The organism is uncultured Gilvimarinus sp. (assembly GCF_963972205.1).
In the GTDB taxonomy this organism is placed as follows: domain Bacteria; phylum Pseudomonadota; class Gammaproteobacteria; order Pseudomonadales; family Cellvibrionaceae; genus Gilvimarinus; species Gilvimarinus japonicus.
This window is the reverse complement of record NZ_CAXAUC010000006.1, coordinates 1-57,671: the sequence shown is the minus strand read 5'-3', so window position 1 is coordinate 57,671 and position 57,671 is coordinate 1. Positions and strand designations below refer to the sequence as shown.

43 protein-coding genes (1 of these 43 running past the window's edge) are annotated in these 57,671 nt (G+C 53.4%); 38 read left to right on the top strand and 5 right to left on the bottom strand.

The annotated features are described in order from the left end of the window. From AACY82_RS10880 to sodC, 9 genes are all read left to right on the top strand, one after another. A protein-coding gene (locus AACY82_RS10880; protein ID WP_339616839.1) for a nucleoside deaminase crosses the window boundary here: on the top strand, positions 1-220 show its 3' portion. 269 nt of this gene lie to the left of the window's left edge; the window shows 220 of its 489 coding nt (coding positions 270-489); the start codon falls outside the window, past its left edge; its stop codon occupies positions 218-220. Between the two features lie 419 nt (positions 221-639). Further along, positions 640-1,893, top strand: a complete 1,254-nt coding sequence (locus tag AACY82_RS10875; protein WP_339616838.1) for a lytic polysaccharide monooxygenase — start codon at positions 640-642, stop codon at positions 1,891-1,893. 194 nt (positions 1,894-2,087) lie between these two features. Then, positions 2,088-3,272 (top strand): efflux RND transporter periplasmic adaptor subunit, encoded by a 1,185-nt coding sequence (locus AACY82_RS10870; RefSeq protein ID WP_339616837.1) that lies wholly within the window; start codon positions 2,088-2,090, stop codon positions 3,270-3,272. Beyond that, positions 3,202-5,208: a MacB family efflux pump subunit gene (locus AACY82_RS10865; protein WP_339616836.1), complete on the top strand. Its 2,007-nt coding sequence runs from the start codon at positions 3,202-3,204 to the stop codon at positions 5,206-5,208. The genes AACY82_RS10870 and AACY82_RS10865 overlap by 71 nt, the downstream gene beginning before the upstream one ends. Positions 5,209-5,212: 4 nt before the next feature. Further along, positions 5,213-6,589 carry a TolC family protein gene (locus AACY82_RS10860; RefSeq protein ID WP_339616835.1) on the top strand — a complete coding sequence of 459 codons (1,377 nt, stop codon included), beginning with the start codon at positions 5,213-5,215 and terminating at the stop codon, positions 6,587-6,589. 169 nt (positions 6,590-6,758) lie between these two features. Next, positions 6,759-7,130: a DUF4398 domain-containing protein gene (locus AACY82_RS10855; RefSeq protein WP_339616834.1), complete on the top strand. Its 372-nt coding sequence runs from the start codon at positions 6,759-6,761 to the stop codon at positions 7,128-7,130. A gap of 27 nt (positions 7,131-7,157) precedes the next feature. After that, positions 7,158-8,090 (top strand): OmpA family protein, encoded by a 933-nt coding sequence (locus AACY82_RS10850; RefSeq protein ID WP_339616833.1) that lies wholly within the window; start codon positions 7,158-7,160, stop codon positions 8,088-8,090. Between the two features lie 301 nt (positions 8,091-8,391). Then, entirely contained in the window at positions 8,392-9,858 is a 1,467-nt protein-coding gene (locus AACY82_RS10845) for an MFS transporter (RefSeq protein WP_339616832.1), read from the top strand. Positions 9,859-10,149: 291 nt separating this feature from the next. After that, the gene (sodC, locus tag AACY82_RS10840; RefSeq protein ID WP_339616831.1) at positions 10,150-10,668 is read left to right on the top strand and encodes a superoxide dismutase [Cu-Zn] SodC; all 519 of its coding nucleotides are present in this window, start codon (positions 10,150-10,152) and stop codon (positions 10,666-10,668) included. Positions 10,669-10,799: 131 nt separating this feature from the next. On the opposite strand, the gene AACY82_RS10835 is transcribed toward sodC, so the two are convergent. The 4 genes from AACY82_RS10835 to AACY82_RS10820 form a co-directional block, all read right to left on the bottom strand. Then, on the bottom strand, positions 10,800-11,522 hold the full coding sequence (locus tag AACY82_RS10835) for a YebC/PmpR family DNA-binding transcriptional regulator (protein ID WP_339616830.1): 723 nt from the start codon (positions 11,520-11,522) through the stop codon (positions 10,800-10,802). Positions 11,523-11,662: 140 nt separating this feature from the next. After that, entirely contained in the window at positions 11,663-12,502 is an 840-nt protein-coding gene (locus tag AACY82_RS10830; RefSeq protein ID WP_339616829.1) for a CPBP family intramembrane glutamic endopeptidase, read from the bottom strand. Positions 12,503-12,505: 3 nt separating this feature from the next. Beyond that, positions 12,506-13,663: a GNAT family N-acetyltransferase gene (locus tag AACY82_RS10825; protein WP_339616828.1), complete on the bottom strand. Its 1,158-nt coding sequence runs from the start codon at positions 13,661-13,663 to the stop codon at positions 12,506-12,508. A gap of 49 nt (positions 13,664-13,712) precedes the next feature. Next, on the bottom strand, positions 13,713-14,453 hold the full coding sequence (locus tag AACY82_RS10820; RefSeq protein ID WP_339616827.1) for a polysaccharide lyase: 741 nt from the start codon (positions 14,451-14,453) through the stop codon (positions 13,713-13,715). A gap of 452 nt (positions 14,454-14,905) precedes the next feature. Between AACY82_RS10820 and gspC the strand changes: the two genes are divergently transcribed. The 13 genes from gspC to AACY82_RS10755 all read left to right on the top strand — a co-directional run bounded on the left by gspC (position 14,906) and on the right by AACY82_RS10755 (position 27,843). Beyond that, positions 14,906-15,952, top strand: coding sequence for a type II secretion system protein GspC (gene gspC, locus AACY82_RS10815; protein ID WP_339616826.1), 1,047 nt, complete (start codon positions 14,906-14,908; stop codon positions 15,950-15,952). Between the two features lie 12 nt (positions 15,953-15,964). After that, positions 15,965-18,022, top strand: coding sequence for a type II secretion system secretin GspD (gspD, locus tag AACY82_RS10810; RefSeq protein ID WP_339616825.1), 2,058 nt, complete (start codon positions 15,965-15,967; stop codon positions 18,020-18,022). A 33-nt stretch (positions 18,023-18,055) separates the two neighbouring features. Next, positions 18,056-19,582, top strand: coding sequence for a type II secretion system ATPase GspE (gspE, locus tag AACY82_RS10805; protein WP_339616963.1), 1,527 nt, complete (start codon positions 18,056-18,058; stop codon positions 19,580-19,582). Positions 19,583-19,596: 14 nt separating this feature from the next. Beyond that, positions 19,597-20,835, top strand: coding sequence for a type II secretion system inner membrane protein GspF (gene gspF, locus AACY82_RS10800; RefSeq protein ID WP_339616824.1), 1,239 nt, complete (start codon positions 19,597-19,599; stop codon positions 20,833-20,835). 164 nt (positions 20,836-20,999) lie between these two features. Further along, a complete protein-coding gene (gene gspG, locus AACY82_RS10795; protein ID WP_339616823.1) occupies positions 21,000-21,443 on the top strand; it encodes a type II secretion system major pseudopilin GspG in 444 nt (147 codons plus the stop codon). A 5-nt stretch (positions 21,444-21,448) separates the two neighbouring features. Continuing rightward, positions 21,449-22,003, top strand: a complete 555-nt coding sequence (locus AACY82_RS10790; protein ID WP_339616822.1) for a prepilin-type N-terminal cleavage/methylation domain-containing protein — start codon at positions 21,449-21,451, stop codon at positions 22,001-22,003. Further along, on the top strand, positions 22,000-22,374 hold the full coding sequence (gspI, locus tag AACY82_RS10785) for a type II secretion system minor pseudopilin GspI (protein WP_339616821.1): 375 nt from the start codon (positions 22,000-22,002) through the stop codon (positions 22,372-22,374). The genes AACY82_RS10790 and gspI overlap by 4 nt, the downstream gene beginning before the upstream one ends. After that, a complete protein-coding gene (gene gspJ / locus AACY82_RS10780; protein WP_339616820.1) occupies positions 22,367-23,065 on the top strand; it encodes a type II secretion system minor pseudopilin GspJ in 699 nt (232 codons plus the stop codon). Before gspI ends, gspJ begins: the two co-directional genes overlap by 8 nt. After that, on the top strand, positions 23,049-24,140 hold the full coding sequence (gene gspK / locus AACY82_RS10775) for a type II secretion system minor pseudopilin GspK (RefSeq protein ID WP_339616819.1): 1,092 nt from the start codon (positions 23,049-23,051) through the stop codon (positions 24,138-24,140). Before gspJ ends, gspK begins: the two co-directional genes overlap by 17 nt. Next, complete coding sequence (gene gspL, locus AACY82_RS10770; RefSeq protein ID WP_339616818.1) at positions 24,133-25,374, top strand: type II secretion system protein GspL; 1,242 nt, start codon at positions 24,133-24,135, stop codon at positions 25,372-25,374. Before gspK ends, gspL begins: the two co-directional genes overlap by 8 nt. Positions 25,375-25,376: 2 nt before the next feature. Then, a complete protein-coding gene (locus tag AACY82_RS10765) occupies positions 25,377-25,862 on the top strand; it encodes a type II secretion system protein M (RefSeq protein WP_339616817.1) in 486 nt (161 codons plus the stop codon). Positions 25,863-25,873: 11 nt separating this feature from the next. Then, complete coding sequence (locus tag AACY82_RS10760; protein WP_339616816.1) at positions 25,874-27,079, top strand: sialidase family protein; 1,206 nt, start codon at positions 25,874-25,876, stop codon at positions 27,077-27,079. A gap of 8 nt (positions 27,080-27,087) precedes the next feature. After that, on the top strand, positions 27,088-27,843 hold the full coding sequence (locus AACY82_RS10755) for a type II secretion system protein N (protein WP_339616815.1): 756 nt from the start codon (positions 27,088-27,090) through the stop codon (positions 27,841-27,843). Positions 27,844-27,877: 34 nt separating this feature from the next. Here the strand turns inward: AACY82_RS10755 and AACY82_RS10750 are convergent, their stop codons facing one another. Continuing rightward, positions 27,878-28,963, bottom strand: a complete 1,086-nt coding sequence (locus AACY82_RS10750) for a hypothetical protein (protein ID WP_339616814.1) — start codon at positions 28,961-28,963, stop codon at positions 27,878-27,880. A 261-nt stretch (positions 28,964-29,224) separates the two neighbouring features. On the opposite strand from AACY82_RS10750, the gene AACY82_RS10745 reads away from it, so the two are divergent. The 16 genes from AACY82_RS10745 to AACY82_RS10670 all read left to right on the top strand — a co-directional run bounded on the left by AACY82_RS10745 (position 29,225) and on the right by AACY82_RS10670 (position 57,446). After that, on the top strand, positions 29,225-30,883 hold the full coding sequence (locus AACY82_RS10745; RefSeq protein WP_339616813.1) for an efflux RND transporter periplasmic adaptor subunit: 1,659 nt from the start codon (positions 29,225-29,227) through the stop codon (positions 30,881-30,883). 6 nt (positions 30,884-30,889) lie between these two features. Beyond that, on the top strand, positions 30,890-33,073 hold the full coding sequence (locus AACY82_RS10740; RefSeq protein WP_339616812.1) for a peptidase M50: 2,184 nt from the start codon (positions 30,890-30,892) through the stop codon (positions 33,071-33,073). A gap of 179 nt (positions 33,074-33,252) precedes the next feature. Further along, complete coding sequence (locus tag AACY82_RS10735) at positions 33,253-34,104, top strand: efflux RND transporter periplasmic adaptor subunit (RefSeq protein WP_339616811.1); 852 nt, start codon at positions 33,253-33,255, stop codon at positions 34,102-34,104. Between the two features lie 225 nt (positions 34,105-34,329). Further along, complete coding sequence (locus tag AACY82_RS10730) at positions 34,330-42,777, top strand: putative Ig domain-containing protein (protein WP_339616810.1); 8,448 nt, start codon at positions 34,330-34,332, stop codon at positions 42,775-42,777. A gap of 2 nt (positions 42,778-42,779) precedes the next feature. Then, positions 42,780-44,291: a sensor domain-containing diguanylate cyclase gene (locus AACY82_RS10725; RefSeq protein WP_339616809.1), complete on the top strand. Its 1,512-nt coding sequence runs from the start codon at positions 42,780-42,782 to the stop codon at positions 44,289-44,291. Between the two features lie 177 nt (positions 44,292-44,468). Then, the gene (locus AACY82_RS10720) at positions 44,469-46,844 is read left to right on the top strand and encodes an EAL domain-containing protein (RefSeq protein ID WP_339616808.1); all 2,376 of its coding nucleotides are present in this window, start codon (positions 44,469-44,471) and stop codon (positions 46,842-46,844) included. Between the two features lie 159 nt (positions 46,845-47,003). Further along, positions 47,004-47,957, top strand: a complete 954-nt coding sequence (locus AACY82_RS10715) for an FAD:protein FMN transferase (RefSeq protein ID WP_339616962.1) — start codon at positions 47,004-47,006, stop codon at positions 47,955-47,957. A gap of 114 nt (positions 47,958-48,071) precedes the next feature. Then, the gene (locus tag AACY82_RS10710) at positions 48,072-48,599 is read left to right on the top strand and encodes an AraC family transcriptional regulator (RefSeq protein ID WP_339616807.1); all 528 of its coding nucleotides are present in this window, start codon (positions 48,072-48,074) and stop codon (positions 48,597-48,599) included. Beyond that, positions 48,587-50,521: a hypothetical protein gene (locus tag AACY82_RS10705; protein ID WP_339616806.1), complete on the top strand. Its 1,935-nt coding sequence runs from the start codon at positions 48,587-48,589 to the stop codon at positions 50,519-50,521. The genes AACY82_RS10710 and AACY82_RS10705 overlap by 13 nt, the downstream gene beginning before the upstream one ends. After that, positions 50,518-53,490, top strand: a complete 2,973-nt coding sequence (locus AACY82_RS10700) for a tetratricopeptide repeat protein (RefSeq protein WP_339616805.1) — start codon at positions 50,518-50,520, stop codon at positions 53,488-53,490. The genes AACY82_RS10705 and AACY82_RS10700 overlap by 4 nt, the downstream gene beginning before the upstream one ends. After that, the gene (locus AACY82_RS10695; protein WP_339616804.1) at positions 53,477-54,199 is read left to right on the top strand and encodes a tetratricopeptide repeat protein; all 723 of its coding nucleotides are present in this window, start codon (positions 53,477-53,479) and stop codon (positions 54,197-54,199) included. Before AACY82_RS10700 ends, AACY82_RS10695 begins: the two co-directional genes overlap by 14 nt. Next, positions 54,196-54,510: a hypothetical protein gene (locus AACY82_RS10690; RefSeq protein ID WP_339616803.1), complete on the top strand. Its 315-nt coding sequence runs from the start codon at positions 54,196-54,198 to the stop codon at positions 54,508-54,510. Before AACY82_RS10695 ends, AACY82_RS10690 begins: the two co-directional genes overlap by 4 nt. A 170-nt stretch (positions 54,511-54,680) precedes the next feature. Continuing rightward, a complete protein-coding gene (locus AACY82_RS10685) occupies positions 54,681-55,346 on the top strand; it encodes a MotA/TolQ/ExbB proton channel family protein (protein ID WP_339616802.1) in 666 nt (221 codons plus the stop codon). Positions 55,347-55,355: 9 nt separating this feature from the next. Then, complete coding sequence (locus tag AACY82_RS10680) at positions 55,356-55,925, top strand: biopolymer transporter ExbD (RefSeq protein ID WP_339616801.1); 570 nt, start codon at positions 55,356-55,358, stop codon at positions 55,923-55,925. After that, positions 55,922-56,473 carry a biopolymer transporter ExbD gene (locus AACY82_RS10675; RefSeq protein WP_339616800.1) on the top strand — a complete coding sequence of 184 codons (552 nt, stop codon included), beginning with the start codon at positions 55,922-55,924 and terminating at the stop codon, positions 56,471-56,473. Before AACY82_RS10680 ends, AACY82_RS10675 begins: the two co-directional genes overlap by 4 nt. A 1-nt stretch (position 56,474) precedes the next feature. After that, a complete protein-coding gene (locus tag AACY82_RS10670; protein ID WP_339616799.1) occupies positions 56,475-57,446 on the top strand; it encodes an AgmX/PglI C-terminal domain-containing protein in 972 nt (323 codons plus the stop codon). The last annotated feature ends 225 nt before the right edge of the window (positions 57,447-57,671 follow it).

Genomic DNA, 57,671 nt, shown 5'->3' with positions numbered 1-57,671 from the left:
TATGTGTTTGGGTGCGATTTATTGGGCCCGCGCCGATAAGGTGGTGTTTGCCGCTAGCCGCGAGCAGGCCTCCGAGGCTGGGTTTGACGACTCGCTGGTGTATCGCGAGGTGCAAATTCCCGGTCCCGAGCGACAGGTTCCTTTTTATCACTTAGCGATTTCCGACGCTGATGCGCCCTTTCAGCAGTGGTTGGCATTCAGCGCGCGGCACTCGTACTAATAAAAGTGGCTGCTAGTAGAAACTCGCCTGTAAAGCCGCTCTACATCGGCAATTTTGCCGCTATCGTCTAAAAATCGTGTCCTTTCTTTGCGCCAGTGCGCTTAAGTTTTCGTGTCACAACGGTGATACTGAAAGCTTGCCCCGGAAGCAATTCGATGCTTTTACCCAGTGCCTTAGCCCATCGCATAGTGGGGTTGTGTCGGTCTGCGGTAGCCATAGCGGTTACTTACTATCGAAATAATGGCCAGTTCTGATATTTAGTATCGTTATTTATCTGTTTTAATGTTATCCGGTACCATTGCTGACCGCTATCACGCGAAAACAAAATAATACAACGAGAGCCGTTTGCGATTTACCAGCCTGGCAGAGCTGGGCCCGCAATCTGTGATGATCCACTTCCAACACAGAAGGTTTGCACCATGAAATCACAACAATTCCTGACCCGTTCCATCAAGGCTGGCCTACTGGGGGCCGGTGCACTGCTCGCTATCGGTGCGCAGCAAAGCTTTGCCCATGGTTATTCCGATTTTCCCAAGGCGCGCCAAGCTTATTGTGAAGAAGACGGCGGCTACTGGTCTCCATCCGATGGCTCGGGAATTCCCAATGCCGCCTGTCGGGCCGCCTTTTTAGAAGCAGGCACTTATCAGTTTGTGCAGGCGATTGAGTTTTCCAAAAACGTTGCCAACTACAACAGCCAGGCGGCGGTTGAGGCCGGCGTGCCAGATGGCAGCCTTTGCGCCGCAGGCGATTCGAGTAAATCGGGTATCGATGTGCCGCACCCCGATTGGCCCGCGCAAAACATCACCCTAAACAGCGCGGGCGAGTTTGAATATCGTTTTTACGCCTCAACCCCACACAACCCCAGTTTTTGGAAGTTTTACCTAAGTAAACCCGGCTTTGATCCGGCCACCGACACCCTCACTTGGGCCGATTTGGAATTGGTGGATGAAAAGTCCAACGTTAATGTGCAGACGATTAACGGCACGCGCTACTATGTGATGGATGTTAGTTTGCCGACTAATCGCTCGGGCAACGCCATTTTTTACACCCGCTGGCAGCGTGAGGATGTTGCCGGTGAAGGCTTCTACAACTGTAGCGATGTGGTCTTGGGCGATGTCGAACCACCAACTTGGAGCAGCGCCGGTAATTATGTGACTCAGGGCATTAACCCCAGCGCAGGCGATCAGATCTGGTTTCGGGTATTTGACAGTAACGGCAGTGAAGTGGTGTTTAATCAGTTTGCTATTTCCGCCAGCAACCAAGCGTTAAATACTTGGACCGCCGAGCTAGCCGCCGAGATTAACAACAGTGAAACGGCGGTACAGGTGGGGGTGCTTAATAATGGCACGGTCAGTTACAACAGCAACGACCTGTACGCCAACCGCGTGTATGTGCTGAACAGCAACTACACCTACCAAATGGATTTGGAAACCGCTAGCTCGTCCAGCTCGTCAACCAGCTCTAGCAGCTCATCGTCGGTTAGCTCGTCCAGTTCATCCAGTGCTGGGTTGTGTTCATCTACCCAAGTATGGGATGCCGCCAGTGTTTATAACAATGGCGATCTGGTGCAATACAGCGGCGGTTTGTACGAGGCGCAATGGTGGACACAAAACCAAAGTCCCGCCGATAACTCCGGACAGTGGCAAGTGTGGAGCCAAGTCGGCGACTGTTAAATCGTTATGCAGTAATATAGCCCCACCTTTGGTGGGGCTTTTTAACCGCGTCTTAGCACCGCTACCTTCTTGCCTATCTCGCGCCCTGTCGGCGCAACGTAAACTATTGTATAAAGTGCCCGCCTCGGTATACGTATGAGTACAATACGCACTCATCGAATATTTTGTGTACTTAAATAGTAGTGCCCCCCGATATGAAAACTCAGCTCGCTTGGATTCGACAGCGCGTGACGTGGCTGTCTATTGTGATTTTTATTGTGTTACTTGCGGCAATTGCCTATGGCGGGCAGCGGTATTTTAAGCCGAGTGCGCAGCCCGAATATATTTTGCACGACGTTAAAATAGGCACCATCGAAAATGTTGTCGCAGCCAGTGGTACCCTTGAGCCAAAAGAGTATGTCGAGGTGGGGGCACAAGTCTCAGGGCAGTTAAAAATGCTCGCGGTAGATGTGGGGGATTTGGTTGCGCGCGGTGATTTACTCGCTGAGATTGACGCGACTGTGTTTGAAACTAAAGTCATGGGCGCCACCGCCAGCTTAGAAAACAAACGCGCACAGCTGGAAAAGCTCCACGCCGAAATTTATCTCGCTCAAGAGCGCGAGACGCGCAATATCGACTTGTTTAAACAAAACGCTATTAGTCGCGATACCCTGACCAGTAGCCAAACCGATGTGAAAACTATCAAAGCCAGCATCCGCGCCATGGAGGCGCAAATACGGGCCGATGAGGCTTCGTTGGAGGGCGACCGGGCAACCTTAAATTACGCGAAAATTTACGCACCTATGACCGGCACGGTGGTATCGATTGCGGTGCGCGAGGGTCAAACACTTAACGCCAATCAAAATGCTCCGCTGATAATGAAAATCGCCAACCTCGATGTGCTAACCCTGCGCGCCGAAGTATCTGAGGCCGATGTGACCCGGATATACCCGGGAATGGATGTGTATTTTGCGACCCTGGGTAACCCCGATGAGCGCTGGCATTCAACCGTGCGACAAGTATTACCTACCCCCGAGGTGGTTAACGACGTCGTGCTCTATCAAGTGCTGATTGATATTAAAAATCGCAAGTCGCGCTTGATGGACTCGATGACGGCGCAAACGTTTTTTGTCGAGAGCCGCGCTGAAGATGTGGTGACCATTCCGGTGGGCGCAATTCGCGGTGGTAGGCGTGAGAGTAAAGTACTGAAACAAGTGGCACCGGGTAAGTTTGTGCCGACACCGGTCGAGATAGGTGTGCGCACCCGCACTCAGGCTGAAGTGATCAGTGGGCTACAGGCCGGGGATGTAATTGTAGCGGGCAATCGCGATGCCAGTAAGGTCAACCCCCGTGGCGCAGGTGGGCCGGACATCCGAGGTGGACGTCGTGGCGGCTTCTGATCCATTAATACAGCTCGATCATATTAGTCGCTCATACAGCTTGGGCGAAATTACCGTCAATGCATTACGTGATGTGTCTTTGACGATTCAGCAAGGCGAGTTTGTTGCGATCATGGGGCAGTCCGGCTCGGGCAAGTCGACGCTCATGAATATTCTCGGTTGTCTCGATAAACCCAGTAGCGGTTGTTATCAAGTCGGCGGTGTAGACGTTGCCACACTGAGCAACGATGAGTTGTCGGCGCTAAGGCTGAGCACTTTTGGCTTTGTGTTTCAACGTTACCAGTTGTTGGCCAACTACAACGCCTGGCAAAATGTTGCGATGCCGGGTATTTACCGTCAATTACCGCGCAGTGAACGGCAACCCCATGCCATGCGGTTACTGGAGCAGCTCGGCATGGCCGAGCGAGCCGAGCACAAGCCCAGCGAGCTATCGGGTGGTCAGCAACAGCGTGTCTCTATTGCGCGCGCTTTGGTCAATGGCGCTGAGGTTATTCTTGCCGATGAGCCCACCGGTGCGCTCGATAGCAATAGCGGTGCACAAGTGCTTGAGTTGTTGCGCGAGCTTAACCAGCAAGGCGTAACGGTTATTCTAATTACCCACGATAAAGACATCGCGCAGCAAGCTAATCGGGTTATCTCATTAAAAGACGGTCAGGTTATAGACGACCATATCAGTGTGCCAAGCGCAGCGCCGCTTAAAAAGGACGGTGTTGAGGCACGCCAGCGTGTCAAGGTCTTTCCCAATATTAGTGTGCTCGAATCGATCCGGATTGCGGCGGCATCGCTGCGCGTTAATTTGTTTCGTACCCTGTTGACCCTGCTAGGTATTATTATTGGTGTGGCATCGGTGGTGTTGATGATCGCCATTGGTGAGGGTGGTAAAGCCGATGTCTTGGGCCGCATTGAATCTATCGGTACCAATTTATTATCGGTGCGCCCCGGCGGGCCAAACCTGCGCCGAGGCAGTGGCGATATTGCCACTTTGACACTGGCCGATGCGCAGGCGATTGCCTTAATACCCGGAGTCGAGGCGGTAGCGCCCGAGCGCAATACCCGTGCGACTTTACGCTTTGGCAATAACGACTACTCCGGGCGTATTAAAGGCGCGACCCCTGCGTACTTTACCGTGCGTGACTGGGAGCTGTCGCAGGGTATATTTTTTACTGAAAAAGATGTGGAGCAGTTTGCCTCGGTCATGGTGATTGGCGCCACCATCAGAGATAACTTATTCACCGACAATGAAGACCCTATCGGCCGCTATGTTTTAGTGAATAGTACGCCCTATCAAGTGATCGGTATTTTGCAAGCCAAGGGCGCCGATCCGATGGGGGGGGATATGGACGACGAAGTTCTGATTCCCATTACCACGGCACGACTTAAATTTTTTGGCCGGGACTACCTAAGCAGTATCACCCTAAAGGCGTCATCGACAGACGAGGTGACGCGGCTTGAACAAGAGGTTCTAGATCTGTTGTTAGCGCGGCATAATAAAAATGATGTGATGGTTCGCTCGACTGAGTCGTTGGTCGAAGCCGTTACTGAGGCGCAAAATACTCTGACGCTGTTGTTGGGCTCAATTGCCGCTATCTCATTATTTGTGGGCGGTATTGGGGTAATGAACATTATGTTGGTGAATGTTTCGGAGCGTCGCCGCGAAATTGGCTTGCGCATTGCCACCGGCGCTAAGCCCGGTGATATCTTGCGGCAATTTAATATCGAGGCATTGGTGGTGTGTATTTGCGGTGGCACCTTGGGGGTTTTAGTCGGTTTTGGCGCGGCGCTTATTGTGCAGTACTTCTCGGTTAGTGTGGCATTTACTGCGATGCCCGCTCTGCTGGCATTTGCAACATCCATTATGGTCGGGCTTATTTTTGGTTATATTCCGGCCCGTAAGGCCGCATCCCTTAGCCCTATTACCGCGTTGGCGGAGGAGTAGCCCGATGCAAAAAACCTTACTGGCTTTAAGCTTCACGATTGCTGGCTGTGCCTATAATCCCAGCGTCGAGTTGCCAGAAACTCACACCTCTGAGGTGTATGGCCAAGCGCTATCACGGCAAAATATTAACGCCGATGACGCTCAAACATTAGGCCGTTGGGTACAGGTTTTTCCCGAAGAATTAGTAGATTTGCTACGCCGTCTGCGGGAGAACAACCTCGATCTTGATATGGCCCGTTTGCGTATCGAGCGGGCGCAGCAGTTACAGCGCGCTACCGCGGCCGATCAATGGCCGGGCTTAAATGCCTCGTTAAATAATCGCGATAACTACGATGAGTACGGAAAAACATCAGACAGTAATGGCTTAAATTTTAGCGCCAGTTACAGCGTCGATTTATGGGGCGAGCGCGCGGCCCGTATTGATCAGCGTGAGATACAGGTGCAGGCGCAACGCTGGCAAGAGCGCAGTTTGATGATATCCCTGCAGGCGCAGTTTATCCGCACCTATATTCAAACGTTAGCGCTAAATGAATTGCGCAACGTGGCCGAGCAAAACTTTGAAGCCAGCGTAAAGCTTCTAGAGCTTTTTGAACTGACCTTTGAAGCGGGCTCAGCGTCGGGTATTGAACTGCGTCAGCAAAAAAATGTGGTGTTCAATGCGCGCGGTAAGTTGGTTGATTTAGCGCAGAGCGTGGCGGTTAACGAACGCGCGCTGGCATTATTGCTCGGCGATACCGATTTAACGGTAACCGATTTAAAAACCCCTTTTGCCGATTTGCAAGCTCCCGCGATCGCCGCGCTGCAGCCGGCCGAACTGTTAGAGCAACGACCGGATATTCAACTTGCACAGTTAGCCTTGCGCGAAGATCAAAGTTTGTTGCATCAGGCTCAAGTAGCACGCTGGCCAGATTTATCGCTAAGCGCTAGTTGGGGGCTGAGTGGGGTGCTGTCGGGCGGATCGGATTGGGCTGGCAGTTTAGGTGAGACGGTCTCGGTCTTATTGTTTGATGGCGGACAAACTAAAGCGCAAGTGCGCATCGCCGAGTTAGACGCCGATATCAATCGGGCGAATTACTTGTACACCGTAGCCGATGCTTACCGCGATGTACTCGATCAACTGCAAGCGTATCAAGCTCGAGTACAGCAGCTGGATATCAGCGAGCAGCGATTTGACAACAGTCAGGCGCTGTACGATTTGTCTAAAGTCCGCTACGAATCTGGCGACACCGACTTTATTAATTTGTTACTGGCGCAACAAACTTGGTTTAGTGCCAATGAGTCCATCGTCACGGCTAAGCGCGATTATTTGTTAACACTGATTAATGTCTATGAGTCCATGGGCTCGGCACCGGCCTTAGCGGCCGTCCCCCCTTCTGCTTGATGACAGCGGCTGCTTGAGTTTAGGCCGCTTGTGACGCAGTTCCGTTGTCGGCGCTGGCACTCCCCTTGCAACACTCCAAGTGAATAGGCCATTTAAGCGGTATTTGCCGCTGTTTGGCTTGTGTTGTTACAGAATTTTGTAGCACTTACAAACACACTGGAGAAAAACTATGCGACGGATAAAGACCGGATTACTAACCGTATTGATGACAGTTTTTGCGCTTACTGCATGCGCAAACAATGCCCCTGTACCTAGCACGTTGCTTACCCAAGCTGAGGGCAATGTCGAGCAAGCCCGCAGCTTAAACGCCGAAAAATATGCGCCACTGGCACTGCGTGACGCCAAACAGAACCTTGAGAAAGCACAGGCGGCGATCGCCAAAAAAGAGAACGCCAAAGCGCGCGAATGGTTAGAGAAGTCGGTAGCCGACTCCGAGTTGGCCATTGCTCAGTCGCACGCCAAAAAATCGGAAAAAGCGGCCGATCAGGTTGAGGAAAACTTGCGAGTGTTGGAGCAGGAAGTAAAAAACAACCAGAAGTAATCGACCGCTAACTCAGAGGATAGAATTATGTACGGTATAAAACATCACAAAAAGGCATTGTTAGGCACCACCTTGGCAGCGGTCTTGGCGACTGGCTGTGCTACCACACCGGAAGAGCCGGACGAGCGCTTGGTGCGCTTGCGTGCCGAGCTAGACAATGTATCAACCATTGACGAGGCCAATCGTTACGCACCGGTTAAATTGCGCGAGGCAGAAGAGTCGCTGGATAAACTGGAAATGTTATTGCGCTCGGATGCTAAGCCCGATGTTGTCAGCCATCAGGTCTATCTGGTTGACCGCAAAATTGACATAGCTGCGCAAAACGCCCGTATGCAGGCCTCGGACGAGATCGTTGAGCAAGCCGATGCCAAGCGCAGAAACTTGATTATTGCCGCGCGCACCTCAGAGGCCGAGAGCGCTACACGGCGTGCACAGGAAATGAACCAGCGCGCTAAAGAGGCCGCAGAGCGAGCCAATATGGCCGAGGAGCGCGCCTTGGCGGCGGAAGCTTACGCTCAGCAGATGGCCAGCCGGGCAAACAAGCTGGAGAATGATCTGCAGAATATTAGTACCGAGCAAACCGATCGCGGCTTAGTGCTAACACTGGGTAATATTTTATTTGAAGTGGATAAAGAGACGATTAAAACCGGCTCTGAGCGCACCTTGCAGCGTGTTGCGGACTTCTTGAATGAATACCCAGAGCGCAAAGTGATGATCGAAGGCTTTACCGACAATACCGGTGCCGATAGCTACAACCAAGGGTTATCCGAACGCCGCGCGGCGTCGGTAAAAAGCAACTTGGTGGGTAACGGTGTCGACAGTAGCCGAATTCGAACTCGCGGCTACGGCGAGACGCACCCGGTTGCCAGCAACGACTCGCAGGCGGGTCGACTGCAAAATCGCCGGGTAGAGATCATTATCGCCGATGAAGGCGAAGAAGTGAGTGATCGCGACTCGTAATACCGCTAAGCCTGTAGTAAGTGCGGCGCCGGCTTCGGTCGGCGCCCTGTTCTTGGGCAGATGACCTGCATCGTGCTCGTCTGCAAGGCAACTCCCCCGGTTGACCTATCTAGTGAATTCTTACACCTGAATACTCTTGCTAATTTCATCTTCTCTAGGTGTGCAACTTTTGCTCATGCTGGCTGATATTTGCTCGAAAGCACGGGCTTGGAGCATATAACCTCGCCGTGTAAGCCTAAGCGCTATTTTGTGGCGCAATCCTTGCTCTGTCAGCGATCATCTAAAACAGGCAAGGTGGCTCATGGGCAACGGTGGTGCAAAATTTAAGTTTCTTTCATTCTCCGGTAAGTTTCGGGTACTGCATTTAACTTGGTTAGCGTTTTTTGTCAGCTTTCTGGTGTGGTTTAACCATGCGCCGTTGCTGCTGGTTATTCAAGAGCAATTGGCTCTTAACGATCAGCAAGTTAAAACCCTACTGATTCTTAATGTCGCCCTGACAATTCCCGCTCGTATCTTGGTGGGTATGTTGGTGGACTCCTACGGCCCACGCCTGATTTATTCGATTTTGCTGCTGATCACAGGCGGTTTGTGTTTTTTCTTTTCGCTCGCGACCAGTTTTGAAGCGCTGGCGTTAGCGCGCTTTTTACTGGGTTTTGCCGGTGCCGGTTTTGTCATTGGCATCCGCATGATCAGTGAGTGGTTTCCGGCGCGTCAGTTGGGGCTCGCCGAAGGTATTTATAAAGGTTTGGGTAACATTGGCTCGGCGATGGCGGCCGTTAGTTTGCCGGTGCTGGCGTTGTGGTTTGGTGGTGACGATGGTTGGCGCTACGCTACGGGCATTACTGGCGTCATCGCTATTGTCTATGCCGGTATTTACTACATTGGCGTGCGCGATACGCCGGCGGGCTCTACTTACTTTAAGCCTAATAAATCCGGTGGGCTGGAGGTGACCAGTAAGCTGGATTTTGTTCTGTATCTTTTGATTAACATCCCTATGTATGGCGCATTGGCACTGCTGGCTTGGAAGGTTGAGCAGTTGGAGTTGATCTCATTTAATGTATTGCTGGGGATTTGGGCGGCATTGGTACTGCTGTATTTGTTTCAGTGTCGAAAAATTTACAGTGTTAACACCGATGTGTTTCAAGGCGCCGTTAACCGTTTACAGTGCTACAAATTTAAACAAGTGATGATTTTAAGTCTGGCCTATGCTGCGACTTTTGGCTCAGAGCTGGCGGTGGTGTCGATGTTACCGATGTTCTTTAAAACCACCTTTGCCGTGCCAGTGGCATTAGCGGGCGTGCTCGGCGCCTGTTTTGCCGCTGTCGATATGGCGTCTTGCCCATCGGGCGGTTGGATCAGCGACCGCTTTGGTCGTAAACGTTCGCTGGCAGTGTTGTTAGCTGGCGCGGCGCTGGGTTTTGCGTTGTTATCGACCATTACCTCCGAGTGGCCCATTGCCATTGCCGTGGCGGCGATGATGGGCAGCTCGTTCTTTTTAGGCTCGGCGGCGGGCTGTGTGTTTGCCATGGTACCGCTGATTCGTCGCAGCTTAACGGGGCAGATTGCCGGCATTGTGGGGGCCTACGGCAATATAGGTGCCGTGATGTTTTTAACGGTGTTTTCGTTTGTCGAAACCTCGACCTTTTTTATGGTGATTGGGGCGACGATTGCTGTGGCAGCGGCAGCGGCGATGCTCTTGGATGAACCGGCTGACACTATGATCGAAGTCTTACCCGATGGCACGGTGCAGAGTGTAGCGATGCACTAAACGCTTTTGGCCGGGAGATTCTCTTTGTGAGTTTTACCTGCCTTTGCGTTGTTTACACGCAAGACGGTTGCGAGCGTTTAACCGGCGCACGTGAGTAACGTTGTATGTTCGCTATGGCGCTTAATAATAAGCAATTTCCCCCTTGTTTTGTGATCTGTTCGCGACATTAGTGGACGCAATTTTGTTTTTACCCGATGTGGCATTGGCGTTGCTTTGTTACGAGTATGTGTGCGGTTTAACGTTTGCACAATTTTTAACAGCGTAATGATCCATCGGATCTAGGAGTTTGTTATGTTACGTATACGTCCTTTAGCGATTGCGGCATTTTGTTCGGCGCTTGCAGCTCATGCCAGTGCCGATACGGCGGCTATTACTATGTACAGCGTTGATGCTTCGGGCACGTCTCAAGCGTTGGGCGAGATTCACTTGGAGCAAAACCAATACGGGATTGTATTTAAACCTGATTTAGCGGGTTTAACGCCGGGTGTACACGGTTTTCATTTACATGCTAACGGTAGCTGCGATGCGGGTGAAGACGGTACCCCAGCCGGTGCCGCTGGCGGTCACTACGACCCGCGGGCGATGGACAAACACGAAGGCCCTTGGGGTGATGGCCACTTAGGTGATTTACCGGCACTGTACGTCTCGGCCAGTGGTGAAGTGCATAGCCCGGTGTTGGCGCCGCGCCTGGAGTTAAATGATCTGGACGGAAAAGCGTTAATGATTCACAGCGGCGGGGATAATTATTCTGATACACCAGAGAAGTTAGGCGGTGGTGGTAAGCGGGTCGCCTGTGGCGTTATCGATTAATTTTGTCATGCCCAGCCGTTGCGGTGTGAAAGTACTGAGTAAGTAAAGAAGTACGACAGGAGCAGCAAAAAGAAAGATCCAAAAAAAGCAAAAGCAGTATGGGGCACCGGTTTTACCGGCGCCCCTTTTTTTTACTCTTGGATTTCGGCGTTGTGATAAACCCGCTGTACGTCATCGGCGTCGTTGAGCATATCCAGTAGCTTTTCAAACATCTCTACATCGTCGCCCGAGATTTCGGTGATGGTTTGCGGCACAAATTGAATCTCGTCTACTTCAAAATCGAGTCCTTCGTAGGCCTCGGTGAGGGCGTTGCGCGCTTTGGCGTATTCGGTGTTGGGCGCAAACACGGTAATTTTGCCATCGGCCGATTCAATATCGGTAATGTCCACATCGGCCATCATCAGCACTTCCAGCACGGCTTCCTCGTCTTCGCCGGCAAACACAAAAATGGCGCTGTGATCGAACATATGGCTTACGGTGCCAGAGGTGCCCAGCTTACTTTTGGTTTTGTTAAAGCAGGTACGCACATCGCCGATGGTGCGGTTGGGGTTGTCGGTTAAGCAGTCGACAATGACCATCACATTGCCCGGGCCAAAACCTTCGTAGCGCGCGGGGGAAAAGTCTTCACCGGCGCCGCCTTTGGCTTTATCTAGCGCTTTTTCGATCACGTGACTAGGCACCTGATCTTTTTTGGCGCGGTCGATTAAGCTGCGCAGTGCTAGGTTGCCTGCGGGCTCTACACCACCCTGTTTGGCGCAGACGTATATTTCACGGCCGTATTTGCTGTATACCTTAGCCTTGGCGTCCGAAGTTTTCGCCATGGATTCTTTGCGGTTTTGGAATGCTCTGCCCATTGCCTTATCTCTTGCTTGGCGCCCGCTGACTCGCTGTTTTTGTGGCTAGCGTCGAGCCGGGCGGCGGTGTCGATGATAGTAAAGGCGCAAATTCTACCGCTTATCGGTCGTTCAGGGAATGGCCCTTTCAGGCTTGGCTGCTACAGGCCTGGCCACCATAGCTCGGGTAGTGCGCCTTTACGCAACAGTGCGGCGATATCCATCGACAGCGCGATTGTGACATGCACCACCACCCCGCCCCAGATCGAGCGCGAGCGCAGCGCTAAAATACCTAAAAATAAACCAAATAAAATCGCCCCGGTGGCCTCGAGCCAAAGCTTGGGGAAATGAATCATCAGGTAGGGGACGCACATCACCCAAATGGCATTGGCGCCTAGCGCCGGGCGCAGGGCGTTGAGTAAAAAGCCGCGAAAGAAAAACTCTAAAAAAATAAACTGGCTGATATAAAGGCATTCCCACGTGAGCAAATCCAACCAACTGCGACCGGCCAACTGGTAAAACGGGTAATGATTGACAAACTCCTCGCCCAAGCTCACCAGATAGACGAACACTAAGATGGGTGCCGCCAGCAGCAGGTAGCCCAGCCAGTGCTCACGGGTGTCGCCCAGGCGCCAGCCCATATCCCGCATACGAAGTTTGAGTAGACACCGAATAACCAGCCACGGCAGCAGTACATAGCCCACTAAGTGCACCGCCCCCCACCACGCGTAACTGGCCAGCTCGAGCCAGCCCGAGCGCTGCAGCTGGTGTATCAGCTCGTTGGTCGGCTGGCCCATTAGTTCAGCGGCGCTGTGCAATAGCCAAATAAGGTTGGATGAGTATTTGCCGTAGTGCATTAGCAGTAGGCAGACGCAGGCGGTAGCCAGAGTAATAAAGACCCGCCGCAGCGCTTGGGGGCGGCCCAGCTCGTAAGAGGGTGGTTCGCGATCGATCTGATCCAGTATGTTTAAAAGGTTGGCGCGCGCCAGTAATGGTTGCAAGCGTTAGTCCTTGTGGTCGGTTTTGGTGCCGGCTTTGGTTTGGGCGTAGGGCAAATGCGCCTGGGCATCTTGGTAGTAACCGCGGGTCATGGCGCCCTCCTCCACGACAAAGTCGGCCACCGCAGCGGCAAAGCGCGGGTCGCTTAAGTGATGGTTGGAGTAGGTTAGCACCGGCTCAAAGCCGCGCGCCAGCTTGTGCTCGCCCTGGGCGCCGCCGTCAAATCGGGTCATGCCTTGGGCGATGGCGTAATCGATGCCCTGATAATAACAGGTCTCAAAGTGGAGGTTATCAAACTCGGCTAAGCAGCCCCAATAGCGGCCGTACAGAGTGTGCTGGTCGCGTAAATACAGCGCGGCGGCCACGGTTTGGTGGCCGAGCTGGGCCAGTACCATGACACAGTGCTCGGCAAGATTCGCCCCCAGGGTTTGAAGAAATGCCTCGTTTAAGTAGCCGCCGTGGCCGCTGCGTTTTAGGTAGGTGCGCTGATACAGTTGGTGAAAAAACGACCAGTGCTCGGGCTTGAGCTCGGCGCCGGTTAAGGTGGTAAAACTAAAACCTTGCTCGCCTACCCGGCGGCGCTCTTTTAAGACGTTTTTACGCTTGCGTGAGGCAAAAGTGGCGACAAAATCGTCAAACGAGCGGTAATTTTGGTTAAACCAATGAAACTGACAGCCGAGCCGCTGGACGCTACCCAACTCGGTGAAGCGGTTGCTAATGGCGTGCTCCGGGAACAACAGGTGCCAACTGGATAACGCTTTGCGTTGGCAGTACTCGGTTAGCGCGTGGTGTATTGCCGCGATGGTACTCGCATCGTCTCGCCCCAATAGGCGTGGGCCACGACAGGGCGTAAAGGGTATCGCGCCCAACCATTTGGGGTAATAGCGCTGGCCGTAGCGCTGATAGGCGTCGGCCCAGGCCCAATCGAAGACGTACTCGCCGTAGGAGTGATCTTTAAGGTAGCCGGGCAGCGCCGCTACCAGAGTGTCACCCTCGCGCACGATTAAATGGCGGCTGTGCCAGCCGCTGTCGCCGTCTACCGCTTGGCTATCTTCTAGGGCGGCGAGAAACTCGTGGCGCGCAAAAGGGTAATCGTCGTTAAGTAGCGCGTTCCACTGTGTAGCATCAACAGTGTGTATCGACCGGATAAACTCAATGTGCATTAAGGCTCCAAAACATCAGTACTGCGCTCTGTTATTGTGAGCGCAGTGCTTAAGGGCAGGACTTAGGGGTTGTTGCGTCGAAAGCGGCCAACACCTCAGTAATATTGGTGCCAGCGCGCACATTGTCGATCAAAATCACTTCGCGGGCGTCGATTCGGTGGCGCAGCAGGCCGATCTGGGTAAACATGGCGTCTGTGTCATTGACGCGGGTTGGCAGCTGGGTGCGCCCCATAGATTTGCCATCGAGCCAGACCTCGGCGTAGCCGCGCGCCGGGTCAATCGACCAATGTACCTCCATGGCGACATCGTGCCACACACCGGCGCTGGCAAAACCGGGTTGGCTCCAGTAGGGCTCGGCGGCGTCGGAGCGGGTAAAGCTGAAGGTATCACCGGTTAGGTTAAAGCGCATTTGTTGCTGCCAGCTGTTGTCTGACTCCCAATAGCCGATTTCGTGTTTAACGTTAAGCAGTGGCTTGGGCAAATAAAAGCTCCAGCCCAAATAGGTGGTGTCGCCCTCGCCGGTAGCTTTGGGCTGGTAATTAAACTCGCTGCGATTGAGTGCTTCATTGCCGTGCCAGAGGTATTGCTCGTCCCCAGTAATAGCAATTTGTCCGGCATAGCGGCCTTCATAAACGCATTGTGTGGTGACGCTGGCGCCGCCAGGGATGGTAATATAGGGCCATTGCGATAGGTCGCCCGACTCAAAATCGGCCTGCCAAAGCAGCTCAGCTTGCGCGGTGGAGGCCCCTAAAACAAAAATCGCTAGTGCGGCTAAGGGTTGTAATCTCATGTTGAGTCTTCCTTTATAGGCCTTCTACGCGAAAATAATCGGTTGTGTGGCGTCTAAATGGTAAAAACATGAACGCCGCCGCTTGCTAAATCTAGCGAGTGTTGCAATATAGCAAGCCAGCTCAGCAGCGTCCAAACAGGCTGAGCGGGGCTGCGCGAACGGTGAGTCGGTGGTATCTTGAACCCCGGCCGCAAAAAAACTGTCACAATAGCGGCGTAGCCTAGCCAGCCCGGCGGGCGTGCTGGCAGTGTGGCGTATTCTGCGGCGGGCTCGGGGCAAGCGGTGGACTTCGCTTTTCGCTAGGTGTTGCAGTACAATCGGTCGGCTCCAATGGACGGAGGCCGAATAAAAAGCCTGTATCCCCAGCACAACCGCTGTACCGCTGTATGTAGGTTAAGCCTGCTAATAACACAGTAATGATCTAAACAGGCTCAAATACAACGACTTATTTTATGCAGAATCTTACAACGCAAGACCCCGGCATGGCGGGCGGTGATCGATTTGGCAGCCTTCAGCGCCGAGTCTCCCAAGCGTTTCGTCGTGTTCCCGAGCGTCGCTGGAAACAGCTTGCAGGTCTGTTGATTCTGCTTTGGCTCACCCACTCGCTGGCACAGCTATTTTGGCTGTTGGTGCCAACCCCCGAGATCCCCGCTGCCGAAATTTCAGCCAATGCTCTGGCCAGTACCGAGGCCAATACCAGCGCACGCGACGTCGATATCGATGAGCTGCGCAATTTAACCCTGTTTGGTGCCGGCGCCGGTGATGACGATGCCGAGTTTGCCAATGAGCCGGCGCAGCCCCTAGAGCCGCAAATTGAAGATCAGGCCGTGGATACCAAGTTGTCGCTGGTGCTTAGCGGTATCGTTGGCTCAAGCGTCGATGCCTCGGCCCGCGCGATTATTGCCGACGCCAAAACCCAAGCGATTTATGGCCCGGGTGACGAGATTGAAAACCAGCGCGGTGTAAAAGTGGCCAAGGTATTGAGTCTGCGGGTTATTTTGGACAACAACGGGCAATACGAATCCTTGTGGTTGTATAAAGAAGACCCCAACGCGCCGCGTCGTCAAGTGCGCTACGACCCACCGGCCAACACGAGCCGCAGCTGGGAGGGCGATGAAGAACAATATAATGCCGGCGATGCCGAGCCCGCCGTGCAGGGCCCGCTGGAGGCTGACCAAGTTAACAAAGAGGAGGCCTCCGCCAACTCTAGCTCGGGGGTTGAGCAAATCAGTCAGAACTTATCGGATGTGGTGGCTTTTAATATCCATCGCGAGAACGGCCAGATTAAGGGCTACCGTATTCGTCCGGGACGCAACCCCGAGGCCTTTAATGCCGCCGGCCTTAAAGCCGGTGATATCGTGACCAGTGTTAATGGCAGCGCCTTGGATAACCCGGGCAAGATCATGGAAATTTATCGTAATTTAGGTCAAACCACGTCCGCCAGCCTCGAAATTGAGCGCGATGGTGAAATCGTGACCGTTGATGTAGAGCTGGAATAAGTGAGGTTAGTAGTGAGAGCGAGCGTCAAGCGAATTAAAGTCGCCCTATTGGTGGTCAGCCTAGCGCTGCCGGCGGCGGTCATGAGTGCCGAGCAAACCTGGACGGTAAACTTTAAAGATTCCGATATCCAGGAGGTCATTAAGTTTATCGCCGAGGCCACCGGTAAAACCATCGTTATCGACCCCAAAGTGCGCGGTCAGGTAAAGGTGATTTCCAACGCGCCGGTCAATGGCGACGAGCTGTACGGCCTGTTTTTATCCATCCTTGATGTGCACGGGTTTACCGCCGTTGAAAACGGCGAAGTGGTGCGGATTGTTCCCAACCGCGATGCGCGCTCGCTGGCCATCCCCACCCAAGAGCCCAGCTCTAATGCCAGTGCACAAGACACTTACATGACCCAAGTGGTACAGCTGGATAACATCAGCGCTGCGAAATTACTGCCGGTGCTACGCCCCCTCGTGCCACAGCACGGGCATATCTCGGCGTATGACCCAAGCAACGCGATTATCGTGACGGACACCCGTGCCAATATTCAGCGACTGTTAAAAGTTATCGCTCAGATCGATAAAGCGGCGGTGGTGAGTACCGAGCTGGTCGAGCTGCGTTACGCGCAGGCCGATGCCATTGTTAAAGTGATTCAGCAATTAGAAAAGCCTGACGCTCAGCGCGGCAACGCCAGCGCGCCGGTTACCGTGGTAGCCGATACCCGTATTAACGGTGTATTAATCAATGGCGACGATATGCAGCGCGAGCGCATAAAAATGTTGATTCGCCGCCTAGACCGGCCGCAAATTACCAACTCCAATGTGCGGGTTGAGTACCTTAAGTACGCTAAGGCCGAGCAAGTGGCTACCGTGTTGAACGGCGTGCTGCAAAACATGCAAAAAATGGAGTCAGGGGACGGTAAATCCGCCTCTAGCAGCCAGATTAAAGCCAGTGTTCAGGCCGATGAAGACACCAACGCTATTTTGATTACCGCCGATGGAGACACCCTGCAGTCGTTGATGGTGCTGGTTGAGAGTTTGGATATTCGTCGCGCGCAAGTGTTGGTTGAGGCCATTATTGTCGAGCTTGGCACGAACAACTCTAAAGAACTTGGCATTGAGTGGATGTATAACGGCGGCGACTCCGGTTTTGGTAGTTCTACATTAGGTGATAATTCCACCCTGGGGAATGTCGCCGCTGGTGCCCTGGCCGAAGGCGATGGCGCAACCGCAAGCCTTGCCGGAAGTCTCGCGGGCATTGCCGGCCAAGTATTTGGGGTGGGCCGCATAGGTGGTAACACCGATATGCTGGCAGTGTTGAAAATGCTCAAAGCCAATGGCTCAAGTAACATCCTGTCAACACCAAGCTTGTTGACAACCGATAACCATGAGGCCGAAATCTCTGTTGGTAAAACCGTTCCCTTTGTGACTGGCTCCTACACCGGTACGGGTACCGGTTCCAGCAACCCAACTAACCCCTTTAATACCATTGAACGTGAAGATGTGGGCATTCTGCTGACGGTCACGCCGCACGTTAATGATGGCGATACGGTGGTCATGGATATCGCTCAAGAAATTTCCAGTGTCGATAATTCCGACCCGAGTATCTCGGGCTTGGTTACCAACTCACGTAAGATCAATACTCAGGTTATGGCTGCTTCCGGCGAGATTGTGGTGTTGGGTGGTTTAATTCAGGACGACGTTAGCACCAGTGAAACCAAAGTACCCTTGTTGGGCGATTTACCGATTATCGGTAACTTGTTCAAAAGTCAGAGCAGCTCTAAAACGAAAACTAATCTGATGGTGTTTATACGCGCCAGTGTTATGCCGGACGATGCCATGCTAATGGGCGCCACCGCCGATAAGTATCGTCACATTCGTGATCAGATGATTGAGCGACGCAGCCACACCACGCTGATAACGAATAAAGAAGATTTGCCGATGCTGCCCGAGTGGGAGGAGCAGCTGCGCCGGGTTCAGGCTCAGTACCAGTCTCAGGAAAAAGCCCTCGAGCCCGATAACGCCACCGGCGGCGATGAAGATAAAATACCGCCTGCCGAAGGCCGCGCCAAGGCCAAGGAGTAAGCGGTGAATAGCGAGATTTCTGAGCCGGCGGAAATGCCCGAGGCGTTCGAAGAGAGCGCCATTGTGGAAGACGAAGAAGAGGAGCTGGCCGCCAGCGCCGGCGAGAGCCCGCGCCTGCCGTTTAGCTACGCCTCGGATCACGGCGTGATGATCGACCCCGAGCAGCCGCACATGGTGTTGCACAAGCCGGGCTTAACACTTGATGTGTTAACCGAGCTGGCACGCTACTTTGATGGCGATATGAGCCTTGAAGAGCTGCCCGCCGATGTCTTCCAGCAGCGCTTAACCCGCGAGTATCAAAGCAGCGACGGTGCCGCCCAGCGCGCCGCCGAAGATTTGGGCAACGAGTTTGATTTGTCCTCCATGGCCGATGATCTGGCCGATCGCACCGACCTGTTGGCCGGTGACGACGATGCGCCGATTATCCGCCTTATTAACGCTATTCTTTCGCAAGCGGTGCGCGAAGAAGCTTCGGATATACACTTAGAGTCGTTTGAAGACCGCGTTTCGGTGCGGTTTCGAATCGATGGCGTTTTGAGCGAGGTGCTCTCGCCCAAGGCTGAGCTGGCGCCGGTGTTGGTGTCGCGTTTAAAAGTGATGGCGCGGCTCGATATTGCCGAAAAGCGCTTGCCACAAGATGGCCGTATTACCGTGCGTCTGGCCGGTCACGCAGTGGATATTCGGGTTTCGACTATTCCCTCGGCCCACGGTGAGCGTATTGTGCTGCGCTTGCTCGATCAGGCCGCTGGGCAATTATCGCTAAGCGACCTGCAGATGCCCACTCAAGTGCAAGAGCGTTTTGCCAAAGCGCTGGGCCGTCCCCACGGTATTATTCTGGTGACCGGCCCCACCGGCTCGGGTAAAACCACCACGCTCTACTCGGGTTTGAGTCATATTAACCACCCGAGCCGCAATATCATGACCATTGAAGACCCTATTGAGTATTTGCTGCAGGGTATTGGTCAAACCCAGGTCAACACCAAAGTCGATATGACCTTTGCCCGTGGCCTGCGCGCGATTTTGCGGCAAGACCCGGACGTGGTGATGATCGGTGAGATTCGCGACTCCGAAACCGCTGATATTGCCATTCAGGCCAGTTTAACGGGACACTTGGTGCTTTCCACACTGCACACCAACACCGCTATTGGCGCCATCATGCGTTTAAAAGATATGGGGGTGGAGCCCTTCCTGCTGGCCTCCAGTGTCGAGGTGGTGATGGCCCAGCGACTGGTGCGCAAACTGTGCGCTGTGTGTAAGGAGCCCTATGAACCGGTCGAGGCCGAGCGCGAGATGCTGCAGCTGCCCGCTGGGCAAATGGTGTACCGTCCCGCCGGCTGCAATAAGTGTAATCAGATGGGCTATCGGGGCCGTAAGGGCATCTACGAGCTGATCGAAATTAACGAGCATATGCGTCATCTCATTCACGAAGAGGCCGGCGAGCAAGAGCTGATCGCCGAGGCGCGTAAACATTCAGATTCCATCAGCGCCGATGGCCGCCGCTTGGTGATCGAGGGCATTACCAGCCTGGAAGAGGTGCTGCGGGTTACCACCGCAGGCTAGGCCGGGAATCGCTTATGGGAGCTTACAGTTATCGCGCGTTAAACGAGTCCGGCAAAACCATCAAAGGGATGATGGAGGGGGACTCCGAGCGCCAAGTACGCGCTCAGTTGCGCGCCAAAAAGCTCAAACCGCTTGAGGTTAACGATGCCGGCAACGCCAAAGTGCGCAGCGGCAACGACAAGCCCGGTGGTCGCTTAAGTTTTTTGCCTACCGGTCAGCCCAAACTTAAAAGTCGCGACTTAAGCTTAGTGACTCGTCAGTTAGCCTCTTTGATTAGCTCGGGCCTGCCGTTAGATGAAGCCCTGCACGCCACCGCTAAACAGGCGCAAAAGCCTGCGGTTAAGCAGGTCATGCTGCAAATTCGCACCAAGGTTCTCGAGGGGTTTAGCTTTGCCCAAGCGTTGGCCGAGCATCCGGGCTCATTTGACGATATGTACCGCGCCATGGTGCGCGCCGGTGAAAGCTCGGGCTTTTTGGGGCCGGTGTTAGATCGCCTGGCCGATTACACCCTTAATGCTCAGCAGCTGCAGTCGCGTTTAAAAACCGCCATGATCTACCCCATTGTTTTGCTGATTATCAGCTTGGCGGTGATCGTCGCTTTGATGACCTTTGTCGTGCCCGATTTGGTTAAACTGTTTGCCCACTCCAAGCGCGATTTGCCCTTTTTGACCGAAGCCTTGATTGCTACCAGCGACTTTATTGTCGGTTATGGCATTTGGGTGTTTTTTGCCGGTATTGCTGTGGTGTACGGCATTAAACGGCTGCTTAAAAACGAATCGCGTCAGCGCCGCTGGCACAAAATTCAGCTCAAGCTACCGGTTATTGGTAGTGTGGTGAATCAGTCTAACTCCGCCCGTTTTGCCTCGACCTTAAGTTTGCTAATGTCCAGCGGTGTGCCGCTGCTACAAGCGCTGCGTATTGCCGGCCAGGTAATGACTAATCGCGTGCTGCAAGAGGCCTGCGAGGACATTGCCAATCAAGTGCACGAGGGGGCGGCCCTGAACCGCGCTATGGAAAAAGCCGACTGTTTTCCCCCGCTACTGGTGCAAATGGTTGCCAGCGGTGAAACCAATGGCACGCTGCCGACTCAGTTAGAGCACGCCGCTCGCGATCAGCAGCGCGAGCTGGAAATGGTCTTGGCGGTGTCACTGGGTTTAATGGAGCCCGCCACGATTGTGTTATTGGGTGGCGCGGTATTGGTTATTGTTCTGGCGATTCTGCAGCCCATTTTTGAAATGAATAAAATGGTTTGAAGGCTCGCTGCAGCCGCTCGCGTAAGCGCAGCGCAATAAAGTATTGTGAATTTTTAAAACTAAAACCCGTCCAACTGACTGGCAAGAGTGACGAATTTTTAATAATTTTAGCCGAATCTGCGCCTCGCGCTGCGAGCTACGCAAACTTTAACGGAGTTAAAACAATGGTAAGAGCAAATCGCCAACACGGCTTTAGTTTGATCGAGATTATGGTGGTCGTTGTGATTATTGGTCTATTGGCCAGTATCGTCGCGCCAATGGTATTGGATCGCGCCGACGAGGCGCGAATTAATAAAGTGAAAGCCGATTTTAAAAACATTCAAACGGCCCTTAACCTTTACCGCATCGATAACTACGTCTATCCATCCAGTGAACAAGGTCTTGACGCGCTGGTGACCAAGCCCGCGCTTAGTCCGGTGCCACGCAACTGGCGCTCCAGCGGTTATCTCGATCAGCTGCCCATGGACCCGTGGGGGAGTCACTACTTGTTTATCAGCCCCGGTGAAACGCGCGAATACGATATATACACCCTGGGCGCCGACGGCGTTACCGGCGGCGAAGGCCCGAACACCGATATCAGTGTTTGGGATCAGCCCGAAGAGCAATAAACTTTATGCCGCAATGCTCGCATCAAAAGGGGTTTACCCTGATCGAAATTATGATTGTGGTCATGATTATCGGTTTGAGTGCGGGTATGGCAACGCTGGCGTTTGCCCCGGATGACACCACCGAATTAGAAGAGGCGGTGGATAAGTTTATGCTGCAAGCGGAGTTTGTCAGCGAGCAAACGGTACTGACGGGCGAGGTCATCGGGTTGTTTGTCGAGCCGCGCGCCGCGCGCGATGGCGATACCTGGTGCTATCAGTGGCGCCGCTTTCGCAACAGCTCGTGGCAGCCGGTGAGCGATTTTCTGGGCGATCAGTGTTTGCGCTCGACGGTTGAGCTTGAGCTGATGGTCGAAGGTGAACCCTACGAGTACGATGAGCGCGAGAAGACGCCCAAACCGGTATTAATGTTTTACCCCAGTGGCGAATCCACCCGCCTAGAGATGGCACTATTTACCCGTTTTGACAGCGACGAGATTGAGCGCGTTGAAGTGGATATGATGGGCGGTATTCGCTGGTTAAACCGCGAGCAAGAGCTACAGCAGCGGGAGCGGGAGCTGTGAACAAGTGGCGCGGTTTTACCCTGATTGAAGTAATGGTGGCCTTGGCCATTGTTGCCACTGCCTTGCCGGCGCTGATGATGCTGATTACCAGCCAGCTGCAAGGCGCGGGCTTTACCCGCGAGAAAACCCAAGCGTTTTGGGTAGCCGAAAATCAATTGACGCGGTTGCAAATGCGCCGCGCTTTGGTCGAACAGTTTAACTTACCCGATACCCAAAACGGTGAGGTAGAGCGCGGCGGGCAAACCTGGTACTGGGAGCTGGAAACTCAAGACACAGAGGTAGAAGATTTTAAACGTCTCGATATTCGGGTGGCGCTGGCTAATAACAAAGACGATTTTCTGGCAACCTTAACGGGGTTTATCAGTGAATAGTCGCAGGCAAACGGGTTTTACGTTAATCGAGGTGGTGATTGCGCTGGCCATTACCGCGGTGATTATGACGTTTAGTTTTCAAGCATTTACCACCGCCGAGCGCAGCGCTACGGCCAGTGCCGAGGTGATGGCTCGCGTTAATGAGTTAGACCGTACCTGGCAAATACTGGGGCAGGATTTACGCAATATACTAAGCCCGGTTGATGCCCGTGAAGATACGACTGTCCCCGGTGGACTGCGGCGACCGTTTCGCGGGGCGAGTGTGTACGACAACACCTCGGGTGAGCAATTAGTGTTGCAGTTTACCCGCAATAATTGGCTCAACCCGATGAACCGCCCGCGCAGTGATTTACAACAAGTCATTTATCGCATCAAAGACGGCACCCTGTGGCGCGACTATCGGCCCGAGCGCAATTTGGTGATTGAAGACTGGCTGTTTGCCGAGGACATGATCCAGCAACAAATGCTCACTGGCATCAGTGAGATGGAGCTGAAGTTTTTATCCGGGCAACGTTTGCAGCAACAGGGCCAAGGTGTGCTTGAAGGCGATGATTACGCCCGCGATTGGGACGAGAGCTGGCCGAGCAGCAGTCAGCGTCAGTTTGATACCAGCACGCCCTTGGCGGTATTGGTTAGTATTGAGCTGGAAGACGGCTTAGTGAGTGAGCGCTTGTATGATTTGGCCCACTAATCTGCCCCGCCGTCAGCGCGGCTCGGTGCTGATTCTCGCCATATTAATCGTCGCGATGGTTTCGGCCTTTGCCATTAAAGCTTCGCGGGATTATCAGCTGAGCATGGCCCGCGCCGAGGCCCGCTGGCACGGCGCACAGGCGCGGGCTTATTTATCCGGCGCCGAGAGTTTGGCCATATATTTTTTAGAGCTGGACGAGGAGCCTGAGATTGATAGTTTGCTCGAGCCCTGGGCGCAGGAGCTGCCGCCGTTTCCGGTTGAAGGCGGGGTAATCTTGGCGAAAATTGAAGATGCCACGGCAAAAATAAATTTGAACGATGTCGTCGAGGTAGCCGAGGATTTTAAAAAAACGGATGTCGCACCTAACGATCCTGGGCGTTTTAGTACCGCACAAAAGCATTTTTTGCGTTTGCTGCAAAGCTTTGAAGAGCAGTACCCAGTCACCGAAGAGCAGGCCATTAGCATTCTCGAGGCGATGGTCGATTGGACCGATACCGATAATGATATTAGCGGCTACAACGGTGCCGAGCGGGATTACTATCAGTCCCTCGACCCTATGTACTTGCCGCCCAACGCCGAAACGTTTACCAGCGCCGAAGAGCTGCGCATGGTGAGGTACATGACCGGGGAGCTAATGACGCTGCTGCGGCCTTTTATTACGGTATTGCCGGGCAGCAGTAAGTTAAACGTTAACACAATCAACCCGCATTTGTTGCGTACCTTTAACGCCAGTGAGGTGTTGGCACCGTTAACCCCTGAGCAAGCAGGGCAAGTGATGCAGGATGCCGGTATTGAATATGGCCCGGAAAATAAATTTGAGGATAACCCAGCCTGGAGCTCAGTGGTCAGTGGTGAGGGTGGTGTGGATAACTCGTACGCTGCATACAACAGCGGTTACTTTAGAGTGACCACCCGAGTCCAGCTGGGCGATCAGCGCCGCAGTATGCAAAGTTTACTGCAGCGCCAAGAGGATGAAATTAAGGTCATTGCGCGACGCGATGTGTACGACTATATACTCGACTTAGAACGGGCGGCAACGCCCACGACTATCGGACAGACGACAGACAATGAGTGATCATCTGACAATTTATATCGCCCATTACGGTGGTACGTTTACCTGGCTGCGTCGCCGCGAGGGGCTGCCCGACGAGCTGGGCAATGGCTCAATTTCGGATTTATCCGAGCAGTTTGGTGGCGGTAATATTAATGCCCGGCTGATTGTGGGGGGGCCGCAAGTAGTGGTGCGCCGGCTGCAATACGCCGAGGCCGAAAAACGTCACTTGCGCCGCCTTATGCCGTTTCAGCTTGAAGAGGAAGTGATTGGCGATATTAGTCAGTTTCACTTTGCCCTAGGTGCCGCCAGCGATGGCGAAGTGAGCTTGGCCTATACCGAGAAAGCGCGCCTGAATGATATTTTTATTCAGCTAGCAGAGATCGGTATTGAGGTAAACCAGTGTGTGCCGGCAGCTTTGTTGCCGAGCTTACGGGTGACTGAAACCGCAGAAGAAGAGGCGGCTCAGGATGTGTGGGCGCTGCACTGGCAGGATGGCTTGGTGAGCGTGCGCTACGGTGCAAGCGCTGGTTTTACGGTTAACGGCACAAGTTTAGGCGCCGCCCTCACCATGTTGATTAACGCCGAAAACCGTATCGATAAGCTGCCGCAGTTAAGCTTAAGTGCTCCTGATGAAAATCAATTGTCGCACTTAGAAATGGCGTTACCCGCCTCATTAGAAGCCGCTACAGGCGAAACCCGTATTGCCGGTATTTGGGATTACGAACCCGATAGTCACTGTGTGGATTTATGTCAGGGCGAGTTTTCTCAGCGCTTACCGATTGAGCGCTGGTGGCGCAATTGGCAACTGGTGAGCTACGCCGCCGCTGCCGCACTGGTGGTTTATGTGGCGGTGTTACTGTTGTCACTCAACCAGTTAAAAAATGAAAACCTAGAAGTGCGTCGCGAGATCGAACAGGTGTTTCGCACCGTGGTTCCCAACGGTCCGGCCAATGACCCGGAGCGACGTTTGCGAATCAAGGCCAGTGACTTAGAGCCTAAAGGTCAAAGTGGGCAAACGGTAGCGCTGTTAGCGGCGGTGCTGCCAGAGTTGGATAACCGTGACGAGATTAATTTAAAAGGTGTTTATTTTACCGCCGAAGGCGGGGATTTATCGCTGAACGTTCAAGCCGGCACCTTTAATGCCATTGAGTCGTTGCGCGGCGCACTGGAGGCCGATGGCCTCAGCGCCGAGCTGTTATCGGCGAATGCGCAAGGCGATAATCACTCAGCGCGATTAAAAGTGAAGCGGAATTAATCATGAATAAACTCTTTGAAGCGTTGGCGCGTTACAACCGCCGCGAGCAAACCATTTTGTTAGTCGGTGCGCTGGCTATTGTTCTGTATGTGTTGTGGATGGCCGTTTTGTCGCCACTACAAGAAAAGCGTGAACAACAGCTTGCGAGCAACGCCTCCACCAGTGCGGCGCTGGCACGGGTTAAAGTGTTGGCGGGAAAAATCCAGCAAGGTAAGCGCGATAGCGCCGCGCAAAGCAGTAACAATGCGGGCAACATTAGTCAGCTGATCGACACGACCTTGCAAGCTAACGGATTGCGGATGAGCGGTTTTCAGCCGGGTACCCGTGGTGAGGTGCGAGTGCGCTTAGATGACGTAAGTTACAGTGCGTTTATGCAGTGGCTGTATGACATCGAGTACCAGCACAATGTCAGTATTCAGGACTTATCCATGGCCGCCAGTAGCCAGCCTGGTAAAGTCACCGCCAATGTTCGTTTGCGCAGCGAATAATAGAGGTCGATATGCACACTGTCTTCGCCTTTTTGCAAGCGGGTTTAGGGCGCACTTTAATGGTCGCATTGTTAAGCGTGGCGCCATGGGTGACAGCGGCAGAGTCGGCGGGTGAAAATAAACCTGTTATCACTCTGGCTCCAGAATTATTTGACGATCAGCAGCCGGCTACCTTGGGTTTAAAGCATGCGTTGGGGGCGGAAACTTTTCGTGTCTATCAAGCACTGCCCAACAATAAGCAATACAATCACGGCGCGGTAATCACAAAATTTAAAGGCCTTTTTTTTACGCAGTGGCAAAGTTCTGCGCGGGATGAAGATGCCGCCGACACTGAAGTACGCTATGCCATTAGTGAGCAGGCCGAACACTGGAGCGATGCTAAGACCTTGGCGCCAGCGCGCGATAATGCCGTAATCACCAACGGGGGTTGGTGGGTTAATGGCGATACTCTTGTGGCTTACCTTAATGTTTGGCCGAACGATATAGAGCCACGCGGTGGCTGGGTAGAATACGTCACGACGCGCGACGGTGTTCATTGGAGTAAGCCGCAGCCGGTAACCGACACTAACGGCAAACCGTTGGCCGGTGTGATCGAGCAGGACGTTCGCGCTTTAGCGGATGGTCGCCTATTGACGGCCGTTCACGTACAGCCCGGTTTGGTAGCAAAGCCCTATTACACGGACGACCCCAGTGGTGTGACTGGTTGGCAAGCCGGAGTAATGAAAAACTTAGAGTACAAGCCCGATATCAGTCGCGAGCTAGAGCCCAGCTGGTTTCAGCGTCAAGATGGTACATTGGTGATGACCTTTCGCGATCAGGCCAGTAGTTTTAAAGTATTGGCGTCGGAGAGTAACGATCGCGGTGCACATTGGTCGACACCGGTAATAACCTCTCTGCCCGACTCGCGGGCAAAGCAAAGTGCTGGCAATTTGCCCGATGGCAGCGCCTTTATTGTCAATAATCCGAGCGGTAAAAAAGTTCGCGCGCCGTTAGTGATTACCACCAGTGCCGATGGTGAGCATTTTGATCGTGCTTATGCGTTGCGCTCGGGCGGCAGCGATTTACCGCCACAAAAATATGCCGGACGCTATAAACGCTCGGGCTTTAGTTACCCAAAATCATTTGTAAACGGCGATTATGTTTATGTCAGTTATGCCACGAGCAAAGAAGACATAGAGATCACCAGAATCCCCGTTTCATCATTAGTGTATAAGTGACTGTAATCATGTCGAAGATTTATTGGATTTTACTGGCGGTTATTCTCTGGCTTGCATTTGTGATCGTTCAGGTTCCAGCCAGTTGGGGCGGCTATATGATGACCCGCAATGGCGCGCTCGCGCTTACCGGTATATCCGGCACTGTGTGGCACGGTCGTGCCAGTATGGCATCGGTTAAAATTGATGGCCGCGATTATTCTCTCGGTGAGCTTAGCTGGGATTTGCATCCGCTGAGTTTATTAAGCTTGAGCCCCTGCGCCGATATTCGCACAAACCTTGAGCGTCAGCAGGTATCGGGTACGGCGTGCGCAAACTTGAACAATAAACTAACCCTGCGCGATGCCGACATCAGTGTACCAGCATCACTGGTGAAGGATTTACCCGAGAACGTAGAGATATCTGGCCAACTCTCGGCGCATATTCAACAGCTTGAATTAAAACAACAGCAGTTGCTGGCACTAACCGGTAATGTAAGCTGGAGTGCGGCCCGGCTTAACAATGGTCAGCGCTGGCTTAACTTGGGGGCGTTTGCAGCGGAATTATCGGCCACGGAAGATGGCGCCATTTTGGCCGATGTGTTTTCCCTGGAAGGGCCGATTGACTTAAAGGGCAATGTCACTATGCCGTTAACCGGTGGCGTCAACATTGACATTGACTTTACTATGACGGACTCCTTTAGCCGCGATGTGCAGGCCAGCCAATGGTTGCCAATGGTAGCCACACCGCTAGACAATGGTCGGCAGCAGATTCAAATGCAGCTTTAGGGCACCACAAGATACATCGGGTGGCCACGTGCGATTAAAACGAGTGGCCAAAGCGCAAATATAAACCGTGGTTATCTCCTTCCCCTTTGGCTATATCAAATGAAATCACCATTTTCTCGGCGGGCTTAATAAGATACTGCCCACCGATGCCGGCGCTGGTATAAATGTTTTCACTGTCGTCACAGCTTTTTTTATCCCCGTATAAACAGGTAACACCGGCAAACACGTTAATACCAAAGCGTCCTTTTAGATGCCAGCGGTACTCGCCCTCAAGCAATATTGAGTTGGGCGCTAAGTATTGACCGCGGGTATACCCGCGCAGTCCGATGCTGGAGTAGGCGCTTGCGGGAGCGTCATCGGTCCAGCGCCCTTGAGCGCGATAGGCTAGCAAACCTTTTTTATGGACGCTTAAGTATTGCTGAAAAGTGACTCGGTAGACGTCAAAATCTTCCTCCCCGCCGAGGTTCTCTCGGTAGGCAAAATTATTGGCGTTAAAGGAGATGCCCGAGCTGGGTGAGTTTTGGTTGTCGCGGCTATCAAAGGTGGTGACTAACCCCAGAGCGCCGGAGGTATAACCCGACAGGCCCAACAGCGATAAGATGTCACCGGCCATAACATTGTCAGTATCTATAAAATAGTTGGTGTAAATCGCTTGCGCCCCAAGAAACCAGTGACTGTGAATGTTTTGTAGGTAGCGGGCAAAGGCCAGCTTCATATTGTCAGTCGTGGCTACTTGTTGGCCTGAGCCAAGGTAGTCTTCGTAATCATTGCGAATCTTCCCGTTTGATACCGCGGCAATCACGCGCTTGCGGTCACTGTCCCAGAAGCTTCGCAAAAACAAGTTGGCCGTGACTGAGTCAGTGTCACTGTAGCTGCCGGATGCCCCCACCATAGACGATGTAGATGTCGGGTCGAGCTTAAACAAATAACCCCCAAGAAAACCGACCGAACTGCCAATTTTGGGGTTGCTACTGACTTTGGGTACGAGCAGCCAAGGGGACTCTGTCTTTGGCGAGCGCTCCGGTGCTTCTGGGGTGGTCTGGGCGTGAACCTGAGAATAACCAGACACAATGAGCGCGGCGGCAAATGCCATGCGTCGAAAACACCGTTGATTAAACATAAAAGCGTCCTGTTTTTTAGATCATTCCATCGGGGTGATGTGCGGCGAGCTGCTCGCTTTTGCGTTATCTTCGAGCTTAGTATAGTCACTATCAGCACTTTTTTTGCTGTATTGACCACCGTGATTAGCGCGAAATCGTATTTTTAGGCTTGTTGTTTATGCCTGCTCAGTTCAGGCTAGCATTAACACTCGCCAGCAATATTGGATTTGCCCTATAGTAAGCCTATGCAGAGCCTCTCTTCTCAACATTTATGGCTGCAGATGCAGTGTCAAATTTTGCCTCATGTAGAGTGCGGGGTTTTGTTGCATTTGGTCGACGGTGCCCTGGAACCCTCTGCTTTTTGGCCGGTGCCAAACCAGTTGGATGAGCAAATACAGGCGCTCGCGCATCAGGCGCTGCGTGATCAGCGCATGGCACTGGCTAATCGTGGCGAGCAGCAGCTGTTGCTCGCCTATCCGCTTGCGCAGTCTCAGCGAAACAAGCCCTGCCTGGTGTTGACGTTAAATCAGCGTCATCGTGAAACGGTTAATACCGTACTGCGCCGCCTAAAAGCCGAGGCGCGATGGTTTGCGCTGGCGAGTCAGGGGCCTCAAAGCGAACCCTCGGCGCAATTACTGTCGGTGTTTAATGCCGCTTTGTATGAGCCGAGTGTTACCGAATCTTGTTTGACTTTGGTGAACCAATGGTCCCATTGGTTGGGCTGTGAGCGGGTCGCGCTAGGGTTAATGGGTAACCGCTCGATTGTTTTAAAGGCGGTGTCTAACAGCGCTGAAATCGACCCACGCACTCGCGCCAGCGATACCCTTAAGCGAGCCATGCAAGAGGCCGCGCACGAGCGGGCTGAAGTGTCAGTGGTAGACACCGAAAACCCTAATGCGCCGCCACTGCACGGTGACTTGCAGCGTCAAACCAATGCCGTGATGATCAACTCCCTGCCACTGCTGTGTGGACGTGATGTGATAGGGGTGGTGAGTCTGGAGTGGCATCACACCCCCGCATCACCGCGGCTAGATGAATTGCGTGCGCAGTTGCCCACGTTTGCTTATTTGCTGAATCTAAAGCGTCAGGCAGAACAGCGCTCTTTAGGTACGTCGGTTGGCCGACAATGGCGCGCTAAAACCCGTTTGCAGTGGGGCATCGGTGCTGCGGTATTCATTGCGTTACTGCTTGTTGCGCTGGTGCCTGCCGATTACCGTATCGCTGCCGACGCGCAGTTACAGGGCGCGCAAAAGAAAATTGTGGTGGCTAAGCAGGAAGGCTTTTTAGCTGAGGTCATGGCGCGCCCGGGTGATCGTGTAGAACACGATGAGCCACTGGCGCGCCTGGATGAGCGAGAGCTTAGGTTACAACGCCGTAAACTCGCCAGTGAGTTGCAGCAGTATCGTCAGGAGTACAACAATGCCTTGGCAAATTCTGAGCGCGCGGCGGCGGCGATTGCAATGGCTCAAGCTGAGCAGGTTGATATTCAATTGGAGTTGGTTGACCAGCAGTTGCAGCGCACATTGGTGCGGGCCCCAATGAGCGGGGTGATTGTCTCGGATGATATTAGTCAGTCGGTGGGCAAACCTTTAAGCGCGGGAGAGGTCTTGTTTGAGATTTCATCGACCGATGAGTTTCGTGTGATTTTGTACGTCGATGAGCGGGACATCGTGCGGGTAGCCACTGGCCAAGTGGGAACACTGGTGTTATCGAGTCTGCCGGCGGAGCGCTTTAGTTTTACGGTACAACGTAAAACGCCGGTAAACGAAGTGCGTGAAGGCCTTAACTGGTTTCGCGTTGAAGCTCAGCTACAAAATCCGTCGCCATTGGTTCAGCCGGGTATGACGGGTACCGCAAAAATTACGGTCGGGCGTGAACCGCTCGGTTGGATTGCATTGCATCGCTTATTTGATTGGCTTCGCCTGCGGTTGTGGTGGTAGAGCGCTATGTCGATTGCGAGTGACCCTACCCCTACAAACACCGCGATAGACCCCTTATGGCAGCAGCTTAATCAGTTGCGACCAATGCTCGCTCGCCACGCTGATTGTAAACCGCGATATTATCGCGAGGAATTATTCTACGTACTGCACGATAAAAACAATGCGCGTTTTCATAAACTGAGCCCCACAGCGTACGAGCTGATTGCTGCCATGAATGGCCGGCGCACACTGGCTGAGTTGTTGCTCATTGCGCGCACCCAATTGCGACAACAAGCTAGCCATGAGCTACCGGAGCAGCAGGATGTCGTCGAGCTGTTGCAGTATTTGTACGTTGCCGATTTACTGATTTGTGATATTCCCCCCAATACCCAGTCGTTGTTTGTTCGCCAGGGCGATAAGCGCAAGCAGCGTTGGCGCAGGATGTGGACTAACCCGCTGTCGTGGCGAATTGTATTGGGTAACCCCAATCGTGTGTTAGATCGCTGGCAAGGGGTGGCGCGCGGGTTAACGGCATGGCCAATTGCCGCGTTATGGTTGATCGTGGTGGCCACGGCATTGCTGCAAGCGGTGTTGCATTGGCCCGAGCTGCGTGCGGTGTCGATGGATGCACTGTTCTCACCTGGCAATTTATTGTTGCTCTGGTTTACTTATCCCGCGCTAAAAGTTTTGCACGAGTTGGGCCACGCACTGTATACCAAAGCGTTTGGTGGCGATGTTTACGAATGCGGTATTGTGTTTATTTTAGGTGTGCCCCTGCCTTACGTCGATGCCACTGCCGCCACCGGCTTTGATGCGAAACGGCAGCGGTTAATGGTGAGTGCCGCAGGAATGGCGGTGGAGTTATTGCTGGCCGCCGCCGCGTTGCTTTTATGGCTGGCGGTAGAAAACTCGCTGGCAAAATCATTGTTATTTAATGTTGCGCTGTTAGGCAGTGTCTCGACCCTGCTGTTTAACGGTAACCCGTTGCTGAAATTTGACGGTTATCACCTGCTGTGCGATTTAATTGAAACCCCCAATTTGGCCGCACGTGCCAAATCGCAGTGGCGCTATTTTGTCGAGCACTACGGTTACGGTGTCGATGCGCCGCGAGGGGAAGCGCGCACTGGTTTAGGAGCCTTGGGGCTGATTGCATTCGCTTTGGCGTCGTACGCTTATCGAGTATTTATTTTAGCGGTTATCTTTTTTGTTCTGGCCCAGGTATCACTGCTGCTGGCCATTATTTTGCTCGGTTGGATGTTAACGTTTCAGTTGTTTTGGCCGCTGCTTAAGTACTTGTATTACCTGACTCACGGCGGCGCATTGCGCAGTCACCGTACGCGGGCGTTAGGGGTTATAAGCGCCGCTGTGATGTTGCTGATGCTGTTGCTGCTGGTGTTGCCGCTGCCTCTGAATACTCAGGTCGAAGGTGTGGTTTGGCTGCCGCAAGACAGCCAAATACGAGCCGGGGCTGAAGGCACGGTTGCGGTGCTGGAAGTTGTCGATGGCCAACGGGTAGATACTGGTACGGCGATTTTGCAGCTAAGCAATCCCGCCTTGGTTAATCGCTACCGACTAAAGCAGGCGGAGCTGAATGAATATCAATTGCGCTATGAGCAATTTTTTACCTCCGACCGTCCGCGCGCGAATTTACTGCGTGAGGATTTGGCGGTGTTAGCCGATGAGGTGGCCGACCTTAAACAACAAGTGGATCATCTAACACTCACAAGCCCGGCGTCAGGGCGGATTTATTTTGCAGCGATGGGCCTACTGCAAGGCCACTATTTACACCAAGGCGACCTTGCCGCTTACGTGCTAAGCCCGGGCAGTGTGAGGGTGCGCACAGCGTTGACGCAAGATGAAATAGGCTTAGTACGCCAGTCTACACGGGGGGTGACGGTGAAGTTGGCCGGAGCTATAGCCAATGAGTACCGCGCCGAGATCGTGCAGCAGGTGCCGGGCGGAACTTACCACCTACCCAGCCCGGTCCTGGGCACTCAAGGCGGCGGGCGTCTAGCCACTAAACCCACAGAGGGAGACGCGCAGCAGAGTATTCAACAAGTGTTTTTGGTCGACGTCTCTCTGCCGGCTGAAGAGCTAACACCTTACTATGGACAGCGTGCGTATCTGCGGTTTGAGCATCCACCCGAGCCCGTTGCCCGTCGCTGGTATCGCGCCCTGCGCCAATTGTTTATTCGCCAGCTTAACCGCTAGCTGGCTAGCCTTGTTACGCCAGGTCAGGGCAGCCGAATCTTGGCAATTGTCGACTTTTTGTACTGCAGTTTTGCACTGTGGCTGTGCTAGACTCAAAGACAGTGATAGACGTCACAGTTCTAAAGTGGCTCGTCACGATGCCGATAACACTTATAACAATGAATTTGGTGTAGATTTTGATGAGTCGTATAACCTCCTCCAAAATAGGGCTTTGGGCCGCATTGCCACTGCTTTGCAGCAGTGTCCAGCCGCTGTGGGCGCAGCAGAGTTCAGAACTGTCTCTCAATTGTCGTATCGAACCGCATATGCTGGTCGAGGTGAGCTCGGCGGTTGAGGGGGTGATCAGCCAGGTTCTGGTTGATAAAAACGATGTGGTTAAAAAGGGCGATACCTTGGCTAAATTGGAGTCGGGGTTAGAGGCCGCCACGGTCGATTTGCGCCGTGTGCAGGCCAGCTTGCAAAGCGATATATCGTCGCAGCAATTGGCCTTAGAGTTTGCCGAGCGGGCGCTCAAACGGGTAGAAGATCTGTACGCTAAAAAAGTGGCATCATTTGCCGAGCTCGATAAAGCCAAAACCGAGCATGCCCTCGCGCTGCAGCGCTTAGAGCAAGCCAAAGATCGCCAGCGCCAGGCAGAGTTAGAACACACGCGGGCGATCGAGAACTTAAAACGCTATACGATTGTTAGTCCTATTGATGCGGTGGTCAGCGAGCGCTATAAGCAGCCCGGCGAGCACGTTGATAACGAGCCGATTGTGCGGCTGGTACAGCTGGACCCATTGCGGGTGGAGGTTTACGCCCCGGCAAGCTTGTATGGCCAGATTCGCGAGGGTTCTAGTGCCCGTGTTAAGCCCGACATAAAAACCGGTAGAGACACCTACCAAGCCCAGGTGAGCCGAGTCGACCGGGTAATTGACGGTCCGAGTAACACCTTTGGGGTTCGTTTAACCATTCCCAACCCAGAGCAAACGTTGCCTAGCGGACAGCGTTGTACCGTGCAGTTCCCTAACGTGCAAGCATCACAGCGCTAACGAGTCACGGTGGATTAACACTATTGGGTGGCAGTAAACGTTATAAGTGCTTGGTTTTAGTGATGATTTGATCTACCTAGCACGTATATCGCCATGGTAAATGGCGCTAGAATCAACAAGTGGCACTGGAACCCCGCCTTACCGATACGCTAAACAGTCGTTAATGTGTCGGCATAAACCTGAAGGATCGTTTAGTCGCAATTTATTCCTCAGGGGAATACATACATGCCTAAAAAGGTATTCAAGCAACGCAGGCCCATGATTGAGCCATTAGAGCCGCGGTTACTGTTTTCCGCGACGCTTGATGCCATCTTGCTGGATGACACTTCCCTCGACGACGTATTACTGCAAGACAGTGCTAATAGTGTTGATTTGACGCAGGTTTATGACGCCGGTCCACGCTACTCCACCTTGGCTGAGCCGGCCGATAACGAACCTGATGCCACAACCCTGCCCAACGCCGATGCCCTGGCCCGGCAGGCGCTCGAACAAATTGTCTTTGTCGACAGTCGCGTCGAAGATGTCGACACCTTGCTAGGTGATTTGGCTGGCAGCGATGTGCAGGTCATCACTCTCGATATAGACCGTGACGGCGTGGCACACATTAGCCAAACACTGCAGCAGTATCAGAATATTCAAACGATTCATGTTATTTCTCACGGCAACGCCGGAGCCTTGCAGCTGGGTAGTAGTGTTATTAATGACGTAACCGTGGACCGCTACCAAAGCGAGTTGCAAGGTTGGCAGGATGCGCTGGGTCGCAACGCCGATTTACTGCTGTACGGCTGCGATTTAGCGGCGAACAGTAACGGTGTTGCTCTGTTGTCGCGTCTGGGTGAACTGACCGGGGCCGATATTGCTGCCAGCGACGATATTACCGGTCACAGCCTAAGCGGTGGCGATTGGTCGTTGGAGTATGAGCGTGGCGCTATTGAGAGCGAAGTCATCGTCAGTCAGGTGGCGCAAAAGGCATGGCAAGGCAGGTTGGCGGATACCCATTATGTGCATGTAGCCGAAGGTAATACCGCCCTGAATTTATTAGCCAACACCGATGTCGGCCAACAGTTTGTCTACGATAGCGCCAACGCTACCTATAACGTCAATGAAATCTCACTCTTTCTTGCTCGCTACGCTACGACCTTTGACCAGACCATCACAGTACAGATTAGTGACAGTTGGGATGGCGCGGTACTGGGAACTGGCAGTATTAACTCGAGCCAAATCAGCGATGTGGGCTACGAGTGGCACAGTTTTAATTTAGGCGATACGACACTCAACGACAATCAGTCTTATTACATCCGTATTAGCACTGATTCAGGCTCTGATGACCCCAATAGCAATATTTTGGTCAGCTCCCATAATAGCAATCAATACAATAACGCCACGTTAATAAACGGCGGTGCCGCGAACGCCGATGGCTGGGATCTGGCATTCAAGGTAAGTGAGGAAGATGGGGTAAACGCCGCGCCAACGGTGGTTAATGCAATTGCCGATCAAACCCGTTACGAGGATGTCGCTTATTCTTTTACCGTGCCGTCCGACACATTTTCTGATGGCGACAGCAACGATACACTGCGCTATCGCGCGCAACTGGCCGGTGGCGGGGATCTGGATTGGCTCACGTTTAACCCTATTACCCGAGAGTTCTCGGGTACGCCGCGTGCCGATGATATTGGGGTTATGTCGGTTGAGGTGATTGCCACGGATAATCATGGCGCCTCAGCGTCTGAAATTTTTGATATAACCATCAACAACACCAACGACGATCCGTTTGTTCGTTTTCCCATAAAAGACCAGGCGGCGACGCAAGACACAGCGTTTAGTTTTACGATTCCTGCCGACGCATTTGGGGATGAGGACGTGGGCGCAAGCTTAAGCTATCAAGCTGAGCTCGACGGTGGCGGCTCGCTCCCCGCATGGTTAGTGTTCGACGCTGCCTCACGTACTTTCTCGGGTACGCCGGCCGCGTCTGACATAGGCACGATCGCGATTACCGTAATTGCCGACGATGGCGAAGGCGGCGTTCCGGCGCAAGACACTTTTGATTTAGTGGTAACGAATCAAACGGATACCACGGCGGATGTCTATGAAGGTACTGACCCTGCCGTTGTCGGTACTGGTGTGGCAGGGGGTATGGATGTGTACCAAAGCTTTGTCGATATGGACGGGAGCGGCACCTACTTTATCGACACTCTCTCAATACAGTTGCGCATTAACTCCGCAGCCGGAGATCAAACACCGCAAAACATCAATATCGAAATTCTTGACTCGCTCAATGGTATTGCGCTGGCAGCTGCCTCCCGTTCTTCTGATGGTTTAACCGACTCGTTTACGTGGGAGAGTTTTGCGCTCCCAGATGTGGAGCTTAATTACGGACAAACTTACTACATAAAAGTGACGGGCGATGGCGACTCTTCCGACCCATTGGTTTTTGCCGGCATTCATGACACTGATGTTTACGCTAATGGCTCTTACTTTAACCACAATCAGATTGAGGATACGGGGCGGGATTTAGCCTTTCAGGTGAGCCATACCTTCAATCAGGCTCCGGTCGTGGTTAACCCAGCGCAAGATCAGGTCACAGTGCAAGATCAGCCGTTTCAGTATACTTTGCCTGACGATATTTTTTCCGACCCGGATGACGGCGATACGTTAACCTATACCGTTCAGCGCGCCGGTGGCGGGAGTCTTAACTGGCTAAGTTATAACTCTGCTACAAAAACAATATCAGGTACACCGGCCGAGCACGACATAGGCACTATCATGGTTGAGGTAATTGCCACTGATAATCATGGCAAGTCTACTTCAGATGTATTTAGTGTTGAGGTTCAGTCATCGAATGTAACACCGACCATCAGCAACCCGATTTCGGATCAGTCAGGTGCTGAAGATAGCTTTTTTGATTTTACCTTTGCCGCCAATACGTTTACGGATGCCGATGGCGACACCTTAAGCTACACCGCTTTACAATCGGATGGTGGAAATTTACCGCCCTGGCTTAATTTTGATGCGGCTAACAGACGATTTTACGGCACGCCCGGCGAGGCGGACTCGGTTACTTGGGTGATTGATGTTTTTGCCGACGACGGCCGCGGTGGTGTTGCCAAAGAGTCCTTCAATTTGGTGATTGCTAACACCAACGACGATCCGTATGTCGAAAATCCGATTCCGGATCAAACCGCCAATGACAATGAAGCCTTCAGCTACACGTTGGCGCCGAACACTTTTGGTGACTCTGATTTAGACACACTTAACTACAGTGCCCAGTTGGTGGGGGGCGGTGCGCTGCCTAGCTGGTTATCGTTTGATTCGGCGACGCGAACCTTTAGCGGAACACCGGCAAGCGCCGATATAGGTAGCTTAGATATCGAGGTCACCGCCGATGACAATAATGGCGGAACACCGGCGACCGATACCTTTACATTAACCATTGTTGACACCAACGACGATCCCCAACTGGCCAATGCCATTGCCGATCAAACAGCGCCAGAAGATACATCTTACGTATTTCAGTTTGCGGCAAACACATTTAATGACTTTGACGGCGACACGTTAACGTATACTGCCGAGCTAGCCGGGGGTGGTTCTTTACCCGCTTGGTTAAACTTTGATGCGGCGAGTCGCACGTTCAGTGGTACTCCGAGTGGCACTGACATCGGTAGCATATCGATTACGGTGACTGCCGACGACAACCAAGGAGGTACGCCTGCCACCGAGACTTTCTCTCTCGAAGTTACAAATACGAATGACGACCCCGTCGTCAATAATGCGATTGCCAACCAAGTCGCGACCGAAGACTCCGCGTTTAGTTTTCAGTTTGCGGCCAATACCTTTGCCGATGAAGACGGCGATACGCTAACGTATAGTGCGCAAATCAGCGGTGGTGGCTCACTACCCGGGTGGCTTAGTTTTGATGCGACCAGCCGAACTTTTAGTGGTACACCTGGTAACGATGACGTAGGAAGCCTGACTATTAGGGTGACGGCTGATGACGGAAAAGGCGGAACTCCTGCAGCGCAAACCTTTGATATTGTCGTCACTAACACCAATGATGATCCAGTGCTTAATAATAGTATTGATGATCAAGTGGCCATAGAAGACTCAGCGTTTAGTTTTCAGTTTTCGGCCAATACGTTTAACGACGATGATGGCGATGATCTACTATACAGCGCCCAATTAGCAGGCGGTGGCGCGCTGCCAACCTGGCTTAATTTTGACGCGCTCAATCGGACGTTTAGCGGTATTCCAGACAATGGCGACGTGGGCACCATTAGTATTGAGGTCAGCGCCACAGACAATAACGGTGGTTCGGTTGCAACTGATGTGTTTGCGTTAACAGTAAGCAACACTAACGATGGCCCAGTGATTGTTAATCCTATTGCCGATCAAACTGCCAATGAAGATAGCCCGTTTAGTTTTCAGTTTGACGCCAATACCTTTTATGACGCTGATGGTAACCCTCTAACTTATACCGTGCAGCAAGTAAGTGGCGATCCATTGCCTAGTTGGCTGCAGTATGACGCCGCTACCCGAACCTTTAGTGGAACGCCTGAAAATGGCGATGTAGGTAATTTAAGCATATCTGTGACCGCATCGGATGGTACCGCTGAAACTACCGATATTTTTGATCTCAATGTAGTCAATAGCAACGATGATCCGGTGTTGAATAACCCATTAGAAAATCAGAGTGCGACGGAAGACATTGCCTTTTATTATCAATTTTCGGCGGATACTTTTGGCGATGATGATGGCGATACGCTGGAATATAGCGCCGAGCTGTCGGGTGGTGGAGTGTTGCCGTTTTGGCTTACGTTTGACGCCGCTACCCGAACCTTTAGTGGCACGCCCTCTAACGCTGATGTCGGAGTCGTGTCAATAACGGTGACCGCCGATGACGGCCAGGGCGGCACCGTGGCAACGGATTCGTTCTCCATTGTGGTCGGCAATACTAACGACGATCCCACCGTTAGCAATCCGATCAGCGATCAGACCGCAACCGAGGACTCAGCTTTTAGTTTTCAGTTTGCGGCGAATACGTTTGCTGATGACGATGGCGATATGCTGCTTTACCGTGCGGAGTTGATCGGTGGTGAACCACTGCCTAGCTGGCTTACATTTGATTCCGCTAGCCGCACTTTTAACGGCACACCCAGCAATTCTGATGTTGGCACTTTGTCGGTAAGGGTTATTGCTGACGATGGACAAGGTGGTACCCCCGCAACTGATGTCTTTGCTATTGTTGTCAACAATGTCAATGATTCCCCAGTGGTGAACAATGCTATTGCCGATCAAAGTGCAACAGAAGATGTTGAGTACAACTTTCAGTTTTCTGCTGACGTATTTTCCGATGATGATGGCGATGATCTTAGCTACACCGCCCGGTTAGTGGGCGGTGGTTCGCTTCCGGCATGGTTGAGTTTTGATAGCGACACTCGTACGTTTAGTGGCACCCCTTTGAATGCGGATGTAGGCACTTTCGCTGTTGAAGTGGTGGCATTTGATGGTATTGCCTCTGTCACTGACACGTTTACTCTTCAGGTGAATAATGCTAACGATGATCCCGTTCTGGATAATCCATTGGCGGATCAGTATGTCTCGGAAGATAGTGTTTTTCGCTATCAGTTTTCAAGCAACACCTTTAGTGATGACGATGGAGATACCTTAACTTACCGCGCTCAGCTTTTGGGTGGTGGTTCACTTCCGGCTTGGTTGAGCTTTGATGGCGCCAGCCGATCATTTAGCGGGACGCCCACCAACGCTGATGTTGGTACTATCACTATTGTGGTGATGGCGGGTGACGGCAACGGCGGCGCTGACGCCAGTGATAGTTTTAACATTGTGATTGGCAATACTAACGACGATCCGACTGTTAATAATCCAATAGCGGATCAGAGCGCAACCGAGGACTCGGCCTTTAGCTACCAGTTTGCCAGCGATACGTTTACTGACGATGATGGCGATACGCTGTTTTACAGCGCGCAATTATCCGGTGGTGGTAGTTTACCGGATTGGCTGATTTTTGATGCGGCTACCCGTACTTTTAGTGGCACTCCAACTAATATCGATGTCGGCGATATTACTGTTGAAGTTTATGCTACTGACAATAATGGTGGTGCAATTGCGAGCGATAGCTTTGTTCTTTCCGTTCTTAACACGAACGATGGCCCTACAGTCGTCACACCTATTGCCGATCAAACCATTAATGAAGACAGTGTGTTTAGTTTTCAATTTTCCGAAGGTACCTTTAGTGACCCAGACGGAAACTCACTAAGCTACAGCGCGCAACAAGTTGGCGGTGCACCACTGCCCCAGTGGCTGGTTTTTGATGCCGATAGCCGAACTTTTAGCGGTACCCCGACCAACGCCGATGTGGGAAGCATTAGTATTGTTGTATCCGCTTTTGATGGTGTTGTGAGTAGCAGCGATATTTTTGACATACGCGTTGTCAATACCAATGATGCTCCCGTGCTCTCTCAAGCATTAGAGGATCAGTTCGCCACGGAAGATACCTATTTTAACTACCAGCTAAACCCCAATACCTTTATCGATATTGACGCTGATACGCTAAGCTACAGCGCGCGATTGGCGGACGGTAGTGGCTTGCCGTCGTGGCTAGAGTTTGAGGCCGGCAGCCTTACGTTTTCGGGTATACCAACGGATGGCGATACCGCTGAAAACATAATCGTCGTAACCGCTGAGGATGGTAATGGCGGTGTAGCCCTTGGCCAGTTTTTACTAACGGTATTGAGTGAAAATGATGCGCCCCAGCTTAATATTCCTATCGATAATCAGCAGGCAACAGAAAACTCAGAGTTTTTATTTAAGCTTCCTGCCGGCACTTTTATTGATGCTGACGGTGACGAGCTGACTATTAATGCCCAGGCGAGTACCCCCGATGGTTGGCCTGAATGGCTCAGCTACGACGCTACGAACCAAACCTTTAGCGGAACACCGGGCCCTCAGAGTGCCGGAACTTACAGTATTATTGTAACCGCTGACGATGGCTTTGGCGGAGAGCTAGCGACAGACACATTTGATATCGTGGTAGGGGCTATTAATGAAGCGCCTAACGTCATTAACCCCATTAAGGATATGCAAGTTGAAGCCGAGAGCGAGTTTACCTTCTCTCTGCCGGACAATACGTTTTCCGACCCAGATAACGATGCGTTGACAATCCGGGTCACACTCGCTGATGGCCAGCTGCTGCCGGAGTGGCTTAGCTTCGATGGTGATGCTCTGACTTTCAGTGGAACACCACTAGCCGACGATGTGGGCTCGCTGGCAATTGCCGTGACGGCTAGCGACGGTGCCGCGCAAGTGACCGATACATTTGTATTGACGATTACCGCCGCGCTGAGTCTGGATGTGCAGCTCGAGGACATTACCGTTAACGAAGACAGCCCTAACCAAACTCTGGAAATTGCCCAGGCATTTCAGCGAGTATTGGGTGACGGTACGCTGACCTTTAGTGTTGTTAACAACACAAATCAAAGTCTCTTTGATAATGTCACTATCGATGGGCAAAACGGTGCCTTGACGCTTGATTATGCACTCAACGCGTTTGGCCGCAGTGAGCTGGAAATTCAGGCCGTCACGGCTACGGGTGAAGTCATCACTGCGAGTTTTCTGGTCAATATTTTATCGGTCAACGATGCGCCCGAGGTAACTGGTAATGCAGAGTCCGGCGGGTCGTTTTCGGCGGAGCTGCAGTCCTATCCGCTCAGCGTCTGGGGTAGTTTTTTTGATGTTGAACAAGGCTTCCAGCTAGCGTATACCGTTACCGCCAACAGCAACCCCTCTGCGGCGCAAATAACCGCCATTGACAGTGATACTGGTACCTTGATGCTAGCCACTAATATCAATGGTGGCGCAACTTATATCACAGTGCGGGCGACGGATAATGAGGGCGCTTGGGCCGAACATACACTATTGATCGATATTCGAGCGGTGGATGAGGCCGAGACACCGAATCCTGAAGAGGATGACAACGATGATGGTGATTTTACGGGCGACCAAGGTGGCGATCGCCCCGAGCCTGAGTCGCCAACCACAGAACCACCGCTTATTGAGACAGAAGAACCTGTTATTACTCAGACGGGTGGGTCCGAGGTCGATATTCTAGAGGTTCAAACCCTCGATCCCGAAACTTTGGCAGTGCTACCTGAGGCTGACGATTTATTTAGCTACAATAATGAGCAAGATGATGATAACCGACAAAGCGTCGCAGCGGACGAGCTGAACAATAGGCAAGCGCAATGGCGTGCGGAAGATAACCAGCAATTCCAGCTGATAGGCTTGGACCCGTCGGTCAACACTCACTTAAGTCTGCAGGATATCGCCGATTTTTCGCAAGCGGTCGATGAGTCGCGCCAGCAAATAGAACAGGCTTTTCTTGAACAGCAAAAACAACAAGAAATGATTGCCGCGGTGTCTTTGTCCCTCGGCACCGGTTTGGTGTTGTGGGCGCTTAGAGCCAGCAGTTTGTTGTTTGCGCTGTTTTCCGTTTTGCCATTGTGGCGCGGAGTCGATCCACTGCCTATATTAGAAAATGTCGAGAAGAAAAAGAAACAATTAGCAAGGCAGAAAAAGGACCGAAAATCGGAAGATAGCAGTGCCGGCGAGGTGGGTTATTTGTTCGATCATCAAACTTCATCGCGATCACAAGGGGAATAACCATGATTTCTATTACCCCTGCTGTTCGTTTAAGTTTTGGTTTAATGGTATTAACCCTGTCGATTTTACTGTTTGCCTCGGCTTTAGGGTTAACGCCCAATGTTGATAAAAATCAGCTGCAGGCAAGGCAGGCGCTATCGCAAACGCTGGCGTTTCAGGCACTGGTGGGGTATTCGCGCAACGATCAGGTCTTGGTTGAGCAGGTGCTTGATAATGCCGTGACATCCAACTCAGACTTAGTGTCCGCTGCCGTGCGCAGTACCGCTGGCGACTTTTTTTATCGCACAGAGGATCATGAAAAAACCTGGTCTGATAGCGAGGTGTCAGAATCGACACCTCGTTTTGTAGCGGTACCCTTGTTGTTGGGCGGTAGCAAGATCGGCAGCCTAGAGTTGGCTTTTAAGGCGCTTGGGCAGTCGGATGTCAGCTATTTTGGCTGGCCTCGAAAATGGCTGTTGGCGATATTTTTAGTGTTATGTGCGTTTATTAGTTACCGGATTTTTATTGGCCGTGCGCTTCGCTACCTCGATCCAAGCTCGGTGGTTCCTGCGCGGGTTCGGAATGCCCTGAATGTTTTGGCCGAAGGGGTATTTATTCTTGACCGGCGCGAACATATTGTATTGGTAAACACAATATTGTCCCGCCGTTTAGGCCTTGATGAGAAACGGCTTTTGGGGCGCAAAGCTGCCACACTCGGCTGGCAAGTCGATGAAAATAAGCACCCCATGCTACCCTGGAGTGCGGCGCTCGAGAGCGGTGAAAAAGTGGTAGGCGTAAGACTTACGGCCGTTACTCAGGACGGTAAAGCCAGCGCCTTTCGGGTTAATGCGGTGCCTATTTTTGATAATAAAGGCAATAGTCAGGGCGTTATCGCCAGCTTTGACGATGTTTCCGAGCTTGAGGAGAAAAATCTTCAGCTCGAAACCATGGTTGCTGAGTTGGCTAGTACGCAAGCGACGATTGAAGAAAAGAATCGCAGTCTTGAGTATATGGCGGCGCACGACTCTTTAACAGGCTGCTTTAATCGTCGCGCGATGCGCACGAAACTCGATGAAGTATTTGCCGTGGCCAATGTGAAGCGAGCCCCCTTGTGCTGCATCATGCTGGATATCGATCACTTTAAGCGTATTAACGATACTTACGGTCATACTTTGGGTGACGATATTATAAAGCTAGTCGCCGATGCGCTGCATGAGCAAGTACGAGGCGGTGACTTTGTCGCGCGTTTTGGCGGTGAAGAGTTTTGTATTATTTTGCCCGATACCGACACTCAGCAAGCTGAGCAGATTGCCGAGCGCTGCCGCGTCAGTATCGAGCGCTGTGAGCATCAAGGGGTAAAGGTGACCTCAAGTTTTGGCGTAGCATCGTTACAGGTGGGTATGCCAACGGCGGGCGATCTTGTTAAGCATGCCGATGAGGCACTTTACTACTCGAAGCAGCACGGTCGCAATCAAGTAAATCGTTGGCAGAGCGCCATGGCTAACACCAATGCGGTCCCTCAAGCGAGTGAGTGATCGCACCGTGGATTTGACAGGCTAACGCGTGCTTCAGGCCATGGTAATAGCGGCTGTTTAATGCTTAACTGACAGGTAGGTAACCGACATTATTGTCAGCGATAGGCGCTGGAGGCACCTATACATGCCATGAGATTCTGGGCTACTAATACACGTCTAAAAATAGTGAGTTTAATCTTGGCGCTGGCTGGTTTGCTGGTGTTGGTGGTGTGTTTTAGTTTGTTGGTGGTGCAAATTCAATCGGCCGCCACAGCGTATTTGGCGGGCCAAAGTATATGGTCGCGGGCGCAGTTGGGCAGCGTTTACGAGCTTGAACGCTACGCCCGCGATGGCGAGGCTGAACAATTACAGCGCGCTCGCCAGTGGCTTGCTATCGTGCAGGCCGATCAACGCGCTCGGCAAGAGCTAGAGTCCCCCTCGCCAGATCAAGAGCGGGCGACACAAGCGTTGATTGCCGGGCGCAACCACCCCGACGATATTCCCGCGATGATCTGGCTGTTTCGTTGCTGTAGTGAGGTGGGTCACTTGCGACGTGCCGTCGATGTCTGGCAAGCGTCTGATGCGAAAATTGCCGCGCTTGCTAAAATTGCCGATCGTTTAGAGCAACAGTGGCAATCGGGCCATGTGGATGAGCAAACTTTGGCTGGGTTACGAGCTGAGCTTGACGCGCTGAATGTGCGACTCGATGCTCTGACTGAGCGCTTTCGCAGCGCGATGAGCGAAGCCGCGCGCTGGATGACCTACACACTATCGCTTGCCAGTTTGTGCTTCATGTTGTTAGTGGCTCTGCTTGCCTGGTGGTTGTGCTGGTTGCTCATGCGCAACTTGCAGCGCTCTGAGCAAAGTTTTAGAGCTATTTTTGAGCAAGCCGAAATCGGTATGATTCAGCTTGACGAACACGGCGATATTATCGCCGTAAACCCCGCTATTTGTAACATGCTTAAGTACCCTCGCGAGCAGTTGCAAACAATGTCCCGCGCAGATTTGGTCTACCCCGAAGACTGGGAGCTGGGCGCCGAGCGCCGTGAGCATATGCACCTTGGTCACATCGATAGTTACACCATAGAGCATCGGCTTATTAAGGGTAACGGTGGCACGGTTTGGGCGCGCGTGACCGTCTCTCGAGTGTTAGGAAAAAGCTCGTTGCGAATCTCGCAAAGCCGCGATAACCCGAGCTTTATTGCGTTGATTGAAGACGTCTCTGAGTCGCGTCGCCTGTCTGTGGAGCTGAGCTTTCAGGCAACTCACGATGCACTAACCGGTATTTTTAATCGTCGGGCATTTGAGCGGCGTTTATCGATAGTATTGGCCGAGGCGCGCGCCGAACAGTTGCAACACGCGTTATTTTTTATCGATCTCGATCAGTTTAAGGTTATTAACGACACCTCGGGCCACCATGCGGGTGATCGGCTACTGCAGCAAGTGGTTGATGTGTTGCGTCGCACGCTGCGCGAACACGATATGTTGGCCCGTTTGGGCGGCGATGAGTTTGGCGTGATTTTAGAAAACTGCTCATTAGTGACCGCCGGCCAAGTGGCCGAAAAACTCCGCCTTGAGCTGAGTAAAATGGTGTTTGTTTGGGATGAGCGCCGCTACGATATCACCTGTAGCATCGGAATGGTGTCAGTAACGGCCGTTACCCCGGACACGGAGCACGTCTTGCGCACTGCCGATATCGCCTGTTATTTGGCCAAAGAGCAAGGCCGCAACCGGGTTTATATCTCCGAGGTGGACGATCAGCAGCAGCTCGCGCGCCAAGGCGAGATGGAGTGGCTCAATCGTATTCGTACGGCTATTAGTGAGAACCGCTTATTTCTCGACGCGCAATTAATTGTTCCCACGCGCCCCACTCAGGGTGGCTTGCGCTACGAGGTGCTGGTCAGGCTTAGAAGCGAGCAAGGTGAAATCGTGCCCCCCGGTGTATTTTTGCCCGCCGCCGAGCGCTTTGGTGCCGCTTACCCGATTGATCGCTGGGTGATAGAACACACCTTTAGTCAGCTTGCGGCACACCCGGCGCACTTGGCACAGTTGGAATCGTGCCACATTAACTTGTCGGGTGTCTCGCTCGATCAGCCCGACTTGTATCAGTTTATTGTCGGTATGCTTAAGCAATACCAGGTTCCGGCTGACAAAATTTGTTTTGAGGTGACAGAAACTGCGGCGGTTAACAACCTCGCCGAGGCCATCAAGCTGATGGAGCTGTTGGGGCAAAAGGGCTGTCACTTTGGGCTGGATGATTTTGGTACGGGTTTGTCGTCGTTTAGTTACCTGCGCCGCCTACCGATTGACGATTTAAAAATTGACGGTGTGTTCGTGCGCGATATGGATCGCGACGATACCGACTTAGCCATGGTGCGTGCCATCAATGAAATTGGCCAAACATTGCATAAAAAAACCATTGCCGAGTTTGTCGAAAATAAAGCCACGCTTGCGCTGCTTACCGATATGGGAGTCGACTTTGCGCAGGGCTTTGGCTTGCACAAGCCCTGCCGGTTTAGTGTTTTGTTAGCAACCCCCGACCCGCTCTCGCTGGTACAGCAGCCACCCGATTAAGCTGGAACTGCCCAGATCGAGGGGTGACGTTTGCGGCGTCAGTGTTTAGTATGAACACTTCGAAACTTGCTAAGTGAGCGCGTCGTGTTTTACTCCTCCCACCGAGCCTATTCTCGCTTTGGCCTGCTGCTAGGCATACGGCTGTTGGCGCTGGCGTTTATGTTTTCGGTCAGCGCGGCCCACGCTGTTTGGCACAGCGATGAGCAAGCGATTATGGGAACGCGGGTTAGCGTTACTTTGTGGCACGACGACCCGGCCGTTGCCCAGCGGCTTGCGGCGCAAGTGATGACGGAAATGCGCCGCATCGACAACACCTACAGCCCTTATAAAGACTCGTCCGATTTATCGCTGATGAATCGCGAGGCCCCCGAGCGCAGCGCCGCCAACCCGCTAACCATTAGCCCCGAGATGACCCGCCTGCTGGATAAAGCGCTCTACTATGGCCGGCTAACCGATGGTGCTTTTGATATTACCTTTGCCTCATTGGCACGCTACTACGATTACCGTGCCGGCACCCAGCCGAGCGACTCGCAGCGCGAGCAATTGTTGCCCGCTATCGACTACCGCCACGTTAAACTCGATAAAGCCGCCCATACCGTTTATTACACCCAGCCGCAGGTTTACGTCGATTTGGGCGGCATCGCTAAAGGCTTCGCCGTGGACCGCGCGATTGCGCTGCTGCGCGAGGCGGGCGTGCAGCACGCCAGCGTCAGTGCCGGAGGCGACAGCCGGGTGCTGGGCGACAGGTACGGCCGGCCTTGGGTGGTGGGCATTAAGCAGCCGCGAGGTGCTGAGGGAGTAGCCATTAAGGTGCCACTGAATGACAGCGCGATTTCCACCTCGGGTGATTACGAACGATTTTTTATCGGCGCCGAGGGCGAGCGGATTCACCATATTATTAACCCGCGTACCGGTAAAAGTACCGATGAGCTGGCCAGTGTGTCTATTATTGGGCCGGACGGTTTTGATACCGATGCGCTCTCGACCAGTGTCTTTGTGCTGGGCGCCGCTAAAGGCTTGGCGCTGATTGATAAACTGCCTGCATTTGATGCGATACTGATTACCAGGGCCGGCAAAGTAGCTTACAGCCGTGGCTTAGCACCGCCTGAGTGATACAGCAATCACAGCCACGGGCGTTGTAAAACCCTACAATAACTGCACTTTTGCCGCCGATTGATTAAACTCCTTTTATAACGAATAACAGCACCCGCAAAACAGGACGCCCCAATGACACAGCGTTACCCCCAGATGGCTTGGCAAGGACTTTTAGTGTGCCTGTTAACCTTTGCGGCAGTTGCTCATGGCCAACCGACGGCCGTGGACGATACCGAGGCGCTCAAACAGCAGGTGTTGGAGCTCAATCGCGACTTACTCATTTTAGAAGAAGAGCTGCTCTACCCGGCCAATAGCCAAGTCGCCGTGTATTTGTCGCTGGATGTGGGCGAGTACTTTGCGCTCGATGCGGTCAAGGTCAAAGTCGATGACGAGTTTGTCGCCAGTGAGCTCTATACCCCCAAACAAGTCGATGCGCTGCTGCGCGGTGGTATCCAAAAGCTCTACCTCGGCAATGTTAACAGTGGCACACATGAGATCAGTGCTTTTTTTACCGGTATTGGTCCACAGGGGCAGCCCTACAAACGCGCCGCCTCCGTCACCGTGGATAAAACCACCGCGCCACTGGTGTTAGAGCTGCGTATCGTCGACTCTACCCGCAAGTTGCAACCGGTCTTTGATATTAAGCAATGGGAGCTGTAACCACCACGGGGCTCTGTGCCCTGCTGGCATTTAGCAGTGCGGTTTTAGCGGCGCCCTCCGAGCCCCATCGCGCGGCGCAAGATCTGCGCTACGGCGAGAGCTTGTACCACTACTATGTTGGTGACTTTCCGCAAGCGCTTAGCGTGTTGCTGCGCGCCGAGTCGGATGGCGGCATTGTGGGCCACCAACACTACCCCGCGTTAATGCGCGCCGGTATGTATTTGGCCTACGGTATGGATGACCGCGCCCGCACCGAGTTTGCCGCGCACTTGGGTCAGAGTGAATCCCAAAGGGTGCGCGATACCGCCCACTATTATCTAGCCCAGCTCGATTATCGCGCCGGTGACTACGCCGAGGCGGCGGCCTCGGCCGGGACCATTGGTGACACCTTAAGTGCCCCGCTGCTGGATAACATCGCGCTACTGAACACCCATCTGTTAATCAAAACCGGTCAGGCGCCCAGCTTGCAAGAGGCTCAAACCACCCTTAGCCCGCTGCGGCAAAACCGCGCGCTGGCGTTGTTAAATCTGGGCAATGCTGCCTCTCGTGCGGGCGACACGATTCGCGCGCAACAGTATTATCGCGCCGGGCTGGACATCGAGCTGCCCGATGATCAAAGCCGGTTAGACGAAGCGCTGGCGATTCGCGACAAAACCCTCACCGCGCTCGGTTACAGCCTGTTGCAGCTGGGCAATTACGCCTCGGCCAAAGCCGCATTCCGCGATGTGCGGCTCGACAGCAACCTCGCCAACAGCGCATTACTGGGCTACGGCTGGGCGGCGGCGAGCTATCACGATTACGTTTTAGCGCTTAAGCCCTGGCAAGCGCTGCGACGCCGCTCGCTGCTAGAACCGGCGGTGCAAGAAACCCTATTGGCGGTGCCGTGGGCTTACGAGCAGCTCAAAGCGCCGCGCTCGGCACTGGAGGCCTACCGCGAATCCGAGCAATTGCTCAGCGATGAGTTTGCGCGCATTAAGCAAACCTTAACGGAGTTAAATAGCCAGCTACTGCTGGCGAGCTTGCGTCGCACCGGCGAGCAAGACGCGCTACTCAAGCAAGGCGATGGCCGCGCGCTGCAAAGTTGGCTGACGCTCGATAATGTGGATGTGTTGGCGAGCCGCTCGCGCTATTTGCAGGCGCTGCTTAAGCGCGATGCGCTGCAAGACAATGCGCAACAGCTGCGCGATTTACTGTTGCTGCAAGATCGGCTTAACCAGTGGCAGCGCAAGCTCGATATTTATCGGCAACTGATCGCCGATAAACGCCAACTGCGCGCCGCGCGAGCCGAGCAGATCGCACAGACCGATTTACTGCAACAGCCCGGTGACTTGGCGGCTAAACGCCACCTATTAGCCGAGCGGCTGAACCGCATCGAGCGCGAGCAAGACGCTATGGCGCTAGCCGATGCTGACACCCGGGCCCTCGCCAAACGCATCGCCAATGCCCGTGCGCGACTATCGGCCTTGGCCGGTCGTGCTAAGGTGCCGGACAACGCCGCCGAGCGTCTAGATTTTTATCAAGGTGTCGTCGATTGGCGCGCGGCGCACAATTTTGCCGAGCATCAGTGGCAAGCCCGCAAAGCGCTGGCGCATTTAGATACGGCGTTACAAGAAAGCGTCAGCCGCAGCCAGCGGATCGCCGAGATTTTAGCCACCGATCCAGATCTAGACGCCCAAGGGGCGCGCTTGGTGGCGCTGCAAACGCGCAACGACGCTCAGCTAAACGAACTGAATCGGGCGATTAGCGTGAACACCGAAGCTCTGTTGGGTAGCATTCGCCAAACACTGGTAAGCCACCGCGACCGGCTGCAAGATTACCTCGCGCAAACCCGCCTCAGCATTGCCCGTCTGTACGATGCCGCCTACCGCGCCGTCGATGACGCCGATATAGACGCGCCAAAACTGCCGGAGGTGCAAGAGTGATCCGCCGGCACCGCTTACCGCAAGCGTTGGCTCTTGTGCTGGTGTTGCAGGGCTGTAGCAATAATCCGCTGGATGCGCACAGTACTTTGGCCGATTTACCGGAACCGACCGTGCCTATAGGTGAGCAGGGCATCGAGCGACAAGATTTAGCCCAAATCGAGGCGAACTACCGCGCCGCGCTGCAAATGGCCAGCAACCCCGAGATGCGCCACCATATTCAGGTGCGCCTCGCCGATCTCGAGATGGCGCGCGCCGAGTCGGCCCAGCAGCAGGCGCGCACGCTAACCGCATTTTTTGCCGAGCCCATCGCCCACTACGAAGCCTTGGTGGCAGAGTACCGCGCCGACCCAGCCGCATCGGTGGCCAGTGCCCCCGATGCGCTCTACTACAAACTCTCTAAGGCCTATGCGCTGGATGGTCGCGACGCCGAGGCCGCCGCCACCTTAAACGAGTTGGCCAAACGTTTTCCCGAGTCGCCCTATATTCAAGAGGCGCAGTTTCGCCGCGCCGAGCGTGCCTTTGCGAGCGGCGACTACTTACTTGCCGAGCAACTGTATCGCCAGGTGGCCGTTAGCGAAACCTCGGCGTTTGCCGACAACTCGCTCTACATGGAGGGTTGGTCGGCCTACAAACAAAGTCAGTACGACGCGGCCATGGCGCGCTTTACCGAGCTGCTCGATAACAAATTGGCTGCCGCGCGGTTATCTGGCGAAGTCGCCGGTGTTATCGAGCAAATGAGCCCCACTGACCGCAACTTGGTAGAAGATACTTTGCGCGTGCTGGGCTTTACCTACGCAAACTTAGACGGCGCGCAAACCATTGCCGAGCAGCAGGCCAACATCGGCGCGCGGCCCTACCAGTTTTTACTCTATCGGCAGTTGGGCGAGCTGTACTTAGCGCAGCAGCGCTATCTGGATAGCGCCGATACTTTTGCGCGCTTTGTTAACCACAACCCCAACTCGGACATGGCGCCGGATTTTTCCATCCGCGAGATCCAGGTGTATCAAGCGGGCGAGTTTCCGTCGCTGGTGCTGCCGGCCAAGCGCGCCTACGTCCAGCGCTATGGCATTTACAGCAACTACTGGCAGGCCCGCGCCGGTATCAGCGCGCCGCCCACTGCGATGCAGGCCAAGCAAGTAGTACGCACCCGCAAGCCGCGTAATATGAGCGCCGATGCATTGGCCAAACTGCGTTTGTATCTAGAGCAGTTAGCGCGCCACCACCACAGCGAGGCCCAGCGCCTAGAGGGCTTGCTGGCCGAGGGCGGCGTGACGGCGCCCAGCCGGGCGGATATTAACCGCAGCTTTAGCGAGGCCGCCGACCTGTACCTGGAGTTAGTGCTTACTTTTCCGGCGGACAAGTCAGTGCCAGAAATCACCTTCTTAATGGCCGAGGCGCTTAACGAGGGTCAGCGCACCATCGATGCCTTGGCCGCCTACGAAAATGTCGCGTTTGACAAGCGCGATGCCGAATACGGTGCCGAGGCCGGTTACAGCGCGGTCTTGCTGGCGGGTGAGTTAGTGGTCCGCTCAGAATCCGGTGAATTACTGGAGTCGAGCGCCTTGGCCGGTGAGCCGGTGCAGAGCAGCGTTTGGCAATGGCAGCAACGCAAAATTGACGACGCCATCAAATTTGCCGAGTTTTATCCCGCCGACCCTCGCGCTGTTAAGGTATTAACGCAAACCGCCCCCGAGTTGTTGTATCAGGGCGACTTAAAGCGCGCCGCCGAGATCGCGCAACAGGTGATTACCTGGCAGCCTACCGCCGCAGGCGATTTGCTCTACACTGCGTGGCTCACCTTGGGGCACGCCCAATTTGAGCAAGCGCAGTACCTAGAGGCTGAGGCCGCCTATTGGCGCGCGCTCGATTTACACAGTGAGCACGGCCAAAGGCCTGAGTCACCCAGCGCCGCCGACTTGCGCGAGCGCATTGCCGCCAGTATTTACCAGCAGTCGCAGGCGCAACTGGCGGCGGGTAATAGCGATGCCGCCATCGATTTACTGTTGCGTATTCACGCCGAGCTGCCCAGCAGCACCATTGCCAGCCAAGCGCTGTTTGATGCCGGCCACGCCGCGCAAATGGCCGGCGATTGGCGCCGCGCCGAAAGCTTACTTAACGAGTTTGCGGCCAGCTACCCCAGCCACGAGTTAAACGCCCGCCTGCCGGCCAAGCTGATTGTGATCTACGAGGCCATGGGCGCCTGGGGCCAGGCCGCCGGTTTGCTTAGCGCGCAAGCCGAGCGCAGTGGCGATCCAGAACAGGCAAGGCAATCGCTGTTAACTGCCGCCGAGTATTACGACAAAGCCGATAACTGGGAGGCCGCGCGCGATCACTACCGTCAATACGCCCACAGCTATCCCGAGCCCGCTGGCGAGTTGATCGAAGTCGAGCAACGTTTGGTCGAGTTGTACCGTCAGAAAGGCGACATTAGCAGCCGTGACTTTTGGTTGCAGCGGGTGATAAAAAGCGCACGTCAAGCGCCCACCGAGCGCAGCCGCTATCTGGCCGCCAGCGCCGCCACGACTTTGGCCGACGCGCCCTACCAACGCTTTAAAGCGTTGCGTTTAACCCTGCCGATCAAAAGCAGCTTAAGTAACAAACGCGACGCCCTCGATACCGCGCTCAAGGCGCAGCAGCGGGTGTTGGACTTTAAAGTAGCGGACTTTACCACCCGCGCTAATTACACTATCGGCGAGATTTACCTGCAGTTGGCACGTGACTTAATGGATTCCGAGCGCCCCGATAACCTCAATGTATTAGAGCTGGAGCAATACGATATTTTGCTGGAGGAGCAGGCCTACCCCTTTGAAGAAAAGGCTATCGACTTGCACGAAGCCAATGCCCAGCGCGCCTGGAGCGGTATTTACGACGATTGGGTCAAAGCCAGTTTAAAATCCTTGGCCGGTATATTGCCCGCGCGCTACAACAAAACTGAGTTTACTGTGGAGGCCGCCCATGACATTCGTTAAGGTCGTGTCTGCACAGCGGTTGCTATGGGCTATTACTCTTGCGGGGCTTACCGGTTGCGCCAATCAGCCAGACGAGCCGCCCCCCGAAGCCGCCACCACCGAGACTGTTGTGGCCGAGAAAGTAGCCGAGCCTAGCCAGGTGCCCGCGATACTGCCGCCCGGCCCCATCACTCAAAATCCGTACCTTACGACACCCGCGCCCGCCGTTACGGCACAAGCGCGCACCGGATTTGCACGCGCGGAACAGCAAATGCGCCAGCAGCGTTGGGGCGACGCGCGCCATACATTGCAGGCCCTTGTGGCCGAGTCGCCGAATTTATCGGGCCCCTGGCTTAACTTGGGTATTGTCTGGTTGCATCTCGATAAGCCGGGTCAGGCGCGCGCGGCGTTTGAGCGGGCGTTAGCGGCTAACTCACTTAACGTTGATGCTTACAACCAGTTGGCCGCGCTCGAGCGCCGCGCCGGCAATTTTGCTCAAGCGGATTCGCTTTATAATCAGGCGCTAATGGTGTGGCCACACTCGGCGGATACACACTGCAATCTGGGTATGTTGTACGATCTTTATCTGGGCCGTTGGCCCGATGCTCTGGCACACTACGAGGCCTGCGGCTATTTGCGTGAGCAAAGCACGGGCGCGCCCGATAATACCGTCAAAGGTTGGATCATCGATCTTCAGCGGCGCATTGCCGCGCGGGAGGCAAACGGATGAAGTGGTTAAGCGGTACAGCCCTGATAGGAGTTTTAGCCCTAAGTGTGAGTGCTCAAGCGCAGGATGACTCGCGCTTAGAGAGTATTATTACCGGCAACCAAGAGCAACCGCAGGTGCTGTACATAGTGCCTTGGCAAACACCGGATAGCCCCACGCTAAAGTACGATGTGATTAACAATCAGACGAATGCGGTGTTTGAACACTTAGAGCGCTCGGAGTTATTACGCGAGTTAAAATATTTGCCGCCGTTGCAAGATTTAGCCGAGACGGTGGCCACTCAAAAAGCGGTAGAGCCGCAGAGCGCAGAATAAACGACACAACCGCTGCCTTAAAACTCAGGCATAATAATGGGCGTTGGTATTACGCCTTGTATAGCGCTCAGGGTACACTCAGCGTTTTAGCATTACATTTAACAAGCGTGCGCCCTAAGCGTACGTGTTTTACTCACAGGCAACTCGCGGCATTTGTAAGGTAGACAACTATGGACTTTTTCTCGACAGTGGTGCGCTTTTTTCAAAACGGCGGGCCGTTTATGTACCCCATTGCCATTGTGCTGGTGATCGGCTTGGTCATCGCCATCGAGCGCTTTGTGGTACTTAGCCAAGCTAAACGCGCCAATAACCAAGCATTTGCCCGTGTGATGCCACTGTTGAAAAAGCGCGACTATCAAGCGGTGGTTAATCTGGGGCGCACCGATGACGCCCCCATTGCCCGTATCGTTGCCGCCGGTGTATCGCGTATGAGCGGCACCGGTGGCCGCGACGAGATCGAGCTGGCCATGGAAGAAGGCGTACTAGAAGCCATGCCGCGCCTCGAAAAACGCACCCCTTATTTGGCAACGCTTGCCAACATTGCCACGCTGCTGGGGCTGTTGGGTACCATTATTGGTTTGATTGCGGCCTTTACTGCCGTGGCGGAGGCCGATCCGGCCGAGAAAGCCACGCTCTTGTCTAACAGTATTTCGGTGGCCATGAACACCACCGCCTTTGGTTTGATATCAGCCATCCCGCTGTTGTTGTTTCACGCCATGTTGCAAACCAAAACCACCGAGCTGGTCGACTCATTAGAAATGACTGGCGTGCGTTGTTTAAACCTGCTGACCAATACCGCTCGCCCCGCAGCGCCCAAAGCTAACGCCAACGCATAAGGGAAGATCATGCGCTTTAGAAGGCGACGCCAAAGCGAGGATGCCGAGCTCAACATTACCTCCTTTATGAATCTGATGATCGTATTGGTGCCGGTACTGTTACTGAGCATGGTGTTTTCGCGCATTACCGTGCTGGAGCTGAATCTGCCCGATTCGGCGTCATCCAGCACTTCGGACGATGAGCAAGATAAACTCGATTTTCTTGAGGTAGTGATTTACCCCGGCTACCTGGGCGTGAACCACCCGGCGGGTAATCGCGCCGCCAGCATTTGCACCCAAGAAGACGGCAGCTACGATTTTGCACTGCTGTCGCAAGCCTTGCAGCAAATCAAAATCCGTTTGGAAGACGACTACCAAATGGAGAAAGACGATATCGTGCTGCTGGCGCAGCCAGATACCGATTACCAAACCATTGTCAGCACCATGGACACCGTCCGCTCGTTTAAAGCCGTAGTCGCCGCTGAGGAAGTTGACGCCGTATTGTTCCCCAAAGTCTCGCTGGGTGATGCACCGGTTAACGATCCGCTGGTCGACCAAGAAGAAGTTACCTGCTTGGCAGGGGTTGGGGGTGAATCGTGAAGCAATCACTGCGCGCTAAACGTATGGCAAAGCATCATCGCCGCAATAAAAGTACCCCGAAACTAAACCTTGTGTCCCTGATGGATATTTTCACCATCTTGGTGTTTTTCTTGTTGGTCAACTCGTCCGACGTCGAGGTACTCACCAACGATAAAACCATCGAACTGCCCGCCTCGGTAGCCGATACTGTGCCCGACACCACCGTTGTGGTTAAGGTGAATAGTGAGCAAATCTTGGTTGGTGGACGTATCGTAGTCAGTGACCTCGACAAAATAGCGCCTACGGCTGACGACGATAACCAAAACAATATTACCGAATTAACTCAAGAGCTTGAGTATTTGGCTGGCAAAGCGCGCGAGCTAACGGAAGAACAGAAACAAATCGGCCGCCCGATTACCATCATGGGTGACAAAGCGATTCCCTACACCTTACTTAAGCGCATTATGAATACCTGCGCCCAAGCGGGCTATCGCGATATTTCTCTGGCCGTTAATAAAACCTCAGATTCTGAGCCGCGTGACGCTGCGACCACAGGAGCCGATAGCTGATATGGCCCTGCGCGACTCTGACACTTCTGAAAACTACCGGTTATTGGGGCAAAACCAAGCCGATGATAACCGCTTTATTAAATGGGTGGCTGCCGCGCTCGTCGTGTTTGCGCTTATCGGTATTATCGTGCCGTTGATTAGCTTGCCCGAAATAGAACGCGAAGAAAAAGCAAAGCTGCCACCGCAACTCGCGCGGGTATTACTCGAAAAAGAAGAGCTCAAACAGCCGGAACCAGAACCGGAGCCACAGCCCGAGCCTGAACCGGAACCTGAGCCGAAAGAAGAGCCAGAACCTGAAGAAGTGGAACCCGAGCCCGAACCAGAAACTGCGCCGGAGCCCGACCCCGAGCCGGTCACGCAAGTCGAAAAAGCGCGAGAAAAAGCCAAAGGCAGTGGAGTACTGCAATTTCAGGATACTCTTGCTGATATGCGCGAGGCCATCGACACCAAGGCCGTCGCCAGCGATGAGATTACCCGCGGCCAAGCTGAGGCCGAACGCACCGAACGCAGTTTAATTACCAGCGGCGCCGAGGCCGACAGTGGCGGCATTAATACTTCGGCGCTCTCGCAAGACACGGGTGGTGTTGCTTTGTCAGGTCGCGAAACAACTCAGGTTGAAAGCGCGCTGGGGGGCGCCGATGCCACCGCTAGCAAGGCACAAGACACTCGCCAAGCCGGCGAGCGCAGCGATGAAGAAATCCGCCGTGTGATGAGCCAGCACGCCAGCGCACTGGATCGTTATTATCGCCGCGCCCTCCGCGCCAACCCAGCATTACAAGGCAAAGTGGTACTTAAGTTGGTGATCAACCCCGATGGTTCTTTGGCATCGGTGAGCATTCTTAGCTCGGATTTGCGCGATGCGGAGCTGGAGTCGAAGGTGATAGCGCGGGTTAAGTTGATTACCTTCGAACCGAGAGATGATGTAGTGGTGACCACACGCAATTATACTTTGAACTTTTTGCCGCAACTTTAGGTTTCGGTGAGTTATTTGGCGGGCTTGGCCCGCCTTTTTTATTTGGATTATAGACACTTACTAAGCACCCTTAGCGTAAAAGCTCTATTAGTTATTCAGTTCTCCTCATGCGAACCAATGAAGTCGTTCCGTGTATTGCTTAACGCGATTCTGATTTTTGGTGAAGAAGAGGTAGTGTTCAGAATTCTGTGTCATTTCTTTATCATTAGCAAAAAAGAGATGACC

Bases quoted from the DNA above. Each gene is read 5' to 3' on its own strand.
- gspF (WP_339616824.1), top strand. From the start codon at position 19,597: ATGGGAGCTTACAGTTATCGCGCGTTAAACGAGTCCGGCAAAACCATC.
- AACY82_RS10680 (WP_339616801.1), top strand. From the start codon at position 55,356: ATGCGCTTTAGAAGGCGACGCCAAAGCGAGGATGCCGAGCTCAACATT.
- AACY82_RS10745 (WP_339616813.1), top strand. From the start codon at position 29,225: ATGCAGTGTCAAATTTTGCCTCATGTAGAGTGCGGGGTTTTGTTGCAT.
- AACY82_RS10820 (WP_339616827.1), bottom strand. From the start codon at position 14,453: ATGAGATTACAACCCTTAGCCGCACTAGCGATTTTTGTTTTAGGGGCC.
- AACY82_RS10760 (WP_339616816.1), top strand. From the start codon at position 25,874: ATGCACACTGTCTTCGCCTTTTTGCAAGCGGGTTTAGGGCGCACTTTA.
- sodC (WP_339616831.1), top strand. From the start codon at position 10,150: ATGTTACGTATACGTCCTTTAGCGATTGCGGCATTTTGTTCGGCGCTT.
- AACY82_RS10765 (WP_339616817.1), top strand. From the start codon at position 25,377: ATGAATAAACTCTTTGAAGCGTTGGCGCGTTACAACCGCCGCGAGCAA.
- AACY82_RS10695 (WP_339616804.1), top strand. From the start codon at position 53,477: ATGACATTCGTTAAGGTCGTGTCTGCACAGCGGTTGCTATGGGCTATT.
- AACY82_RS10725 (WP_339616809.1), top strand. From the start codon at position 42,780: ATGATTTCTATTACCCCTGCTGTTCGTTTAAGTTTTGGTTTAATGGTA.
- gspC (WP_339616826.1), top strand. From the start codon at position 14,906: ATGCAGAATCTTACAACGCAAGACCCCGGCATGGCGGGCGGTGATCGA.
- AACY82_RS10860 (WP_339616835.1), top strand. From the start codon at position 5,213: ATGCAAAAAACCTTACTGGCTTTAAGCTTCACGATTGCTGGCTGTGCC.
- AACY82_RS10715 (WP_339616962.1), top strand. From the start codon at position 47,004: ATGTTTTCGGTCAGCGCGGCCCACGCTGTTTGGCACAGCGATGAGCAA.
- AACY82_RS10750 (WP_339616814.1), bottom strand. From the start codon at position 28,963: ATGTTTAATCAACGGTGTTTTCGACGCATGGCATTTGCCGCCGCGCTC.
- gspE (WP_339616963.1), top strand. From the start codon at position 18,056: ATGCCCGAGGCGTTCGAAGAGAGCGCCATTGTGGAAGACGAAGAAGAG.
- AACY82_RS10685 (WP_339616802.1), top strand. From the start codon at position 54,681: ATGGACTTTTTCTCGACAGTGGTGCGCTTTTTTCAAAACGGCGGGCCG.
- AACY82_RS10670 (WP_339616799.1), top strand. From the start codon at position 56,475: ATGGCCCTGCGCGACTCTGACACTTCTGAAAACTACCGGTTATTGGGG.
- AACY82_RS10845 (WP_339616832.1), top strand. From the start codon at position 8,392: ATGGGCAACGGTGGTGCAAAATTTAAGTTTCTTTCATTCTCCGGTAAG.
- AACY82_RS10755 (WP_339616815.1), top strand. From the start codon at position 27,088: ATGTCGAAGATTTATTGGATTTTACTGGCGGTTATTCTCTGGCTTGCA.
- AACY82_RS10835 (WP_339616830.1), bottom strand. From the start codon at position 11,522: ATGGGCAGAGCATTCCAAAACCGCAAAGAATCCATGGCGAAAACTTCG.
- AACY82_RS10705 (WP_339616806.1), top strand. From the start codon at position 48,587: ATGGGAGCTGTAACCACCACGGGGCTCTGTGCCCTGCTGGCATTTAGC.
- AACY82_RS10735 (WP_339616811.1), top strand. From the start codon at position 33,253: ATGAGTCGTATAACCTCCTCCAAAATAGGGCTTTGGGCCGCATTGCCA.
- AACY82_RS10825 (WP_339616828.1), bottom strand. From the start codon at position 13,663: ATGCACATTGAGTTTATCCGGTCGATACACACTGTTGATGCTACACAG.
- AACY82_RS10790 (WP_339616822.1), top strand. From the start codon at position 21,449: ATGCCGCAATGCTCGCATCAAAAGGGGTTTACCCTGATCGAAATTATG.
- gspG (WP_339616823.1), top strand. From the start codon at position 21,000: ATGGTAAGAGCAAATCGCCAACACGGCTTTAGTTTGATCGAGATTATG.
- AACY82_RS10855 (WP_339616834.1), top strand. From the start codon at position 6,759: ATGCGACGGATAAAGACCGGATTACTAACCGTATTGATGACAGTTTTT.
- AACY82_RS10850 (WP_339616833.1), top strand. From the start codon at position 7,158: ATGTACGGTATAAAACATCACAAAAAGGCATTGTTAGGCACCACCTTG.
- AACY82_RS10690 (WP_339616803.1), top strand. From the start codon at position 54,196: ATGAAGTGGTTAAGCGGTACAGCCCTGATAGGAGTTTTAGCCCTAAGT.
- AACY82_RS10710 (WP_339616807.1), top strand. From the start codon at position 48,072: ATGACACAGCGTTACCCCCAGATGGCTTGGCAAGGACTTTTAGTGTGC.
- AACY82_RS10865 (WP_339616836.1), top strand. From the start codon at position 3,202: ATGCCAGTAAGGTCAACCCCCGTGGCGCAGGTGGGCCGGACATCCGAG.
- gspL (WP_339616818.1), top strand. From the start codon at position 24,133: ATGAGTGATCATCTGACAATTTATATCGCCCATTACGGTGGTACGTTT.
- AACY82_RS10730 (WP_339616810.1), top strand. From the start codon at position 34,330: ATGCCTAAAAAGGTATTCAAGCAACGCAGGCCCATGATTGAGCCATTA.
- AACY82_RS10870 (WP_339616837.1), top strand. From the start codon at position 2,088: ATGAAAACTCAGCTCGCTTGGATTCGACAGCGCGTGACGTGGCTGTCT.
- AACY82_RS10740 (WP_339616812.1), top strand. From the start codon at position 30,890: ATGTCGATTGCGAGTGACCCTACCCCTACAAACACCGCGATAGACCCC.
- gspK (WP_339616819.1), top strand. From the start codon at position 23,049: ATGATTTGGCCCACTAATCTGCCCCGCCGTCAGCGCGGCTCGGTGCTG.
- AACY82_RS10875 (WP_339616838.1), top strand. From the start codon at position 640: ATGAAATCACAACAATTCCTGACCCGTTCCATCAAGGCTGGCCTACTG.